Annotated in this window: 57 protein-coding genes and 2 riboswitches (2 of these 59 running past the window's edge); of the genes, 37 read left to right on the top strand and 20 right to left on the bottom strand. The window is 37.8% G+C overall.

All coding sequences use genetic code 11. The features are described from left to right. A protein-coding gene (locus tag AC1DEF_RS19415; RefSeq protein WP_080621362.1) for a cupin domain-containing protein crosses the window boundary here: on the bottom strand, window positions 1-14 show its beginning. Its footprint begins 586 nt before the window's first position; the window shows 14 of its 600 coding nt (coding positions 1-14); its start codon is at window positions 12-14; its stop codon lies beyond the left edge, outside the window. A gap of 385 nt (window positions 15-399) precedes the next feature. After that, a riboswitch (ZMP/ZTP riboswitch) is annotated at window positions 400-478 on the top strand. A 56-nt stretch (window positions 479-534) separates the two neighbouring features. On the opposite strand from AC1DEF_RS19415, the gene AC1DEF_RS19410 reads away from it, so the two are divergent. The 6 genes from AC1DEF_RS19410 (at window position 535) to AC1DEF_RS19385 (ending at window position 9,311) form a co-directional block, all read left to right on the top strand. Beyond that, on the top strand, window positions 535-2,130 hold the full coding sequence (locus AC1DEF_RS19410; protein WP_013055516.1) for an APC family permease: 1,596 nt from the start codon (window positions 535-537) through the stop codon (window positions 2,128-2,130). Window positions 2,131-2,312: 182 nt separating this feature from the next. Beyond that, window positions 2,313-3,359 carry a DUF5105 domain-containing protein gene (locus tag AC1DEF_RS19405; RefSeq protein ID WP_255255765.1) on the top strand — a complete coding sequence of 349 codons (1,047 nt, stop codon included), beginning with the start codon at window positions 2,313-2,315 and terminating at the stop codon, window positions 3,357-3,359. Window positions 3,360-3,510: 151 nt separating this feature from the next. Then, a complete protein-coding gene (locus tag AC1DEF_RS19400; RefSeq protein WP_043980336.1) occupies window positions 3,511-4,020 on the top strand; it encodes an acyl-CoA thioesterase in 510 nt (169 codons plus the stop codon). A 462-nt stretch (window positions 4,021-4,482) separates the two neighbouring features. Next, window positions 4,483-7,251 (top strand): phosphoenolpyruvate carboxylase, encoded by a 2,769-nt coding sequence (gene ppc, locus AC1DEF_RS19395; protein WP_097824272.1) that lies wholly within the window; start codon window positions 4,483-4,485, stop codon window positions 7,249-7,251. Between the two features lie 216 nt (window positions 7,252-7,467). Continuing rightward, the gene (locus AC1DEF_RS19390) at window positions 7,468-7,911 is read left to right on the top strand and encodes a hypothetical protein (protein ID WP_014461480.1); all 444 of its coding nucleotides are present in this window, start codon (window positions 7,468-7,470) and stop codon (window positions 7,909-7,911) included. 392 nt (window positions 7,912-8,303) lie between these two features. Continuing rightward, a complete protein-coding gene (locus tag AC1DEF_RS19385; protein ID WP_097824271.1) occupies window positions 8,304-9,311 on the top strand; it encodes an aromatic ring-hydroxylating dioxygenase subunit alpha in 1,008 nt (335 codons plus the stop codon). A gap of 30 nt (window positions 9,312-9,341) precedes the next feature. On the opposite strand, the gene AC1DEF_RS19380 is transcribed toward AC1DEF_RS19385, so the two are convergent. The 3 genes from AC1DEF_RS19380 to AC1DEF_RS19370 all read right to left on the bottom strand — a co-directional run bounded on the left by AC1DEF_RS19380 (window position 9,342) and on the right by AC1DEF_RS19370 (window position 12,236). Further along, a complete protein-coding gene (locus tag AC1DEF_RS19380; protein WP_097824270.1) occupies window positions 9,342-10,097 on the bottom strand; it encodes an ABC transporter permease in 756 nt (251 codons plus the stop codon). Continuing rightward, entirely contained in the window at window positions 10,094-10,831 is a 738-nt protein-coding gene (locus tag AC1DEF_RS19375; RefSeq protein ID WP_043980327.1) for an ABC transporter ATP-binding protein, read from the bottom strand. The genes AC1DEF_RS19380 and AC1DEF_RS19375 overlap by 4 nt, the downstream gene beginning before the upstream one ends. A 97-nt stretch (window positions 10,832-10,928) precedes the next feature. After that, entirely contained in the window at window positions 10,929-12,236 is a 1,308-nt protein-coding gene (locus tag AC1DEF_RS19370) for a homocysteine synthase (RefSeq protein ID WP_043980325.1), read from the bottom strand. A gap of 344 nt (window positions 12,237-12,580) precedes the next feature. On the opposite strand from AC1DEF_RS19370, the gene yknW reads away from it, so the two are divergent. Genes yknW through AC1DEF_RS19350 form a run of 4 tightly spaced genes read left to right on the top strand, consistent with a single transcriptional unit; the run spans window position 12,581 to window position 16,277 of the window. Then, on the top strand, window positions 12,581-13,267 hold the full coding sequence (gene yknW, locus AC1DEF_RS19365) for a YknW family membrane protein (RefSeq protein WP_097824269.1): 687 nt from the start codon (window positions 12,581-12,583) through the stop codon (window positions 13,265-13,267). Next, window positions 13,268-14,398 carry an efflux RND transporter periplasmic adaptor subunit gene (locus AC1DEF_RS19360; protein ID WP_097824268.1) on the top strand — a complete coding sequence of 377 codons (1,131 nt, stop codon included), beginning with the start codon at window positions 13,268-13,270 and terminating at the stop codon, window positions 14,396-14,398. Beyond that, a complete protein-coding gene (locus AC1DEF_RS19355) occupies window positions 14,395-15,084 on the top strand; it encodes an ABC transporter ATP-binding protein (RefSeq protein ID WP_097824267.1) in 690 nt (229 codons plus the stop codon). The genes AC1DEF_RS19360 and AC1DEF_RS19355 overlap by 4 nt, the downstream gene beginning before the upstream one ends. Continuing rightward, the gene (locus AC1DEF_RS19350; protein ID WP_097824266.1) at window positions 15,081-16,277 is read left to right on the top strand and encodes an ABC transporter permease; all 1,197 of its coding nucleotides are present in this window, start codon (window positions 15,081-15,083) and stop codon (window positions 16,275-16,277) included. The genes AC1DEF_RS19355 and AC1DEF_RS19350 overlap by 4 nt, the downstream gene beginning before the upstream one ends. A 69-nt stretch (window positions 16,278-16,346) precedes the next feature. Here AC1DEF_RS19350 and AC1DEF_RS19345 read toward each other — a convergent pair whose 3' ends face one another. After that, complete coding sequence (locus AC1DEF_RS19345; protein WP_097824265.1) at window positions 16,347-17,333, bottom strand: S8 family peptidase; 987 nt, start codon at window positions 17,331-17,333, stop codon at window positions 16,347-16,349. Between the two features lie 353 nt (window positions 17,334-17,686). Here AC1DEF_RS19345 and folP point away from each other — a divergent pair, with 353 nt between their 5' ends. The 3 genes from folP (at window position 17,687) to AC1DEF_RS19330 (ending at window position 20,223) form a co-directional block, all read left to right on the top strand. Continuing rightward, the gene (gene folP, locus AC1DEF_RS19340; protein WP_097824264.1) at window positions 17,687-18,535 is read left to right on the top strand and encodes a dihydropteroate synthase; all 849 of its coding nucleotides are present in this window, start codon (window positions 17,687-17,689) and stop codon (window positions 18,533-18,535) included. Window positions 18,536-18,653: 118 nt separating this feature from the next. Continuing rightward, a complete protein-coding gene (locus tag AC1DEF_RS19335; protein ID WP_097824263.1) occupies window positions 18,654-19,787 on the top strand; it encodes a zinc-dependent alcohol dehydrogenase in 1,134 nt (377 codons plus the stop codon). A gap of 241 nt (window positions 19,788-20,028) precedes the next feature. After that, window positions 20,029-20,223, top strand: coding sequence for a hypothetical protein (locus AC1DEF_RS19330; RefSeq protein WP_013055532.1), 195 nt, complete (start codon window positions 20,029-20,031; stop codon window positions 20,221-20,223). A 26-nt stretch (window positions 20,224-20,249) separates the two neighbouring features. Here AC1DEF_RS19330 and liaG read toward each other — a convergent pair whose 3' ends face one another. Beyond that, window positions 20,250-21,119, bottom strand: a complete 870-nt coding sequence (gene liaG, locus AC1DEF_RS19325; RefSeq protein ID WP_097824262.1) for a LiaG family protein — start codon at window positions 21,117-21,119, stop codon at window positions 20,250-20,252. A gap of 385 nt (window positions 21,120-21,504) precedes the next feature. Beyond that, a riboswitch (purine riboswitch) is annotated at window positions 21,505-21,606 on the top strand. 137 nt (window positions 21,607-21,743) lie between these two features. Between liaG and AC1DEF_RS19320 the strand changes: the two genes are divergently transcribed. From AC1DEF_RS19320 to bioA, 5 genes are all read left to right on the top strand, one after another. Further along, window positions 21,744-22,937 carry a NupC/NupG family nucleoside CNT transporter gene (locus tag AC1DEF_RS19320; RefSeq protein ID WP_013055534.1) on the top strand — a complete coding sequence of 398 codons (1,194 nt, stop codon included), beginning with the start codon at window positions 21,744-21,746 and terminating at the stop codon, window positions 22,935-22,937. 315 nt (window positions 22,938-23,252) lie between these two features. Further along, window positions 23,253-24,689 (top strand): amino acid permease, encoded by a 1,437-nt coding sequence (locus AC1DEF_RS19315; protein WP_074893939.1) that lies wholly within the window; start codon window positions 23,253-23,255, stop codon window positions 24,687-24,689. Window positions 24,690-24,825: 136 nt separating this feature from the next. Further along, complete coding sequence (locus tag AC1DEF_RS19310) at window positions 24,826-25,389, top strand: biotin transporter BioY (RefSeq protein WP_028407561.1); 564 nt, start codon at window positions 24,826-24,828, stop codon at window positions 25,387-25,389. 30 nt (window positions 25,390-25,419) lie between these two features. After that, window positions 25,420-26,142, top strand: coding sequence for a dethiobiotin synthase (bioD, locus tag AC1DEF_RS19305; RefSeq protein ID WP_013055537.1), 723 nt, complete (start codon window positions 25,420-25,422; stop codon window positions 26,140-26,142). After that, window positions 26,123-27,496: an adenosylmethionine--8-amino-7-oxononanoate transaminase gene (bioA, locus tag AC1DEF_RS19300; RefSeq protein WP_043980301.1), complete on the top strand. Its 1,374-nt coding sequence runs from the start codon at window positions 26,123-26,125 to the stop codon at window positions 27,494-27,496. The genes bioD and bioA overlap by 20 nt, the downstream gene beginning before the upstream one ends. A gap of 158 nt (window positions 27,497-27,654) precedes the next feature. On the opposite strand, the gene AC1DEF_RS19295 is transcribed toward bioA, so the two are convergent. Next, on the bottom strand, window positions 27,655-27,837 hold the full coding sequence (locus tag AC1DEF_RS19295) for a YolD-like family protein (RefSeq protein ID WP_013081858.1): 183 nt from the start codon (window positions 27,835-27,837) through the stop codon (window positions 27,655-27,657). Between the two features lie 375 nt (window positions 27,838-28,212). Here AC1DEF_RS19295 and AC1DEF_RS19290 point away from each other — a divergent pair, with 375 nt between their 5' ends. Both AC1DEF_RS19290 and AC1DEF_RS19285 read left to right on the top strand, forming a co-directional pair. Continuing rightward, window positions 28,213-28,878 carry a TerC family protein gene (locus tag AC1DEF_RS19290; protein WP_016763134.1) on the top strand — a complete coding sequence of 222 codons (666 nt, stop codon included), beginning with the start codon at window positions 28,213-28,215 and terminating at the stop codon, window positions 28,876-28,878. Between the two features lie 126 nt (window positions 28,879-29,004). Continuing rightward, a complete protein-coding gene (locus AC1DEF_RS19285) occupies window positions 29,005-29,142 on the top strand; it encodes a hypothetical protein (protein WP_165802478.1) in 138 nt (45 codons plus the stop codon). A 75-nt stretch (window positions 29,143-29,217) separates the two neighbouring features. Here the strand turns inward: AC1DEF_RS19285 and AC1DEF_RS19280 are convergent, their stop codons facing one another. Both AC1DEF_RS19280 and AC1DEF_RS19275 read right to left on the bottom strand, forming a co-directional pair. Then, entirely contained in the window at window positions 29,218-30,486 is a 1,269-nt protein-coding gene (locus AC1DEF_RS19280; protein ID WP_013081860.1) for a dicarboxylate/amino acid:cation symporter, read from the bottom strand. Window positions 30,487-30,632: 146 nt separating this feature from the next. Beyond that, window positions 30,633-31,691 carry a DctP family TRAP transporter solute-binding subunit gene (locus AC1DEF_RS19275; protein ID WP_043980297.1) on the bottom strand — a complete coding sequence of 353 codons (1,059 nt, stop codon included), beginning with the start codon at window positions 31,689-31,691 and terminating at the stop codon, window positions 30,633-30,635. A 108-nt stretch (window positions 31,692-31,799) separates the two neighbouring features. Here AC1DEF_RS19275 and AC1DEF_RS19270 point away from each other — a divergent pair, with 108 nt between their 5' ends. From AC1DEF_RS19270 to gdh, 4 genes are all read left to right on the top strand, one after another. After that, window positions 31,800-33,368 (top strand): ATP-binding protein, encoded by a 1,569-nt coding sequence (locus AC1DEF_RS19270; protein ID WP_097824261.1) that lies wholly within the window; start codon window positions 31,800-31,802, stop codon window positions 33,366-33,368. Window positions 33,369-33,380: 12 nt separating this feature from the next. Next, window positions 33,381-34,067: a response regulator gene (locus AC1DEF_RS19265; protein ID WP_043980293.1), complete on the top strand. Its 687-nt coding sequence runs from the start codon at window positions 33,381-33,383 to the stop codon at window positions 34,065-34,067. Between the two features lie 219 nt (window positions 34,068-34,286). Next, the gene (locus AC1DEF_RS19260; RefSeq protein WP_028407570.1) at window positions 34,287-35,147 is read left to right on the top strand and encodes a RhaT/GlcU family sugar-proton symporter; all 861 of its coding nucleotides are present in this window, start codon (window positions 34,287-34,289) and stop codon (window positions 35,145-35,147) included. Window positions 35,148-35,164: 17 nt separating this feature from the next. Continuing rightward, window positions 35,165-35,950 carry a glucose 1-dehydrogenase gene (gene gdh, locus AC1DEF_RS19255; protein ID WP_043980290.1) on the top strand — a complete coding sequence of 262 codons (786 nt, stop codon included), beginning with the start codon at window positions 35,165-35,167 and terminating at the stop codon, window positions 35,948-35,950. 32 nt (window positions 35,951-35,982) lie between these two features. Here the strand turns inward: gdh and AC1DEF_RS19250 are convergent, their stop codons facing one another. From AC1DEF_RS19250 to AC1DEF_RS19225, 6 genes are all read right to left on the bottom strand, one after another. Next, window positions 35,983-36,561 (bottom strand): ferric reductase-like transmembrane domain-containing protein, encoded by a 579-nt coding sequence (locus AC1DEF_RS19250; protein WP_097824260.1) that lies wholly within the window; start codon window positions 36,559-36,561, stop codon window positions 35,983-35,985. Next, window positions 36,536-37,459, bottom strand: coding sequence for an FAD:protein FMN transferase (locus AC1DEF_RS19245; RefSeq protein WP_097824259.1), 924 nt, complete (start codon window positions 37,457-37,459; stop codon window positions 36,536-36,538). The genes AC1DEF_RS19250 and AC1DEF_RS19245 overlap by 26 nt, the downstream gene beginning before the upstream one ends. A gap of 12 nt (window positions 37,460-37,471) precedes the next feature. Beyond that, window positions 37,472-37,939: a hypothetical protein gene (locus AC1DEF_RS19240; protein WP_318331002.1), complete on the bottom strand. Its 468-nt coding sequence runs from the start codon at window positions 37,937-37,939 to the stop codon at window positions 37,472-37,474. Window positions 37,940-38,073: 134 nt separating this feature from the next. Continuing rightward, window positions 38,074-38,544, bottom strand: coding sequence for a DUF2178 domain-containing protein (locus AC1DEF_RS19235; RefSeq protein WP_013081869.1), 471 nt, complete (start codon window positions 38,542-38,544; stop codon window positions 38,074-38,076). Continuing rightward, a complete protein-coding gene (locus AC1DEF_RS19230) occupies window positions 38,534-38,752 on the bottom strand; it encodes a helix-turn-helix transcriptional regulator (protein ID WP_013081870.1) in 219 nt (72 codons plus the stop codon). The genes AC1DEF_RS19235 and AC1DEF_RS19230 overlap by 11 nt, the downstream gene beginning before the upstream one ends. A 148-nt stretch (window positions 38,753-38,900) precedes the next feature. Beyond that, window positions 38,901-39,101 (bottom strand): YolD-like family protein, encoded by a 201-nt coding sequence (locus AC1DEF_RS19225; RefSeq protein WP_370881275.1) that lies wholly within the window; start codon window positions 39,099-39,101, stop codon window positions 38,901-38,903. A gap of 375 nt (window positions 39,102-39,476) precedes the next feature. Here AC1DEF_RS19225 and ltaS point away from each other — a divergent pair, with 375 nt between their 5' ends. Next, window positions 39,477-41,405, top strand: a complete 1,929-nt coding sequence (gene ltaS, locus AC1DEF_RS19220; protein ID WP_075421274.1) for a lipoteichoic acid synthase — start codon at window positions 39,477-39,479, stop codon at window positions 41,403-41,405. 76 nt (window positions 41,406-41,481) lie between these two features. On the opposite strand, the gene AC1DEF_RS19215 is transcribed toward ltaS, so the two are convergent. Then, on the bottom strand, window positions 41,482-41,682 hold the full coding sequence (locus AC1DEF_RS19215) for a YolD-like family protein (RefSeq protein ID WP_074893948.1): 201 nt from the start codon (window positions 41,680-41,682) through the stop codon (window positions 41,482-41,484). A gap of 229 nt (window positions 41,683-41,911) precedes the next feature. Next, entirely contained in the window at window positions 41,912-42,382 is a 471-nt protein-coding gene (locus AC1DEF_RS19210; RefSeq protein ID WP_043980274.1) for a GNAT family N-acetyltransferase, read from the bottom strand. Between the two features lie 111 nt (window positions 42,383-42,493). Between AC1DEF_RS19210 and pdxR the strand changes: the two genes are divergently transcribed. From pdxR to AC1DEF_RS19160, 10 genes are all read left to right on the top strand, one after another. Beyond that, window positions 42,494-43,891: a MocR-like pyridoxine biosynthesis transcription factor PdxR gene (gene pdxR / locus AC1DEF_RS19205; protein WP_477727528.1), complete on the top strand. Its 1,398-nt coding sequence runs from the start codon at window positions 42,494-42,496 to the stop codon at window positions 43,889-43,891. Window positions 43,892-44,025: 134 nt separating this feature from the next. Next, complete coding sequence (gene mmuM / locus AC1DEF_RS19200; protein WP_097824257.1) at window positions 44,026-44,961, top strand: homocysteine S-methyltransferase; 936 nt, start codon at window positions 44,026-44,028, stop codon at window positions 44,959-44,961. A 293-nt stretch (window positions 44,962-45,254) separates the two neighbouring features. Continuing rightward, a complete protein-coding gene (locus AC1DEF_RS19195; RefSeq protein ID WP_013081877.1) occupies window positions 45,255-45,887 on the top strand; it encodes a fumarylacetoacetate hydrolase family protein in 633 nt (210 codons plus the stop codon). A 360-nt stretch (window positions 45,888-46,247) separates the two neighbouring features. After that, entirely contained in the window at window positions 46,248-46,754 is a 507-nt protein-coding gene (locus AC1DEF_RS19190; RefSeq protein ID WP_377575264.1) for a CBO0543 family protein, read from the top strand. A 228-nt stretch (window positions 46,755-46,982) separates the two neighbouring features. Continuing rightward, window positions 46,983-47,546 carry an ImmA/IrrE family metallo-endopeptidase gene (locus AC1DEF_RS19185; protein ID WP_477727527.1) on the top strand — a complete coding sequence of 188 codons (564 nt, stop codon included), beginning with the start codon at window positions 46,983-46,985 and terminating at the stop codon, window positions 47,544-47,546. Window positions 47,547-47,874: 328 nt separating this feature from the next. Then, a complete protein-coding gene (locus tag AC1DEF_RS19180) occupies window positions 47,875-49,179 on the top strand; it encodes a CitMHS family transporter (protein ID WP_028407583.1) in 1,305 nt (434 codons plus the stop codon). 153 nt (window positions 49,180-49,332) lie between these two features. Then, window positions 49,333-50,922 carry an ATP-binding protein gene (locus tag AC1DEF_RS19175; RefSeq protein WP_097824255.1) on the top strand — a complete coding sequence of 530 codons (1,590 nt, stop codon included), beginning with the start codon at window positions 49,333-49,335 and terminating at the stop codon, window positions 50,920-50,922. 27 nt (window positions 50,923-50,949) lie between these two features. Further along, window positions 50,950-51,621: a response regulator gene (locus AC1DEF_RS19170; protein WP_013081881.1), complete on the top strand. Its 672-nt coding sequence runs from the start codon at window positions 50,950-50,952 to the stop codon at window positions 51,619-51,621. Window positions 51,622-51,645: 24 nt separating this feature from the next. Then, window positions 51,646-52,614 carry a tripartite tricarboxylate transporter substrate binding protein gene (locus tag AC1DEF_RS19165; RefSeq protein WP_097824254.1) on the top strand — a complete coding sequence of 323 codons (969 nt, stop codon included), beginning with the start codon at window positions 51,646-51,648 and terminating at the stop codon, window positions 52,612-52,614. Between the two features lie 138 nt (window positions 52,615-52,752). Next, a complete protein-coding gene (locus AC1DEF_RS19160; protein ID WP_477727526.1) occupies window positions 52,753-52,935 on the top strand; it encodes a hypothetical protein in 183 nt (60 codons plus the stop codon). A gap of 36 nt (window positions 52,936-52,971) precedes the next feature. On the opposite strand, the gene AC1DEF_RS19155 is transcribed toward AC1DEF_RS19160, so the two are convergent. Further along, on the bottom strand, window positions 52,972-53,844 hold the full coding sequence (locus tag AC1DEF_RS19155) for a LysR family transcriptional regulator (protein WP_013055563.1): 873 nt from the start codon (window positions 53,842-53,844) through the stop codon (window positions 52,972-52,974). A 140-nt stretch (window positions 53,845-53,984) separates the two neighbouring features. On the opposite strand from AC1DEF_RS19155, the gene AC1DEF_RS19150 reads away from it, so the two are divergent. Next, window positions 53,985-55,103, top strand: coding sequence for an AbrB family transcriptional regulator (locus AC1DEF_RS19150; protein ID WP_097824253.1), 1,119 nt, complete (start codon window positions 53,985-53,987; stop codon window positions 55,101-55,103). 65 nt (window positions 55,104-55,168) lie between these two features. Continuing rightward, window positions 55,169-55,942, top strand: a complete 774-nt coding sequence (locus AC1DEF_RS19145; RefSeq protein ID WP_043980252.1) for a class I SAM-dependent methyltransferase — start codon at window positions 55,169-55,171, stop codon at window positions 55,940-55,942. Window positions 55,943-55,980: 38 nt separating this feature from the next. On the opposite strand, the gene AC1DEF_RS19140 is transcribed toward AC1DEF_RS19145, so the two are convergent. Both AC1DEF_RS19140 and AC1DEF_RS19135 read right to left on the bottom strand, forming a co-directional pair. Beyond that, window positions 55,981-56,826 (bottom strand): ABC transporter permease, encoded by an 846-nt coding sequence (locus tag AC1DEF_RS19140; RefSeq protein WP_013081885.1) that lies wholly within the window; start codon window positions 56,824-56,826, stop codon window positions 55,981-55,983. Further along, window positions 56,819-57,671: the 3' portion of a quaternary amine ABC transporter ATP-binding protein gene (locus AC1DEF_RS19135; RefSeq protein WP_097824252.1), read on the bottom strand. It continues 353 nt past the right edge of the window; the window shows 853 of its 1,206 coding nt (coding positions 354-1,206); its start codon lies off the right edge, out of view — the gene reads right to left on this strand; it ends in the stop codon at window positions 56,819-56,821. Before AC1DEF_RS19135 ends, AC1DEF_RS19140 begins: the two co-directional genes overlap by 8 nt.

Here is a 57,671-nt window from a genome sequence, read left to right as displayed (position 1 = left end):
GTTGCGAAGTGCATGATATGTAGGTTTTAACGTTTTCCTAAAAGAAGTCTCCCACTTCAAGCGTAGCTAAGCGGTGGGCAGTTCACTTTAGTATCTTTTCTTCATATTGTATATAAGTAAAGGGTCTAGTGCAAGAATTCTATGGATATATAGCTGTTAATTCTTATTATGTAAATGAATATTATATATTAATATAATTTTTAGAAGGTAATCTGCTCGTGGAGTAAAAGAATCAAACAACAAGAAAAGTTAGGATTTTAGTTGTTTTTGTAATTAAAAAGAGATTTTCAGAGGGTTTATTCATAATTTTACGAATAATTTATTATCTTTATAAAAGTAATGTAAACATTTTTGTGTATTGAGTAATAGAAATGAATGTTATATACTGATAAAAAATATATTCCTATATGTGACTGGCGCAACATGGATGACCATGGGGGAGCATATAGCGTATAAGCCGCGCGCCTGGGCAAACACTTGAGAGAATTCCGCAAGTGTTTTTTTTATTTTCCTAGGGAAGAGGAGTAGATTTGGATGAGCAATATGCAAAGGAAGATGGGAACATTTGCTTTAACCATGACAGGCATAGGTTCGATTATCGGTTCAGGGTGGCTGTTTGGAGCATGGAAAGCAGCTCAAATTGCGGGACCCGCGGCTATTTTTTCATGGGTTATTGGAATGGTGGTTATTTTGACCATTGCCCTATCATATGCTGAACTGGGCGCGATGTTTCCACAAGCAGGGGGGATGGTTAAATATCCTCAGTATTCACACGGATCATTTATTGGTTTTTTGGCTGCTTGGGCTAACTGGATTTCAATCGCTTCAACGATAACAGTGGAGGCTATTGCATCTGTGCAATATATGAGTACTTGGCCGTGGAAGTGGGCTCGCTGGACTCATGAATTGGTAGACAATGGAATTTTAACGTCCAAGGGGTTGGCAGTTGCGTCTTTGTTATTATTCGTTTACTTTTTTGTGAACTATTGGACGGTAAATCTCTTTGCGAAAGCAAACTCATTTATTACGATTGTTAAATTAATTATTCCTGGTTTAACGGCAGGGGCTTTATTTTTCGCTGGTTTTCATAGTGGAAACTTTTCAAGTGAGCATGGGGTTGCCCCTTATGGGTGGGCCAGTGTTTTAACGGCAGTGGCAACATCAGGTATTGTGTTTGCATTTAATGGGTTTCAAAGTCCTGTAAATATGGCAGGAGAAGCAAAATCACCTAATAAATCGATTCCGATAGCTGTAATTGGTTCAATTTTTATTGCAGGAATTGTATACATTATATTGCAAATTGTCTTTATCGGAGCAGTAAGTCCGTCATCAATTGCTGATGGATGGAATCACTTGAATTTTAATTCTCCTTTTGCTGATTTAGCGATTGCGCTTGGAATTAACTGGCTAACAATTGTGTTATACGCAGACGCATTTGTTTCTCCTTCCGGCACAGGTGCTACATATACGGCAACTACTTCTAGAATGTTATACGGGATGCAGCAAAATGGATACTTGCCAAAGATATTTGGTACTCTTCATCCACTTTACAATGTCCCGCGCCCAGCTATGTGGCTAAATTTAGCAGCTTGCTTCTTGTTTCTCTTTTTATTTAGAGGATGGGGTGTCTTAGCAGAAGTAATCTCAGTAGCGACGCTTATCTCTTATATTATGGGTCCTGTAGCGCTTATAACATTAAGAAAAACGGCTTCACACTTTTACCGTCCATTTTATTTAAAAGGGGCATCAGTTATTGCGCCATGCGGCTTCGTTTTTGCTTCCTTGACGCTTTACTGGGCAAGATGGCCGCTTACAGGTGAAGTGATCTTTATTATGGCAATTGGCCTGCCTGTTTATTTTTATTACCAAGCGAAAAATAAATGGGTGGGCTTTAAAAAAGAATTTTTAACCGGGGCTTGGATGCTTATCTATTTAGCGTGCATGATTTTTATTTCCTACATAGGAAGCGAAAAATTCGGAGGCAAAAATATTTTGCCTTTCGGATGGGATATGCTAGTGATTGCTTGCGTATCATTAGCTTTTTATTACTGGGGAATTAAAAGCGGCAAATCTAACCGATATATGAAAGAAGCTGAACAAATCAATCAAGAAAATTTTAAATCTAAATAAAAAAACACGAGCCCGTGCTCGTGTTTTTTTATTTAGGTCAGTGGAGAATTTAGACTTAGTTTTTATCAAAATATTGTAAAAAATATAGATTTTAAGGTTTAAGTATTTATATAGGGGGAACCTTTATTTGGGATAAAGTTCTAAAAAAACAAAATAAAGGGGATTGGGAAGCTGTGAAAAAAATGAATGTTTTGGCTTTGGCTTTTGTACTTATGCTAGTATTAGCGGCTTGCAACAGTTCTAAGGAAACGGGAGGATCCACTTCGGCTAAAAATAAGGCGATTGAAGCATCCATTGACAGCGCTTCTTACATTTTAGTAGATAGTGATGAAGGAGCTACAAGTGAAGAAAAAGGGCTGTTGAAAGTTGATTTAAAAGTGAAAAATGTATCCAAAAACAGTATATCTTTATCAGATTATGACGGTGTGTATTTATACGAAGGAGATGAACAGCTGTCTCCAAAAACTGGAGTGAACAGTCGTGAGCTTGGACTAGAAAGCAGTGCATCTGACAAGATTGGCGCTGGAAAGCAAAAAAAATTAACATTTGTCTTTGAAGTCAAAAAAGATAAAAAGTACAAAATTGGGCTTCAGCCAAAATCATCTGATTATGATGAAGAAATCGACGAAGTGACATTAACACTGGATACGAAAAAATACGCCAAAAGCTATAATAAGCTGCAAGACCCAGAAAAAGCTCTGCAAGCTTACACAGAAGTCCTTTACTTAAACAAAGAAAACGTAGACTATGATAAATATGTAACAGCAGATAAAACAGCTGTCATAGAAGAACAGAAAAAAGCGTTTAATGAGGAATTAAAAGGTGCGTTTTCTAACAGTTTAACCGACAAAGCAAAAAAAGATTTTTTTAACATGTATAAAGATGTTTTAAAAGAAAAAGCAAACGTGAAAACAAATGTGATTGCGAATGCAAATAATAAAGCCGTAGTAGAAGTGGAGTACACTACTCTTGATTTATCAGACTTATATTCATACGTATCGCAGCTTAAGCGAGCATACACAGATGAAACGAAAGATTACGATACAGAACACTCTGAAGAGTTTGCGGCTTCTAAATTCAAAGATATTGTAAATGAATTAGAAACGAAAGAAGGAAGTCGTCCCCTACGAATTTTTATGGTGAAAGAAGATGAGAAATGGACTGTAAAATCAAGTGACCTATACAGTGATTCTTTAGGTAAAACGTTTGGATCAAGCTATATTCGATAGACAAAAAAGAGAAGAATTTTTCTTCTCTTTTTTGTTTTCTGTAAATAAATCAACGAGCTTTTTGTAAAGCTAAATTTATCAAAATATGCTAGTATAGGTTCATTCATTCTTTTATTCTTATTATGATAGGCATCAATGGAGGTTCTTACTAATGAAAGCAAATTATTGTAAAGATACAAAGGCAGTTCGAACGAGCCGCATTTTTCCTAATGATATTAATAATCACAATACGTTATTTGGCGGAAAGTTAATGAGTGATATTGATATGATTGCGTCCATTTCAGCTTATCGTCACAGTCGTACAGAGTGTGTGACAGCTTCAGCAGACTCTATTCATTTTCTGCACCCTATTACGCCTCAGGATTCTGTATGTTTGGAGTCATACGTATCATGGGCAGGTCGTTCATCCATGGAAGTGTTTGTGAAAGTGATTAAAGAAAATTTAAAAACCGGGGAGCGTCAAATTGCAGCTACATCATTTTTAACTTTTGTGGCAATGGATGATGATGGAAAGCCCCGCGCAGTACCGGAGCTTATTCCAGAAACAGAAGAAGAAAAATACCTGTTTCAAACGGGGGCAGATCGCGCTACCACGCGTAAACAAGTGCGTAAAAAAAGCAATGAACTAGCCTCGGTATTGGATTTAGGACAACCTTGGTAGCATAAAAGAGAGGCCGAGACAAAAGTGTTTTAGCTCAAATGAAAAACGAACCAGTGATCAACATGTTTGATTAGTGGTTCGTTTTTTTTGTTATGGTAAACGTAGGTTTCATCTGTTTCGTTCCTTCTAGCAGCTGATTGGAGGGCAAGAGGAAGACTAAGGGGGGAAAAGCGAAAGAGACGAGGAGGCTCATCGGCCACCTGCGGAAAGCAAAGTCTTGCACAGAAATCAACTGGGGTGTCACAAGCGGTTCGACTTATATATCCCATTTTTTCGTCTTTAGATTGGATTCATTTAGTTATGTCTTAACCTCTCTTTTATATTTGATGAATCTCCTCTCTTGAACGAGAGGAGGAAATAAAATTATATGAAATTTATTTTCATTCATGGTAATATGAATTTAATATAATTTTCTAAAAAGTTTAAAAAGTACAACATTTATAAAGGAAGGTGTCGTGTCTAATGGTAACAGTAGAAGCAGCAGAAAGACAAAACAGCAGCACTGCCCTGCGCCGTGATGTAAAGTTTCTCGGTCAATTGTTAGGGAAAGTTCTGGTTCACCAAGGTGGAGAGGAACTGCTCAGCAAAGTAGAAAAAATACGCGAAGTAGCAAAATCACTTAGAGAAAACAAAGATGAAGTTATCTATAAAGAAATAAAAAATGAAATCGTTACTCTTGAACAACCGATGCGCGAGCAGGTTATTCGGGCGTTTGCAGTTTATTTTCATTTAGTTAATATTGCAGAGCAAAATCATCGAATTCGTCGCAGACGCGAATATCAGCAGCAAGAAGATTCTATTATGCAGCCGGGCTCATTGGAAAGTGCCGTTGTTTCGCTTAAAAATAATGGCGTGGCGCCAGACGTAATTGCTAACTTGCTTCAAACTCTATCTCTAGAGCTCATCATCACTGCTCATCCAACAGAAGCCACTAGACGAAGTGTCCTTGATATTCATAAACGAATGGCTGAGCTTCTAAAAAACTTGGATAATCCAACGTTAACAAAACGTGAACGTACGGAAATTGAAGAAAGACTGTTTAGCGAAGTATTAATTTTATGGCAAACAAATGAACTGCGAGATCGCAAGCCGACGGTAATGGATGAAGTATCCAATGGATTATATTATTTTGATGAAACGTTATTTGAAGTGCTTCCTCAACTTCATCAGGAGTTGGAAAATTCATTGCAGGAGAATTACCCTGAAGAAAATTGGAAGGTGCCTAATATTCTTCGGTTTGGTTCATGGATTGGCGGAGACCGAGATGGAAATCCAAACGTAACTCCTAAAGTAACGTGGCAAACGCTTGTCAAACAAAGGAAGTTAGCTATTCGTAAATATAAAGAGTCGCTTACTCAATTGAGACAAAGGTTAAGTCAGTCTACAAAAAGAGTCGCAGTTTCAGATAATCTTCTTGATTCTATTAATCAAGAAATATCGCTGCTGCCTGAGAAAAAGCGATGGAGAATCAAACACGAAGTATATCGCTGCAAGCTTACGATTATGCTTCATAAATTAAATTTAGTTGGAGAATCGGAAGCAGGCTATCAAAGGTCGGAAGAACTTCTACATGATTTATTTCTAATCAAAGATAGCTTGCAAAAGCACCAGCCTCAGGATTATCAGTTAAAAAGCTTATGTAAATTAATTCGCCAAGTTGAGCTGTTTGGTTTTCATTTAGCAACGCTTGATATCCGTAATCACAGCGGGGAACATGAAGCGGCAATCAAAGAAATTTTCCATGCTGTTTCTTTAGCTGAAGATTATTCAGCGTTAACGGAAGAGAAAAAAGTTGAGCTGCTAGGTAAAGTTCTTCAAGACCCAAGACCTGTGATATCGTTTGTAGAGAATTACTCTAAAGAAACGCAGCAAGTAATTGAAGTATTTAACATGATTCATCGAGCACATAAAGAATTTGGAGAAAGATCTATTGAAGTCTACTTAATCAGTATGACCCAGTCTGCAAGTGACTTGTTAGAAGTTATGGTACTCGCCAAAGAAGCGGGTATTTACCGCCTTCATGCAGATGGCCGCATTGAAAGTAAGTTAAATATAGCTCCGCTGCTTGAAACGATTGATGATCTCACAGCGGGTCCTAAAATCATGGAACAGCTATTTCAATTAGATTTTTATCGTGAGCACTTAAGGAAACAGCAGGATTTGCAGGAAATTATGCTTGGCTACTCAGATGGAAGCAAAGATGGAGGAACGCTTACTGCTAATTGGAAGCTCTATAAAGCGCAGCAGGAAATTCACGATATGGCGAGGAAGTATCAAGTTCGTCTGAAGTTTTTCCATGGCCGAGGCGGCTCACTAGGCCGGGGAGGTGGACCGTTAAACCGAAGCATTTTATCTCAGCCTGTTGAGACGCTAGGAGACGGTGTGAAAATTACAGAGCAAGGAGAAGTTCTTTCTTCTAGATATGCTTTATATGACATTGCCTACCGAAGCCTTGAACAAGCGGTCTCAGCTCTTCTTACAGCGGCAGCAAATGTTTCTCAAGAAGCTGAACAATGTGATATTCGTACACATGAATGGGAAGAAACAATGGACGAGATTTCAACTGCTTCTTTACGTAAGTATCAAGAGCTTGTTTTCAAAGATCCAGACTTTTTAACGTATTTTAAACAAGCTACACCTCTTCCTGAGCTGGGGGCTTTAAATATTGGGTCACGTCCAATGAGTCGAAAAGGAAGTGATCGCTTTGAAGACTTGCGAGCGATTCCGTGGGTATTTGCATGGACGCAAAGCAGACAGCTGCTTCCAGCCTGGTACGCTGCAGGTACGGGCTTACAGCATTTAGTAGAGAAATCCGGAGATATACAGCTTCTTCAGCAAATGTATAAAGAATGGCCATTTTTCCGCTCGACCGTCGATAATCTGCAAATGGCCTTAACAAAAGCAGATTTAATGGCAGCAAAAGAATACACGGAAATGGTACAAGACCCGGCTATTTCAGAGCGGATTTTTACCGCTATTAAAAAAGAGTATAATCTCACAAAAGAAATGATTCTTCAAATCACAGGTCAAAAAGAATTAATGGATCATCTTCCTACGATTAAAGAATCTATTAAATTACGAAATCCGTATGTGGACCCTCTAACATTCTTACAAGTTAAGGTCATTTCCAAGCTGCGTGAAGATGAGGCTGGAACGTTAAATGAAGAACTTTTAAAAGAAGCGTTATTAACGATTAACGGCATTGCAGCAGGGTTGCGTAATACAGGCTGATGATACCAAAAGACACCTCAAGAAAATAAAAGAGGTGTCTTTTGCTTATTCTTCTCACATAAAGAACTGCCTGTCAGTTCCCTCTCTTTTAAAGAGAACTTCCGCCTGTTAAATAGGCACTGAGAAAAATCAATGATAGAATAGAAAAAAGATGGAAATATTCTACAACTGAATACGAGTGATGGGGAACTAGATTGAATATGGAGGACGAGGACAATGGTAAAAAATTCGCAAATCTTCATTGAAGCTGACTCCGAGAATTCTGTATTTATTGGACTGGAATTTTGTGAGTATACACAAAAAATGAATCCTACTTGTTTGTCCAAACAGCATATAAATGTGTTTATTCATCCGGAAGAACTCACCGTGGAATTTAAGAAAACAAAAAGTGATAGAACTATCGATGATTTTCATCTCATGCATATCGTTCCGGTTCATTGCTTTAATTATTTATTATGTTCGATTTCGCAAGGTATTGTTACAGATGTTCAGCTGAAAGCGGTTGGCCATCAAGGAGAAACGTTGTTTGAAGAAAATCTTACATTGAAGTTTCATGAAAAAGCGACGGATTATGAAGAAACCCTCTCATTTTTCAAACATTTAAATCAAGAAATACAAAAGCAGACGAAAAAATATACAGCCAGTTATATGAGCTCATAATAAAGCAAGCTGCGGTTTTTAAAACCGCAGCTTTTATTCGTTTAACCGAAAAAATTATGTTAGAGATGCTTACAAATCAAGAGATTTTTCAGTGGGAAATTGATAAAGTAAAACTAAGAGAAATCAGTGGACAGAAAAGCTTTTAGCGGCTGGCCGCTCTTTATTCAATATATAAGGGTTAGGTTTTAAGGTTAAAAAAATAGCGATGAATACGTATTGTCGTTGTAGATGAAGTGCTAAGGTCGCTCTATCTGCAATCATCTAGAATCTTCGCGCGCTTATAGTCTGTTTTACGGAACGAAAAAGCTGCGGAATTAGAAGCACTCCTTCTATTTCTGCGGTTTTTTTTATAAACAAGAAATAAATTTACTTATTGTACGGAGGCGATGCAGATGATTAAAGATTTAGTATTGGCTAAGGAATGGCTGCCTGCAGCTTATTCACATGATTTAACAGATCAGCCCTTGCAAGTAACGATTTTAGAAGAGCGAGTTGTCCTTTTTCGCACAACTAATGCTATTAAAGCATTTAAAGATTTGTGCATCCACCGCGGTGCAGCGTTATCTCTTGGAAAAGTGGTAGATGATTGCATCGTATGCCCTTATCACGGATGGAAATACGATGATGCCGGGGCTTGTGTGAAAATTCCTCAACAGCCGCCGGGAAGAGCTATTCCTTCAAAAGCAAAAGCACAGGTGTATGACTGCGTTGAAAAGTACGGGATTATATGGGTGAAGATGAACAGCGAGGCAGGTGATACTCCTTTTCCCCTGTATGATGAACATCTTAACTCCGGATTCAAAACGGTTTGCGCCAGCCCTCATACTCTACAGGCAGCAGCTCCTCGTGTCGTAGAAAACTTTCTAGATGTAAGCCATTTGGCTTTTGTTCACGAAGGAAGCCTTGGGCACTCTGACTACGCCGAAATTCCTGATTATAAGGTGCATTGGAAAGATAATCGCTACGTTTCTGATGAAATCGCTGTGTACGCAGATGCAGATGGCACGGGTAACTTTGCGACTATTTATTATACCTTTGAAATTCTTCGTCCTACCGTTGCGAGGTTGAAAAAAGTTAACTACGAAACGGGTGAAATCTTTTCAATGCTGTTTGCGGTTTTACCTGAAGAGGAAAGAAAGTCCACCGTGTTTGCGCTGGTTTCTAGAAACTATTCGTTTGATGCACCTGATCAATATTTCCGCGATTTTCAGCAGCTTATTATTGAACAAGATACCAGTATTGTGGAAAGTCAAAAACCAGAAGAGCTGCCGCTTGACTTACAAGCAGAGCTTCATTTGAATCCGGACCGACTGAGTATTGCGTATAGAAGATGGCTCGGCGATTTAGGAGTAACCTTTGGAAGTGACATAGGAGAAAGATTAAAAAAAGCTGCTCAATAAAAAAAGAAGAAAGGAGTCTCCTTTCTTTTTTTATGTATGCTCACGGATAAGCTGCTGATAGCTATTAAAAAGGGTAGGATATGTTAATTGGCTTAAAATGACGCAGGAAAGCGTAGCAGACGCTAGAATAGTAAAAACGATAAGCAGCTGGAATTTGACAGCTTGTATCGGATCTGCCCCTCCAATAATCTGGCCTGTCATCATACCCGGAAGCTGAACGAGTCCAATTGTTTTTTGACTTTCTACAGTAGGAATCATGCTAGCTTTGATTGCGGCATTTAAAATACTATGAATAGCTTGTTTAGGAGTGCCGCCAAGCGCCAGAATCAATTGAATTTCGTCTCGTCTTCTATTTACTTCAGCATCTAACCGATTTAAAAATAAATTGGCCAAAATCATCGAATTTCCAATAATCATACCGCTGACAGGAATGATATATCGTGGAGTAGCAGGGATAATATGTAGTCCGAGCATAACGCTTTGGGTCAGGATTTCTACAATAAAAAGAGTGACAAATACACGCAAAAAAGCTTTAACTCCCTGCTTTTTTTTCTTTACAACATTTTGGGAAGCGACTGTCAGCATAAGGAATAAAATGAAGATCATAAAAGCAGGGTGATTCGCGTCAAAAATAAACGATAAAACATATCCGATCACTAACAGCTGAACGGCTGCTCGAATACTGGCAATAATAATATCTTTTTCGAGTCCTATACGAAAAGATTTTGATAAAAAAAGAGCAATAAAAACAAAAACAATGGTAAAAATCAGTGAAAGTGAACTCATAGAAAGGCTCCTTCAATAAATTGTTTTGTTTCAGCTTTTACAGGAGCATGAAAAAAGGTCTCTGTCTTGGCTTTTTCTACAATCACTCCGTTCATTAAAAGCCAGACTTCCTCTCCTAAACGTTTCGCTTGATCTAAATTATGGGTAACCCAAATAATCGTTTTATTCTGCTCTTTATGTAAATGAGAAATAAGCTGTTCAATTTCATGAGCAGAAGTGGCATCCAAAGCAGAAGTGATTTCGTCTAAAAGTAAAAGGTCAGAGCCGTTCGACAGCGTGCGGGCTAATGATAACCTTTGCCTTTGACCACCGGATAAATCTCTGGCATCCTGCTCTAACAAGTCAGGGGAAAGACCCGTTAAGGCACAGAGTTCTTCAGGCATAATATCCTGCTTGCCATGCAGTTTTTGAACAAGCATCATATTATCACGCACTGTTCCATCAATAACAGGAGCTGATTGAAAAGCAATGCCCACTTTTTTTCGTAAATCAGAAATAGTCCATTTGCTAATGTCTTTTCCATATACTTCAATACTTCCTTCATCAGGTGCAGAAAGTAAATTGCACATGGAAAGAAGGGTGCTTTTTCCGGATCCTGATGGTCCTACCATCATGACGAGCGAGCCTTGCATTACTGTACCCGATATGCCTTTTAAAACACTATGTTCTTTATCCTTAAATGTTTTATGAACGTCTGTAAATGTGATAGCAGGTATTGAATTGAACGTGTTCATAGTAACTCCTTTTTCATTCGTTTTGTTTATTGTAGCATAAGGGAAAGTATAAAAAGTTATTGGATGATATAAAAAAAGCTGTGAAAAATCACAGCTTTTAAACAGTTGTATTCACTTTTTGGCTGGCTTTTAAGGCATAATCTAAATCTTCAAGAAGGTCGTCGATTGCTTCTGTTCCAACCGATAGACGAATGAGTTCTGGGGTCACACCCGAAGCTTTTTGTTCGTCTTTAGATAGCTGTTGATGAGTGGTGCTTGCCGGGTGAATAATGAGTGATTTAGAGTCGCCGATATTGGCTAAATGAGAAAATAACTGAACCGAATCAATTAACTTAGCCGCAGCGTTTTTTCCTCCCCTTACACCAAAGGTTAAAATTGCTCCTTGCCCTTTAGGCAAGTATTTTTGTGCCAAAGAATAGGAAGGGTGGGAAGGAAGCCCCGCATAATTTACCCATTCTACTAATTCATGCTGCTCTAAAAATTTCGCTACCTTTAATGCGTTTTCGCTGTGACGCTCTAATCGCAGATGGAGTGTTTCTACCCCTTGAAGGAGTAAAAAGGAATTAAAAGGTGATAAAGCAGCTCCAATATCTCGTAAAAGCTGAACGCGCGCTTTTGTAATATAAGCAGCTTCACCGGCAGCTTCTGTGTATACAAGGCCATGGTAACTTGGATCTGGAGTTGTTAAGTCTGGAAATTTCCCGCTCGCTTCCCAATCAAATTTTCCACTGTCTACGATAACACCCCCAATTGCTGTTCCATGCCCTCCAAGAAACTTAGTAGCAGAATGAACGACAATATCTGCTCCGAAATCGATGGGACGAAGAAGGTAAGGGCTTGGAACCGTATTATCAATAATAAGAGGAATTCCATGTTCATGGGCAATGTCTGCAACTGCCTCGATGTCTAGCACATTTCCCTGCGGGTTTCCAACAGATTCAGCATAAATTGCCTTTGTTTTGGAAGTGATTGCACTTCTAAAATTTTCTGGATGATCGGCGTTTACAAATTTGACGGTAATGCCCAGTTTAGGAAGCGTAGACGAAAAGAGGTTATATGTTCCTCCATATAAACTGCTTGCTGATACAATTTCATCTCCTGCGGAAGCGATATTCAAAATGGAAAAGGTAGTAGCAGACTGACCCGAAGCTACTCCTAGAGCACCTACTCCGCCTTCTAACTCAGCAATTCGCTGTTCAAAAACGTCCGTAGTAGGGTTTACAATTCGAGTGTAGATGTAGCCTTGTTCACTTAAATTAAATAAAGATGCAGCATGCTCCGTATCTTTAAACCCAAATGAGCTTGTTTGATAAATAGGTACCGCACGCGAAAAAGTAGCCGGGTCAAGCTGTTGGCCAGAATGGATGGCTTGTGTTTCAGGACGAAATGGTTTCTTAGCAGACATTGAAACTCCTCCTTAAATATAAAACTTATAAAAAACATAGGAATAATAAACTTTAATCATAATATACGAATTCTATTGAATGTTGTCAAATGATAATTTGAATATTTAGAAAATATAAATAAGATTAATGCTGTCATTCAGCATTAAGACATCTCTTTAATTTCTAAAAATACCATAAAAAATATAAAATGTAATAAAAATGTCAATTAATTTGTATAATTATGTTAGAATATTAGGTGTTTGAGAGTTTCTTAGAAAGAGCCGATTTTGCTAGAAGACTTTAAAAAATAGTAAAAGACGGGTCTTAAGAGCTAATAACGAAACAAAATAAAAGGAGTTTGATTATGAGCACAGAAGTCAATGTATCTTCGGAAGTCCAAGAGAAAGGAAAGCCTTCTATTTTTGGTTTTATTACGAGTCCGGTTGTACAGCTTGAGAAAATGAAAAGCAGCCCGGTCATCTGGGGACCTCTTTTACTTATCCTCATCTTAACAGCTGCAACAACGATTCTAGCCGTCTATACCCCTCAGGGACAAGAGGCCCTGCAACAGCAAAAAGAAGCTGGCATTGAAGTGAATTCAACATTTAGTATGATTGGTGGAGCGATTGGAGGATTGATTGCAATAGTTGCTACACTGGCATTCACGAGTTTGATTCTGTTTTTAATTGCAAAGTTAGGGACTGGAAAAACAACTTACCGCCAAATGTTTAGTTTGAATTTGTTTGTTACATTCATCACAGCAATCGGTCAGCTAATTAATACGGGAGTAGCTGCACTAGCCCATACTTCAGCTAATGTGACTTCGTTAAATGGAATGGTTGGTGCGAAAGGTGCTATGGGAGGAGTGTTTACTTCCATTGAAATCTTTTCTATCTGGGGACTTATTCTGACAGCAGTAGGACTACAAAAAGTGGCAAATGTATCAAAAGCTGTTTCTATTATTACAGTGATTATTTTATTCATCTTAGGAGCCGCTATTTCAGGAGCTGGAGGAGCTGCTTCAGAAGCTCTTAAAGGAGCAGGGTTGTAAATGAAAAAAGGAATAATTATTACAGCTGTAGCAGTTGTTATTGTTGTGGTTATTGGGATTAACGTATATCGTGCACAAAGTGTAAGTGGGAAAGCAATCAATGTTCACGTAGCAAATATAAAGGAAAAAAAGTTAAGGAATATAGTTATGGTTCCGGGTACGTTAAAGCTTGCTGATGAGCAATATGTCTATTTTGATGCTGAAAAAGGCGAGGTTGAACGATTTCACGTAACAGAAGGCTCTCGTGTACAGCAGGGAACCTCTCTTGTAACTTACGAAAGCGATACGCTTGATTTAGAGCAAGAACAAAACAAGCTAGAAAAAAAATCCAGTCAGCTGCAAATTGACTCAGTAAGCAAACAGCTTTCTAATTTAAATAAAAAACAAAAAGAATTGGAAAAAGAAATGAGTAAGCAAGAAGCGAGAGATCAAATCGATACAGAGCGTACGCAGCTCAATCTCGATTTAGAAACGGCTAAAATTGATTTAGAACGAAACAAACTAGAAGCCAAATCAATTGCTAAAAAAGAACGTAATTTAGACGTAGCGAGTGATATCAATGGGACGGTGCTAGAAGTAGATAAAGAAGCGGTTAATAACACAAGTGACGTTCAAAAACCGCTTATACATATTGGTAATACCGATGAATACTTAGCTACTGGTGTGCTGTCTGAGTACGATGCATTAAAAATTAAAACCGGTCAAGCTGTCAAAATTACATCAGATGTGCTGCCTGATAAAGAATGGGCAGGGAGCGTTAAACAAATTGACTATCTACCTCAGCAGCAGGCATCAGCAGAAGCCGGCAATGATGCAGCTAATCAATATCCAATTGAAGTAAAAGTAGATGACCAGGATATCACGATGATTAAGCCGGGATTTAAGCTGCTGCTTGAAATTGAAACAAGCAGTAAAAAGGCTTCATCTTTGCCAATAAAAGCAGTTGTAAATGAAGACGGAGAAAAATATGTATATGTGGTGAAAGATAAAAAGGCGGTTCGTAAGGAAGTAAAGATTGGAGAAACAACAAATAAATTTATTGAAATCAAAAGCGGCGTAACTTCTAAAGACAAAGTCATTACAAATCCTACAAAGAACTTAACTGACGGTGCGGAAGTGACTGTTCAATGATTGAGCTTGTGAATATTCATAAAAGTTATCATCTTGGCAAAGAGGAAGTGCCAATTTTAAAAGATATTAATTTGAAGATTTATGACGGTGAATTTGTTGCGATTATGGGACCTTCTGGCTCTGGTAAATCAACGCTAATGAACATTATCGGATGTTTAGACCGTTCGTCTTCAGGATCCTATTTATTAAATGAACAAGAAATCTCTACTTATAGTGATGAGCAGCTTGCAAAAGTAAGAAATATTCATATCGGTTTTGTTTTTCAGCAGTTTCAGCTGTTGCCGCGTTTAACAGCGGTAGAAAACGTAGAGCTTCCAATGGTATATGCCGGTGTAACGCGTAAGGAAAGACGAGCCAGAGCAGAAGCTGCACTTGAAAAAGTAGGGCTGAGTGAGCGGATGAAACATTTACCGAGCGAGCTATCAGGAGGGCAAAAGCAGCGCGTTGCTATTGCTCGTTCTATTGTTAACAATCCGACGCTTATTTTAGCAGATGAACCAACAGGAGCTCTAGATACAAAAACAAGTGCTGATATTATGGAACAATTTTCTCAGCTTAATGCAGATGGCACAACGGTTGTAGTCATTACCCATGAACCTGAAGTGGCAGAATACACATCGCGTACAGTTATCGTTCGTGACGGTAAAGTGCTAAGTCATAGCGATAAGGAGAACGATAGCGTATGAGTTTGATAGAAAATATTCGCATGGCTCTCTCGTCGGTTCTTGCTCATAAAATGCGCTCTATTTTGACGATGCTTGGTATTATCATTGGCGTAGCGGCTGTTATTATCGTTGTAGCCATTGGTCAAGGCGGAGAACAAATGATTAAGTCGGAAATAACAGGAGCAAGCAATACAGTTGATGTATACTATCAGCCTCCTGAAGACGAGATGCAAGCTGATGACCTTTCAATGACGGGTGAGCCCATCTTTACAGAGGATGATATTAAAGCTCTTTCGACTATTCCCGGAGTGAAGAATGTGGTGGCTTCTAGCTCAATGGGAATGGGGGTAAGATATAGAGACAAGGAATCTGATACGACTGTTAATGCTATTAACGAAGGATATATTGAAGTTAATCAGCTGGAAGTTTCAAAAGGAAGAATGTTAGACAGCTCTGACTTTTTATCAGGTAATCGAGTAGGTGTTATCACAAGCGATATGAAAAAAGAGCTATTTGATAAAAAAGAAGCCCTTGGACAAGTAGTATGGGTTCAAGGGCAGCCTATCAAAATTATTGGTGTAACAAAAAAGGCAACGGGCTTTTTAGCATTTGAAATACCGACCATTTATATTCCAAATAATACGTATAAATCAAGCTTCGGTAAGCTCGATTACACCAACCTTAGTGTTCAAGCGACAAGCTCTGATCAACTAAAAAAAGTAGGCAATGACGCAACGGATTTGTTAAATAATTTGCATGATGCGGAAGATGCTTACCAAGTGCAGAACTTAGAAGAAATAGCAGATAGCATTGGAAATGTAACGCGAATTATGACAACGATTATTGGATCGATTGCGGGCATTTCTCTTCTTGTTGGCGGGATTGGCGTTATGAACATTATGCTGGTTTCGGTAACGGAACGTACAAGAGAAATTGGTATTCGTAAAGCGTTGGGAGCATCTAAAAGACAAATTCTAACTCAGTTTTTGATTGAGTCCATTACCCTCACGTTAATTGGTGGTTTGCTTGGAATTGGTCTCGGCGCGGGTGGGGCAGCTCTTGTTTCGTTATTTGCTGGCTGGCCGTCATTAATTTCGTGGCAAGTAGTACTTGGAGGAGTGTTGTTCTCCATGACGATTGGCATTGTATTCGGCATGCTTCCTGCAAACAAAGCGGCGAAGCTAGATCCAATCGAAGCATTAAGATATGAATAAAGACATGCGTTCGCATGTCTTTATTTTAATTTAACGAGAACCAAGAAGATTTCTCGTTTTTCTTATTTATTACTTACTAGGGTTGATACGGGCTACGTTAATAATATCATGTATTTTCTCTACCAAATCGAGCATGAGAAATCCGTTTCCTTCAGAGCTTTTTCGATATCCAAGAGGAAGGGTTCTTCTTACAAGTTGAGCATAGATTTCGGCTTCGATTAAAGAACGGCCAAATTCCTTCTCACATAAGTTAATTAATAGAGCTAAAGCTCCTGCCACGTGGGGAGTCGCCATTGAAGTTCCTGAAAGAGTCGCGTACTTATTTTCCAAGTAAGTAGAGATAATGTTAACTCCCGGTGCGACTAGGTCCACTTCTTCATTTGCATTAGTAAAAGGGGCAAGATTTAAGCTGTTGTCCACTGCTCCTACTTGAATGACTTCGTTGTAACTTCCTGGATATGAATATTCAAAGGTTTCTTCGCGGTCGTCACCTTCATTTCCAGCCGCAACAACAACAGAAACATCTTTATTCACAGCATTTTGAACAGCTTCGTGCAGTTCTGGAACGTCTTGTGGTCCCCCGAGTGACATGGAAATAACTCGTGCTCGCTCATTGTTAGGACCGCGCCATTCGACGGCGTAGTTAATAGCGTCAATGATCCATTCGTAATTTCCCGATCCTTCACCGGTAAGTACTTTTAAGCTTAGAATTTTTGCTTTGGGTGCCACTCCTACTACCCCTTCATTATTGAGCGCGGCAGCAATGGTACCAGACACGTGAGTGCCGTGCCCATTATTATCTTCAAATACAGAAGAATCTCCGTCATAATCCGAAGTGAAGTTTCTTCCTCCGATAATACAATCTTTTAAGTCAGGATGATTTGTGTCAACACCAGTGTCGATAACTGCAATTACAATGCCTTCTCCTTGATTGCTTTGTTCCCAAATAGCAGGCGCTTGAATTAAGCTTACTCCTTTAGGCGTTTCGTTTGTTGAGTCGATAATCGACTCAATTGTATAAGGAATTAATTTGACTTGTAACGGTTGTTGAGTCATAGTCATCCTCCTTAAAATGAATTCCATAAAAATGGAAGTTACTTAATTATAAATTCCCAACTATTGCTATAAATTAAACACTTTTCATGCGAATCCTTTCTTTTTGAATAAAAAGACTCACAAAAGATGTGAGAAGAGGAAAAAAGACCCTGAAGACAAGCACGATAGAGATTTTTAATGTTATCTGTGTATTCACTTTTAATGTTTATCTCACACTATAGAAGAAAGAAACTCCAAGAAAAATCACATAGGACTGGTAACTTTTGATATAATTACGAACGGTATGACATTCTCAAAATACATGATATTTATAAATATATATCAATTTGCAAATTACGAAGGGGCTGAGGATAGTGTCAACTTTAACGTCTCAATCGGTTATCAAATGCGGAAAGTATGAACTGAATTATGCGGACCGTACGCTTATTATGGGAATTTTAAACGTAAACCCGGATTCATTTTCAGATGGCGGAAAATACTACGATGTAGATAAAGCGGTTGCTCATGCTGAGGAAATGGTGAAGCAAGGAGCAGACATCATTGATATCGGAGGAGAATCAACTCGTCCTGGTTATACAAGAATTAGCGATGAAGAAGAGATTAAACGGATTGTGCCCGTTATTTCTGAAGTGGCTAAGCGCGTAGAGGTGCCGATTTCTGTAGATACATACAAGTCGGAAGTGGCCAAGCATGCGCTAGAAGCAGGAGCACATATTATTAACGATATATGGGGCGCAAAGGCTGATCCCAAAATGGCTCAAGTTGCAGCTGACTATAATGTTCCTATTATTTTAATGCATAATCGCCATGAGCCCAATTATACAAATCTGATTACAGATATGATAAGTGATTTAGAAGAAAGCATATCAATTGCAAAAGCTGCAGGAGTTCGAGATGATCAAATTATTTTAGATCCAGGCGTTGGTTTTGGAAAAACGGCTGCGCATAATGTAGAAGTGATTCAGCATCTAGATCATTTGACAAAGATGGGCTATCCTGTGCTGCTTGCTACTTCTCGTAAAGGATTTATTGGACAAATAGTCGATGCTCCTCCTACGGAAAGAATGGAAGGAACTGCAGCTACTGTATATGCAGGGATTGCACAAGGCGTTCAAATGGTTCGAGTTCATGACGTATTAGAAATCAAGCGCTTTGTAAAGATGGCAGATGTATTGGTAGGAAAACATATATTTCAGTTTTAATAATCATTTAAGCAGACGCGTAAGTGCTGCTTTTTTATTTTCCTTGATTTCCCCGGATAGAATACATGCCTTTAGATAAATTTAAGTAATATAAAGGTTATAAAAAGGGAGGGTGAAAATGAGAGCGGTAACGTATCAAGGGCCTAATCAGGTAAAAGTAGCAGAAGTAGAAGATGCGAAGTTAGAGAAGAAAGATGACATTGTCATTAAAATAACGTCAACGGCTATTTGTGGTTCTGATCTGCATTTATATCAAGGAAGCATGCCATTGCCTCACGGTTATATTATTGGTCATGAACCAATGGGGATTGTGGAAGAAGTAGGACCGGATGTTACAAAAGTAAAAAAAGGAGATCGAGTTATTATTCCTTTTAACGTAGCGTGCGGACAGTGTGCGTACTGTAAGGATGATTTAACGAGCCAATGTGATAATTCTAATCCACATTACGATTCTGGCGGCTATTTCGGTTATACCGAAAAGTTTGGAAATCATCCAGGAGGTCAAGCTGAATATTTAAAAGTGCCGTTTGGAAATTTTACACCATTTGTCATTCCGGAATCGTGCGAATTAGAAGATGAATCGCTTCTTTTTTTATCAGATGTGCTTCCAACTGCTTATTGGAGTGTAGAGCATGCGGATGTTAAAAAAGGGGATACCGTTATCGTACTCGGCTGCGGGCCAGTGGGATTAATGGCTCAAAAGTTTGCTTGGATGAAAGGTGCCAAACGGGTTATTGCAATAGATCATGTTCCATACCGAATGCAGCATGCAAAGAAAATGAATGCCGTAGAAACCTTTGATTTTACAGAATACCCAGATATGGGGGAGCACTTAAAAGAAATCACAAAAGGCGGAGCAGATGTGGTGATTGACTGTGTAGGTATGGATGGCAAAAAGTCGCCTCTTGAATATATTGAACAAAAATTAAAACTTCAAGGTGGAACGCTCGGACCTATTCAAATTGCGACAAAAGCCGTTCGTAAATGTGGAACCGTCCAAATCACCGGGGTATACGGAAGCAACTATAACAGTTTTCCGTTAGGAGCTTTTTTTGCTCGAAATGTAACTCTCAAAATGGGGCAAGCTCCTGTCATTCCCGTTATGCCGAAATTATATGATCAAATTGTACAAGGAGAATTCGATCCAAAAGAAATTATTACTCATAAAGTCGCTTTAGCAGACGCAGCTGATGCCTACAAAATCTTTAATGATCATCAAGATAACTGCATTAAAGTCATTTTAAAACCTTAAAAGACCATCTCTATTAGGTGAAGATTCCTGAGCAGTGAAGCTCGGGAATTTTTTATGTATTTAAAGTGGCGGAGGAAAATAATGCACGATTGGATGGTTGATTTTACATAATTTAGCTTTATGATAGAAAGAGAAGATATAACGCTTTCATATTCTTATTAAATCGTGCTGCTTAAAATGAAATAAATAACATCTTGGTATTCAGTCTTATTCAATCACCGAAATATGGAGGAGAGAATGAATGAAACTAGCATTGCTTCTTGTCATTATTATCGGCGTTGCTGCCCTTGCAGGTACGATCAGTGCTGCAAAGAAAGTAGATGAAGATTACGGAAAATCTAAAAAGAAAAGTATAGTGAATTTATCTATTATTTACGGAGTCGTATTCATAGGATCAATCGTAGGAGTAGCGTGGTATATTGCAGTGAGACCATAAATAAAACGAACACTTCCGTGTTCGTTTTATTTTGATTTTAACGTTAATTCTCCGCTTGAAACAGCTGCATCAATAGGATATTTTCCATTTCCATGCTTTCCTTTTAATACATCTTCTGTTACGGTTGCATTGCTTAACTTAAAGTCATTGTTTATATCACCGCTGCTTACTTTTCCATTCACTTTAAAACCAGCGCTTTTCGGAAGAACCAGCACGGCATCTCCAGATCCTACATCTACAGAAACGGCCTCTTCTAGTTTTTTAAAATCCATATAGAGATCACCAGATCCAATGCGCGCCTGAAGTTTTCCTTTATAGTTTGTTCCTTTAATTTCCCCAGAGCCTACAGCAAATTTAGCCGTTTGGCTTTCAACATTACTCAGCTGTAAATCTCCAGAATTGACATCCGTACGAAGAGAGGTGCTCCTCAAGTTTGAAATACTTGCATTTCCAGAACCTACTTTAATCGAAACATCTTTCAGCTGAAGTGCTTGCTCAGGCTGTGCAGCAACTTGAAGGTCCCCAGAACCTACCGTAAGCGCAAGGTTGTGGTGATAATCTCTAGGAATGTAGATTGTCACTTTTGTATTTGAAAAAATAGAAAGCCATTGAAAAGGACTTTTTTGATAAGTGACGACTAGGGTGTCTCCATTTTGCTTTACATCTACTTTTCCTTTACCTTCTACTTTTGTTTTAATATCTTGACGATCTTGCGGCACGACAGTTGTACTAATGCTTGGAGAGTCAATTTGAATATGCTGAATATCACTTGATAACGCCGCTTCAGACTTGGACGTCTTGAATGAACTTAACGACCAAGAAGAAGGTGCAAATGCAGTAGAAAAGAGGACTGCCGTACCACCTATTACTAAAATAAAAGCCAATATTTTTTTCACGTTATAACCCGCTTTCTACCTAAATTAAATTTGTTTTCTTCTACCATAAAGTGTAAATTGAAAAGCGGTTAATTTCAACGAACAGCAGGATTATTTTTTTCTACGTCTCAAGTCGTAAAAATGAAATATTTTTGAGGAATTAAATGAAAAGCGAAGTAGATATTTAAACATACTCATCAAAGAATCAATTTCTTTGTTTCAAAAATAGGAAAATAATTGAGTTAAAAGAACGGTTAAATTCACTTTTTTTGTGTAATTTTCTGATGAGTAGTTCAAAAGGAGTGATAAATAAATAGAATTTTCATACCAATTTTATTATTCCGAAAAACTTTTAAAGTGTTGATTATTAAAAAAATAAAGGGTAGAATTTGTTCATATCAATTGAATACAGCTAAGATTACGATCTTGTATATTATCAGTAATATGGTCTGATAGTCTCTACCTAGTAACCGTAAAAAACTAGACTACAAGAAAGTTTGGATATAAGCAGCAAAAAGAAGGGCGTATTCTCATGAGTACAGTCTTCTTTCAAAGCTCTTACTTTTCATACTTTCTGTTATTGTCAGAATTTATGAAAAGTAAGAGCTTTTTTGTTTTTCAAATACACACCTGGGAGTGGCTTGCATGTACTTTTTATTAAATTTATTAGGCGTTTTTGTCGTAATGGGTGTCGTCTTTTTATGTTCTCCTAAAAAGAAAGAGATAAAGTGGCGTCCAATTGCTTCACTGCTAGTCGTTGAAGTCCTCATTACTTGGTTTATGTTAGGAACTTCAATTGGAACATGGATTATTAATAAGATTGCTTCGTTCTTTACTTGGCTAATTTCCTGTGCTAACGATGGAATTGCTTTTGCGTTCCCATCCGTAATGGGAAATGAAACGGTTGACTTTTTCTTCAGTGCATTACTGCCTATCATCTTTGTCGTGACATTTTTTGATATTTTATCTTACTTTGGTATTTTAACGTGGATTATTGATAAAGTAGGCTGGGTCATTTCGAAAGTTTCTCGTTTGCCTAAATTAGAAAGCTTTTTCGCTATTCAAATGATGTTTTTAGGAAATACGGAAGCATTAGCGGTTATTCGTAATCAGCTTTCTGTGTTAAAAGACAACCGTTTGCTTACGTTTGGAATTATGAGTATGAGCAGTATTAGCGGATCTATTATCGGTGCTTATTTAACGATGGTTCCCGCTACGTACGTGTTTACAGCAATTCCACTGAACTGTTTAAACGCGCTTATTTTAGTGAGCTTATTGAATCCAGTTCATGTTACAAAAGAAGAAGATATGATTTACGTACCGCCAAAGTCGGAGAAAAAAGACTTTTTCTCTACCATTTCAAACAGTATGTTAGTCGGAATGAACATGGTTATTGTTATTTTAGCGATGGTTATTGGATATGTAGCTCTTACATCTGCGCTTAACGGTATTTTAGGCGTTATCGTAGACGGCTTGACTGTACAAAAGATTTTCTCTTATATCTTTAGTCCATTCGCATTTTTACTAGGGCTAACGGGACATGATGCAATGTACGTAGCTCAGCTGATGGGTATCAAGCTAGCAACAAATGAATTCGTGGCAATGATGGATTTGAAGAAAAATCTAGATACACTTCCACCGCATACGATTGCAGTTGCTACAACATTCTTAACATCTTTTGCTAACTTCAGTACGGTGGGTATGATTTATGGGACGTATAATTCTACGTTATCAGAAGGTAAATCGACGATTATTGGAAAAAACGTATGGAAACTGCTTGTGAGCGGTATCGCTGTTTCGTTATTAAGTGCTATGATTGTTGGATTGTTTGTTTGGTAAAAAGTTAAAAAAGCTGTGCTTTCGTCTTAGAAAGCACAGCTTTTTTCTTGTTGCATCACCTATTCATTTGCAGAAAAATGGTTATGAATATCCACAGTAAAAGAAAATCACACTATTCAAGAAAAATTCATTTTACTTTTGCAGAAAAACATTTTAAATCTAGTGAGCATTATGTTAAGATTACAAAAGGCTGTTTCATTTAAATTGAGAACACCGCATAAATATGTAAGTAAATATGCATAGAAAACAAAGGTTTATTAATTTTTTTCTAGGTAATATCTCGTAATAAATAGGTTGAAAGGAAATGTCGTTAATATGATAGAAGGACAACAGCAAACAAATGAATTAAAAAAGACGATGAAAAGCAGACATTTGTTTATGATTTCGCTCGGCGGGGTTATCGGTACAGGTTTCTTTTTAGGAACAGGATACACGATTAGCCAAGCAGGAGCGATTGGAGCTATCCTTTCGTTTATCGTAGGTGGCTTCATTATGTACTTAACAATGCTTTGCTTAGGGGAACTTGCAGTAGCAATGCCAGTTTCCGGTTCGTTTCAGACATATACAACAAAATTTATTGGCCCTGGTGTTGGTTTCGCTTTTGGATGGTTATATTGGTTGGGCTGGGCTGTAACGGTTGCATTAGAATTTTTGTCAGCAGGTCAGCTTATGCAAAGATGGTTTCCTGATTCTCCTGTATGGATCTGGTGTGCTATATTTGCCCTTTTATTATTCTCATTAAATGCACTGTCAGCTAAAGCGTTTGGTGAAGCGGAGTTTTGGTTTGCCAGCATTAAAGTGTTAGCTATTATTTTATTTATCGTGCTTGGTGGAGCTGCTATGTTTGGTTTTCTTCCATTAAGTAATGGAGACAGCGCACCGCTTTTCTCTAATTATACAGCTCACGGTGTGTTTCCTCACGGAATTAGTGCCGTGTTGATTACCATGATTACAGTTAACTTTTCATTCCAAGGCACGGAGCTTATTGGTGTAGCGGCTGGGGAAAGTGAAAACCCAGACAAGACTGTACCAAGAGCAATTAAACAAACGGTATGGAGAACGCTTGTATTTTTTGTACTAGCTGTAGCTGTCTTAGCGGGTATGATTCCGCTTGAAAAAGCAGGTGTAGTTGAGAGTCCATTTGTTGTTGTATTTGACCAAATTGGTATTCCATATGCAGCAGATATTATGAACTTTGTTATCCTAACGGCACTGTTATCTGTAGCTAACTCAGGTCTTTATGCAGCAACGCGTATGCTGTATTCATTGTCAAAAGATAACATGGCAAGTTCAGCTTTCATGAAAGTAAATAAACGCGGTGTGCCGATGAATGCCCTGCTTTTAACATTAGGCATTGCGCTTTTATCTTTACTTTCAGGATTCTTTGCTCAAGAAACAGTATTTGTATGGCTCATTTCTGCAGCGGGTTTAGGTGCACAAATTGGCTGGATTACCATTGCTGCATCACTGCTTGCATTTAGAAAAAGATATATAAATCAAGGAGGGCAAATCGAGGATTTAAAATTTAAAGTCCCTCTTTACCCATTATTACCTTTAATCGCATTAGTATTAAATACAATCGTATTGGGAAGCATGGCATTTGATGCAGAACAGCGAATGGCACTGTATGTCGGTATTCCACTAGCGCTGCTGTTTTATGCTTATTATCACGCACGTGTAAAAAAGAAAGTTGATTTATCTATCAGCCGTCAAGAAGTGCAGCTTAAAGACGACAAAAAAGTAATTTTATAAAAATCAAAAGACGCAAAAGCCCAGGTTTTTGCGTCTTTTTTTATTGTTTATTTGTAAACTTAAAATAAAATTAAGTTGACAAATAAAAAGAAATTATTGCAAACTTAAAGCAACGACAAGAGAAAGGAGGGTGAATATGAAACCGAAAACAATGGCGTATGTTTCCTTATTTGCAGCTTTAACGGCGATTGGTGCATTTATAAAAATTCCTATTCCCTACATACCGTTTACTCTTCAAATTGTTCCTGTTTATTTAGCCGGTGCGCTGTTAGGTCCGCGTTTAGGTTTGTATAGTCAGCTATGCTACATAGGTATTGGGTTAATCGGTGTTCCGGTTTTTGCAGAAGGAGGAGGTTTAGGGTATATCTTCAAACCAACGTTTGGCTATTTAATTGGCTATGCTATGGGTGCATTTATGAACGGCTACCTTATTCAAAAATATGACTTAAAGAAACCTTTTTCTATTTTTTTAGCTAATTTATCTACGTTAGCTATTGTGTACGCAGTCGGCTGCTTCTGGCTTTACGGAGCAATGAAATGGATAATTGAAAAGCCTCTTTCACTGAGTGATACACTTCTTTTTGGAGCTGTTTTGCCAATGCCTGGAGATCTTTTGTTATGTATTTTATGTTCAGTGCTGATTCACCGAATGCAGCCTCAATTTAGTCGTTTGTCATCAAAGCGGGTCAAAGCGGGGTAACTAAGACATAGAAAAAAAGGAGAGAAAAAAATGGGCAAAGCGTATTTTATTACGGGAACTGGAACAGATATTGGAAAAACCCTGGTTACAAGTATTTTGTATAAAGTACTTGGTCGTCTAGGAATAAAAACGACAATTTGCAAACCATTTCAAACCGGCTACCAAGACGAAATTGGAGGTTATCCGGATATTCACTGGTTTGAAACAAGGCTCGGAGTAGCAGATACGGGTATTTATCAGTTAAAGCCGGAGACGTCTCCTCATTTGGCTATTGCACTGAGCAACAAGCAAGTAGAGCCTTCAATCGTCTTAAAACGCATTAATGAATTAAAAAAGAAATTTGATGTAGTGCTCGTGGAAGGAGCAGGAGGCCTTGCCGTACCTTTAATTGAGGAGGAAACAACGTTCTATATGACAAAAGATTTGATCATAGATGCACAAATGCCGGTTATTGCTGTTGGAACAACGGGATTAGGAGCTATTCACGATGCGCTTTCTACCTTTTCATATGCAAGTGAGCATCACCTTAAAATCAACGGACTCATTTTTAATCGTTTTAATCACAGCAGTATCATTCATAACGATAATGTTCGAACGATTGAAAAGCTGCTTCAAATATCATCTTTAATGACCGTTCCAGTATTCACACATATCGATGAAGAGTTAGATGCATATATTGAGAAAATGATGAGGCAAAAAAGTGTTATTCAACATATTCAGGAGGTGTTTGACTGTGCCGTATCAAAAAGCTGAGCTGGAGAAATGGGATAAAGAATATGTATGGCATCCGTTTACGCAAATGAAAGCTTACCGTCAATCAAATCCTCTTATTATTGAAAGAGGAGAAGGAAGCTATTTATATGATGTAGAGGGAAACAAATATTTAGACGGATACGCTTCTCTATGGGTGAACGTGCATGGACATAATGATCCGGAATTAAATACAGCTTTACATATACAAGTGGAAAAATTAGCGCATTCTACGCTGCTTGGATCCGCAAACGTTCCATCTATTTTGTTAGCCAAAAAGTTAGCGGAAATTACTCCTGGCAGCTTATCGAAAGTCTTCTACTCTGATACAGGCTCCGCCGCTGTCGAAATTGCGTTGAAAATTGCCTATCAATATTGGCAAAATCTCGACTCTGTAAAGTACAAAAACAAAAGTAAATTTATCTCATTGAATGAGGCATATCACGGAGATACAATTGGGGCAGTCAGTGTGGGAGGCATGGATTTATTTCATCGCATCTTTAAGCCTTTGCTGTTTGAACGAATTCCCACACCTTCTCCTTATACTTACCGTATGGAAGGATTTGAAACGGAAGAGCAAGCTTCAGCTTACTGTATTCACCAGCTAGAGAAGCTCTTGCAGAACAAAGGGGAAGAAGTAGCTGGGTTGATTATTGAACCGCTTGTGCAAGGAGCAGCGGGTATTATTACACATCCTCCCGGTTTTTTAAAACAAGTAGAGCTGCTGTGCAAAGCGTACGGGGTATTGCTGATTTGTGACGAAGTAGCAGTTGGATTTGGACGAACAGGAACGCTGTTTGCATGTGAACAAGAAGATGTTGTACCGGATATTATGTGTGTAGGAAAAGGGATAACAGGAGGGTATATGCCGCTTGCGGCTACGTTAACAAGCGAAAAGATATTTAATGCTTTTTTAGCTCATCCAGATGAAAATAAAACCTTCTTTCATGGACATACGTATACGGGAAATCAATTAGCCTGTACAGTAGCGCTTAGAAATATTGAACTGATAGAAGAAAGAGAATTAATCCGTAGTGTAAAAGAAAAGGAAAAAGTTTTTAAACGTTATCTATTAAAGCTTTATGAGCTGCCTAACGTGGGAGACATTAGACAAAGAGGATTAATGGCAGGAATCGAAGTTGTGAAAGACCGCCAAACAAAGTCTATTTTTGAAGATAAAAAAGTGATGGGAGACATCATTTTAGCGGCTCGCCAAAAAGGTTTAATTATTAGAGAGCTAGGTCCTGTGATTACGATGATGCCTATTCTTTCAATGACAAACGAAGAATTAAAAACAATGGTTGAAATTGTATATGAATCAATTAAAGAAGTAATTGCACGTCATACAGTGAGTTAAATAAAAAGATGATAGGACAAAAGTATTTTATGTTAAAAAAAGATCCGAACGATAAAGCGTTCGGATCTTTTTATGGTTATGGTAACGTGAATGTACTCTATTTAGCTGCTTCTAGCGGTTGATTGGTGTAGTTATCTCTCAATCTCTTCTTTTTTTTATCAATAAATATTTTTAATACTTGATAGGCGAAGTGATCGTACATGCTGATTTTCATCTTTTAATAGAAGAGTTTGTTCGAGTAAGTTTAAGTTTTGAATATAACCTTTTACTGTTTGAACAAAACCGTTGTTTTGATAGTTAATAGTTAATAATTTATTTGTTTTTAGCGCTTTTAAAATCATACCTATTTTCTCCTTTCTTATATCGTAGCTGACGAAAAACTACAAAATAACGAAGAAGCATTGGAGGCTTGTATTATTTATAAAGTCACTCTATTTTTTATAAATGCTCTCCTGCTATTAATAGTAGAGAGTGATGGTGAAAAATAGATGAAAGATAAAGGATAAGGTTTGATTTATTGTAATGAACTGACTTTTCCTTTACAAATACCTATTTCAAATTTCTTTTTAGTGATAAAATACTGTTAGTGAAATAACTACTTCTCTCCATTAAAGGGTAAGAACGGGTTATGTTGATAGAGTTTTAGTTCTCTATTTCTAGTAATGAAATAAGAGATAGAGAAATAGGCTAATAAAAATCAATCAAGGAGTTTTTTTATGGATCAGAGTTTTATTTTAAATCTTTTAGAAATTTTACTGATTAACATTGTACTGAGTGGCGATAACGCAGTCGTGATTGCTTTAGCTTGTCGGAATCTTCCGGACGAGCATCGAAACAAAGCGGTTGTTTTCGGTACATTAGGAGCGGTTGTACTACGTGTAGGGCTAACATTTGTCGCTGTATATTTATTAACAATTCCATTTTTAAATTTCATCGGAGGCCTGCTTCTTCTATGGATTGCTATTAGTCTTTTAAAAGGTGAAGATGATGGAGATATTAAAGCGAATTCAACTCTAGCAGGTGCTATTAAAACAATTATTATAGCGGATCTTGTTATGAGTTTAGATAACGTAGTAGCGGTTGCGGGTGCGGCTAACGGCAATATTCTACTCATTATCCTTGGTCTTGTTATCAGCATTCCGTTAATCATTTGGGGAAGTCAGCTTTTAATGAAAATTATGGAAAAATTCCCGATTATCATCATTGCCGGAGCAGCGCTTCTTGGCTATACTGCTGGTGAAATGATCTTTAAAGACAAAGCGGTGGGACACGTATTAGAAGGGTTGAATCCGCATTTGCATACGATTATTCCTATTTTGTTAGCTATTTTAGTTGTGGTTGTTGGGAAACTTAGCGGACGTTCTAAAAAAGAAACGCATTAATCCTAAAAAAAGTTTGGGACAAAAGTATTTAAGATGAAGTGAAAAACGAACCACTAATCAATTTTGATTAGTGGTTCGTTTTTTTGTGGTGAACGTAGGCTTCATTTGTTTAGATCCTTCTAGCAGTTGATTGGAGGACAAGGCGAAGACTCCTGCGGGAAAAGCGGAACAGATGAGACCCCACAGGAGCGTACGCGACGAGGAGGCTCATCGGCCGCCCGCGGAAAGCGAAGTCTTGTACGGAAATCAACTGCGGTGTCATAAGCGGTTCAGCTCATGTATCCCATTTATTCGTCTTTAGATTGGATTCATTTCGCTATGTCTCAACTTCTTTTTTTATTACTTAGCTAATGGAGGTGCGGAATTAACATCTTGTACTGTTTCTACAGGAGGATGAAATTCATTTTCCATTTTCGATACAACTACAGTTGCTACACCATTTCCAATTAAGTTTGTAATGGCACGAGCTTCCGACATAAAGCGGTCTACCCCAATTAACAGCGCGATTCCTTCAACTGGAATCATCGGAAATGCAGCAAGCGTAGCTGCTAGTGTAATAAATCCAGAGCCAGTAACTCCGGCAGCTCCTTTAGACGTTAGCATTAAAATACCAAGTAGCGTAATCTCTTGCATTAACGACAGATCGACTCCATACGCTTGAGCGATAAAGATAGCAGCCATGGATAAGTAGATTGCTGTTCCATCTAGGTTAAATGAGTAACCAGTTGGAATGACAAGTCCTACTACAGATTTTGAACATCCGTACTTCTCCATTTTGTCCATCATTTTTGGCAGTGCAGATTCCGAAGAAGACGTACCTAATACAAGTAGAATTTCTTCTTTAATAAAAGCAATGAATTTAAAAATATTAAATCCATAAATCTTAGCAATGGTTCCAAGTACAAATACAATAAATAAGAACATAGTAATGTAAACAGATCCCATTAAGAAACCGAGTTTTTGAAGAGAGCCTATTCCAAAGTTACCGATCGTATAAGCCATCGCTCCAAACGCCGCAATAGGTGAAAGTTTCATAATCATATTAACAATGCCAAAGAAAATATCTGTACAGCGTTCAAAGAATGTAATGACAGGAGCCGCTTTTTCGCCGAGTGTAGCTGTAGCCATTCCAAATAGTACGGCAAAGAATAAGATTGGCAATAATTCACCATTTGCCATTGCGCCAAATACGCTGTCTGGAATAATTCCCATGATAAACTCCATAAAGCCATGCTCCGCTTCAGCTGCTTGCTGCGTATATTGAGTAACATCAGCTCCGCTTGCGCCATTGATATTAAAGCCAGCCCCAGGTTTGATAAAGTTTACAACGATAATTCCAATTGCTAAGGCAAAAGTAGTGACAATCTCAAAGTATAAAAGAGCTTTACCTCCAATTCGTCCCACTTTCTTTAAATCTCCCATGCTTCCGATACCGATGACCACTGTTAAGAAAATAATTGGGGCAATTACCATCTTAATTAATTTAATGAAGATATCAGCCAATACTTTTAATTTGGCTCCAAATTCAGGAAACATGAAGCCAATTGCAATACCGAGAAGGATACCGATAACAACTTGAACAGTTAGATTTTTAAAACTTAATTTCATACGTAATGCTCCTTTCGAGAATGTTTTTTGTTAACGCTTACATTATTCTTATCCTTATATTAACTGATAATTTTAACTATTTATATTTCTGGTGATAATGTTCTTTTTGGTCATTTTGGTCAAAAAAAGTGATGAACATATAGTCATCACTTTTTGCTTTCGATATTTTTTATTTGTTGAATGATATCAAGCGTTTGTTTTGTTGCATTGTTTTCAAACGATTGATAAAGAGAGCTAAACTGTTTTTTCCATTCGGATTTTTGTAAATCATTTAAGTAATAAACGCGCATGCCAGACTTATTTTTTATTTGCTGCAGCTGTTCATCGTTCATCATTTTTGATTGAGTCCAAATCCAGTTAGTTGTTTCTACCATTGCATCACTTAATAGTTGTTTTACATCTTCAGGGAGGCTGTCCCAATACTTTTCATCCATTAAAACAGCGTAGCCCAAGTATCCATGGTTGCTGATGGTCATATATTTTTGCAGCTCGTACAAACGTTTTGAATAAATATTAGAAATGGTATTTTCCTGTCCATCAAATTCCTGTCGTTCAAGGGATTGATATACTTTATTAAACGAGACAGCCTGAGGCTTGGCGCCAAGAAGTTCGAATTGTTTTTTGATTACTTCACTTGGCATAATGCGAAACGTTTGACCTTGAAAATCTGCTGGATGGAGCAAAGGTTTCGTATTGCTAGTCATTTGTTTAAAGCCGTTGCTCCATAAAGCAAGCCCTTTAATGTTTTTCTCTTGCAGCGTACTCAACAAATCCTGTCCGATTTTACCGGTAAACACTTGTTTTGCTTCGCTGTAATCATCGAAAATGAAGGGAAGATCAAAAAGCTGCCACGTAGGGGAGAGGTCGCTTAGCTTTGAAATGGAAGGTGCAATCATTTGTACATCATTTCGGCGAAGGGCGGCAAGTTCTTCGTCGTCTGAATACAATACGCCGTTTGAATATACTTCAATTTTAACTTTACCATCCGATTTTTGATTAACGATTTCAGCAAATTTTTGAGCGGCTAAGCCTTTTGGAGTATTTTCAGCTACCACGTGGCTAAAATTAATCACAATTTGCTTATTTAATCCTTTTTGCTCATCGTCATGATACACATTATCCTGATTTATAACCGTATACTGCAAAAAAACATAGATCATCAAGAAAACGCTAACAATGATACTTGCCCCTATAAACATCTTCAAAATGTCCAACCCCGCGATTCAATAATTTTTCTCTACAAATATTCTAACACGCAATTTCTCAACGTGGTAAAATTAAAATAAACTTCAATCAGCAGTAGGTGTTCCGCTATGATGCGCTTATCGATGCAAACGAAAATGACGGGGTTAATCTTTTTTATCGTGGCCTTTTCGTTGTTTTTAGCAAGTATCGTGGTGATTAATAATTTTGTACAGTCAAAAGAAAATGATTTAGAGCAGAGGGCTTTAATCACTTCGAGAACAGTTGCTGAAATGCCTGAAATTCGAGAAAAAATTGAAAAAGATAGTAAGAACATTAATCAAATTGTAGAGCCGATTCGCATTATTCACGGTGCTTATTATGTAGTGGTTATGAATATGAATCATGAACGTTTGTCTCACCCTTTGCAAAGCATGATTGGAGAAATCTCTAAAGGAGATGATGAGGGACAGGCGTTTGCAGAACATACCTATACCGATAAAGCAAAAGGAGAAGGCGGAATGGTCATTCGCTCTTTTGTGCCCGTTGTAAACGATCAGCATGAACAAGTAGGAGTGGTTGTCTCAGGCTATCTTCTTCCGAAATTTACAGAGGTCATTTTAAGTTTAAAAAAAGAAATCTTTCTTATCTCAGGTCTTGCTCTTTTTTTTGGAGGATGGGGAGCGTGGGCGCTTGCATCTCGTATCAAAAAAGAGATGTTTGAGCTTGAACCTCATGAAATTGCTCGTTTGTTCGTAGAACGAACGGAGACCTTTAATGCCATGCATGAAGGAGTCATTGCCATTGATAAAGAGGAGAACATCACTATTTTTAATCATAAAGCGAAAATTATGATGGAGGTACCCGATGAAGTAATTGGAAAAAAGATCTATGATGTGATTCCAGATACAAGGCTTCCAGAAATTCTGCAGCTTAATCAGCCTGTTTATAATCGAGAGCTTCAAGTTCGAAATTTGAATATTTTAAGCAATCGTGTGCCGATTAAAGTTAATAATCACACAGTCGGTGCGGTCGCTATTTTTCAAGACAGAACGGAAGTTAAAAAATTAGCTGAAGAGTTAACAGGAGTTAAATCATTTGTAAGCGCTCTTAGAGTTCAAAACCATGAATACATGAATAAACTTCATACGATTGCAGGGCTTATCCAACTTGGAAATAAAGACAAGGCTCTTCAGTATGTTTTTCAAGTGTCTGAACAGCAAGAAGAGCTCACCCAATTTCTTCATAAGCATATTAAAGATGAAAGTATATCGGGATTGCTGTTGAGCAAAGTCAGCCGTGCCAAAGAACTTGGAATTGAGTTAGCTATCGATCGCCACAGCGAGCTTCACTCATTTCCTCCTTACTTAGATCATCATGATTTTGTGATTATTATTGGTAACTTAATTGAGAACGCTTTTGATTCGTATCAACATATGGAGCGTCGTGAACGGAAGATCTATATAAGTATGGAACAAAATGACGGCATTCTTTCTATATTAGTTGAAGATAACGGGTGTGGTATGAATGAGGATCAAGTAGCGAGAATCTTTGATGAAGGTTTTTCAACCAAAGCAAAGGAAAATAGAGGAATTGGCTTGCATTTAGTAAAACAAATTGTTGAAAAAGGAAACGGTCAGATCGAAGTAGAGTCAGAATTAGATGTTGGAACGACTTTTATCATTACATTCTTTTTATAGGGGGAGTGGGAAATGAATAAAAAAGAATGGACCGTGCTTCTCATAGAAGACGATCCTATGGTACAAGAAGTGAACCGCCAATTTATTGAACAAGTTGAAGGGTTCATCGTCATCGCTGCAGCTTCGAATGGTTTAGAGGGGGTACAGCTCATTAAAAAACATCAGCCTGATTTAACGATTATTGATATGTATATGCCTAGTCAAGATGGCTTAACTACCTTACAGCAAATTCGAGCAAATGGCTATAAAACAGACGTGATAGCAGTTACGGCTGCAAGTGATATTGAAACCGTACGCAAAGTTCTTCAATATGGCGCTGTGGATTATATTATGAAACCGTTCAAGTTTGAACGAATGAAGCAAGCACTTGAGCAGTATCGTTCGTTTCAAGTTAAAATAAGTCAAAAAGAACATATTACTCAGTCTGAATTAGATTCTATGCTGTTTCAGCAATTCGAAGAAAAAGCCGATTTGCTTCCAAAAGGGCTAAATGCGGTTACGCTAAGGAGGATACAACAATATCTTTCCGAACAAAATCATCCAATTTCTGCTGAAGAAGTAGCGGACGGTGTAGGAATTGCGCGTGTTACAGCAAGAAGGTATTTAGAGTTTTTAGAACAGGAAAACGAGCTGAAATTATCAGTTGAATACGGCAGAGTGGGGAGACCTATTAATCGCTATATGTTAAAAATAAATTAAATGATACAGAACAGCTTTTATTTGGAAAAGCTGTTTTTTTGCGTTAGAAAGTATATCTTTTTCTCTCCTAGAACAAATTAAGGTATACAGTTTTCGCTATCCAAAGAATATTTCGTGCGGTCATTAATTCATAAAATGTCCCTGAAAAAGGATTAATGGCGGAAAAATTGGGGAATATGCACTTTGACATTTAATTTTAGCACAGGAAGGTTTTGAAACATGGACATATTTTTAGCTGTCTTACCAGCCATATTTTGGGGAAGTATTGTGCTTTTCAATGTGAAACTAGGCGGAGGACCTTATAGTCAAACGCTTGGAACCACATTGGGAGCTTTGATTTTCTCCATCGGTATTTATATTTTTGTACACCCTACGCTTACACCTTTAATCTTTGGGGTTGGAGTTGTATCGGGGCTATTTTGGGCAGTTGGACAAAGTAATCAGCTGAAAAGTATTGATTTAATTGGAGTTTCTAAAACGATGCCTATTTCAACTGGGCTTCAGTTAGTTTCCACTTCATTATTTGGAGTAATTGTGTTTCACGAGTGGTCTACAAAAACTTCAATCATTCTTGGTGTGCTAGCTCTTATCTTTATTATTGTAGGGATTGTTTTAGCATCACTTCAAAGCAAAGAAGAGAAAGAGGCTGAAGAAGGAAAAGGAAACTTCAAAAAAGGAATTGTTATTTTATTAATTTCAACCGTTGGTTATTTAGTTTATGTTGTAGTAGCCCGTCTATTTAATGTAGACGGATGGTCGGCTTTATTACCTCAAGCGATTGGTATGGTTATTGGAGGAGTATTGCTGACGTTTAAGCATAAGCCATTTAATAAATATGCAATTCGCAACATTATCCCAGGTCTTATTTGGGCCGCTGGTAATATGTTTTTATTCATCTCACAACCTAAAGTAGGCGTAGCGACAAGCTTTTCGCTTTCCCAAATGGGAATCGTCATTTCAACATTAGGCGGGATCATTATTTTAGGTGAGAAGAAAACGAAGCGTCAGCTAGTTGGGATTATTATTGGAATTATACTGATCATCATAGCAGGAGTCATGTTAGGACTCGCCAAAAGCTAACTAGGAGGGTATTAACAATGTATAAAGATTTAGAAGGAAAAGTAGTTGTCATAACAGGTTCATCTACCGGTTTGGGAAAATCAATGGCGATTCGTTTTGCGACAGAAAAAGCCAAGGTAGTTGTGAATTATCGTTCGAAAGAAGAAGAAGCTAACAGCGTTTTAGAAGAAATTAAAAAAGTTGGCGGAGAGGCAATTGCCGTTAAAGGTGACGTAACAGTTGAGTCTGACGTGATCAATTTAGTTCAATCTGCTATTAAAGAATTTGGAAAGTTAGACGTTATGATTAATAACGCAGGAATGGAAAATCCGGTTTCATCTCATGAAATGTCTTTAAGCGATTGGAATAAAGTCATTGATACGAACTTAACGGGAGCATTTTTAGGCAGCCGTGAAGCGATTAAATATTTTGTGGAAAATGATATTAAGGGAACAGTTATTAACATGTCGAGTGTTCACGAGAAAATTCCTTGGCCATTATTTGTTCATTACGCAGCAAGTAAAGGCGGAATGAAGCTTATGACCGAAACACTTGCATTAGAATACGCTCCAAAAGGTATTCGTGTAAATAACATTGGACCGGGAGCGATTAATACACCGATTAACGCTGAGAAATTCGCTGATCCTGAGCAGCGTGCAGATGTAGAAAGCATGATTCCAATGGGATACATTGGAGAGCCGGAAGAAATTGCAGCGGTTGCTGCATGGCTAGCTTCTTCAGAGGCAAGTTATGTAACAGGGATTACACTCTTTGCTGACGGTGGTATGACACAGTACCCATCATTCCAAGCAGGACGCGGATAAGAAAAAACGCACTCTATGATAGAGTGCGTTTTTTAGTTTTCCTGAGCTTTTTTTTGGTTCTTAGTAGCTGACTGGTGTTGAAGTCGTAAAAAAAGCAAAATCAAAACGATGCAGCCAGTGATGCTGTACATCCCAAGAATAAGCGGTTGCTGTGTATCTGTTCCAGAAGTAATGCCGTGATACAGTGCGAGCAAATAGCCTGGAAAAGCAAGAAAATGAATGGCTTTCCATGTTTTTCTCCCCAGCTGTTTTATAAAATCGGATGTGATAATCAGTACGAATAAAATGTAGAGTGAAATAGTACCAAGACCTGTGCTAATTGGTTTGTAATCGGAAGTGAACGGAATTAAAATGTCAGAAAGTGAAAAATGAATCGATTGATCAAATGATAAAACAAGTCCGTGAATCATGCCAAATAATAATCCGAACCACCCTGATGATTGATGAACCAGCAAAAGCTGTTTTTTTCGTTTTGGTTTAAAAAATGAAAAGCTGTGAGAAATGCCAGCGGCAACCGATACAAACATGAGCAAATAAGAAGTTAAGCCGGCTGCCCGAATGGTATTCCAAACGGGAAAGTGGGCACTAAATTGCGCGAGGAGAGTAGCCATAATGGTATACCTGACCTTTCACATTTTTTTCGATTAACACTTCGCCTTCTTTTGTAACCGCAATTACCTCTAAAGAAGGGTGATGCATTTTAGCTAATCTTAATCCAGCGTCCCATCCGAGAATAAGCATGCATTTTGCATAGACTTCAGAAACGGTCAAGTCTTCTGAAACAACCGTTACTTGCAGAAGCTCTGATGAACTAGGCTTGCTGATTCTGCCATCAATAATATGATGGTGAGTGTGTCCGTTTACTTTCCACAATCGCTTGCCCACACTGCTTGTGGCAATGCCGCTGTTGCTCTTTACTTTAATACTCATGAGATTTTTTGATAAATCAAATGGATGAGAGAGCGCAATAGACCGGTGCTTGCTAGCAGGCCCCCACGTTACAATATCACCGCCTCCATCGATTGCACCAAGTGAAGTTCCTTTTTTCTTTAATTGATTCGCCATTTGCTGAATGCTCCAACCTTTTGCGATTCCGCCTAAATCCAGACCGACATTAGAAGCAAGCTGAATACTTCTCATTCCTTTGTGAATCATAATAGGGTTAACAGCATCAAAAGCTGCTACTTCTTGAGGAAGCTGATTGTTAGGCAGTTGTTCAAAGCTTTGGTCATATCCTAGAGTTTGAATAGAGTGATACAGAAATGGGTTGAAAATCCCGTTTGTCTCATTGTGATAGTAAGAGGCTGTTTTTACAGCTTCATACAACATTTTTGACGGTAAAAATAATCTTCCGTTCAGCGAATTAAGCTGTGAAAGCTCGCTTGTTGGAAGAAAGCGGCTTAGGGTTTCTTCTACAAGATAACACCAGCTCTCCACTTTTTGGCTGACAAGTGTTTCAAGCTCATATACATTAAATTCGGTATTCATTGCTTTAAATGAGTAGCTCATTATATCACATCCTTAAGAAGGTCTTGATTGCATAGAAGAATCATCGTTATTGCCCCAATTATCCTGACTATTTCCGGCATCATCATTAGACCACTGATCTTGCTGGCTACTTGAATCATCGTCTGACCACTGATCACTTTGCTCACTAGAACTGTCATTTGACCATTGATCTTGCCCGTTAGTTCCATTGTTCGTATTGGAACCAGATCCTGAATCTGGAAATATCTCCGTCTCATCTTCCGTTTGAGTTTGAGATGAATTATCGGCTGATGCATCGTTATTTAGTGCTGGAGCTGTTGAATTTGTTTGATCATATTTTTGAGAAAGTCCTATAAAAGTGGTAAATGCAGCAACGCTCGATAAACCAACCATCCATTTTGTCCATTTATTAGCTGCCATTGATATGCTCCTTTTATCTTTCATATTTTGCAACTGAACACTGAAGAAAAACTGCAGTGGAAGGTAACATACATCGTTCAATTGTTATAGTTCAATATAGACAGAAAAAATGAAAAAATAGTGAAATAGATGTAGGTCGGATTATTTTTGTGGGGGAATTCAGTGAATTATTAGATTAAAAAAGGGTTGTTCTTTTTAGAACAACCCTTTTTTAATCACCGATAAATCTTACTAATTGATACGTAATAAACCGTTAACTGTACAAGAGAAAGAAGCAAAAGAACGGCAATGGGATAGAAGCTAAAAGAATTAGGTAACAGCGGATAAAAAGCTATTAATATAGCACCTATAGGAATAGAAAATAGGAGGAAAACAAAGGCTTTTTTGCAAGCTTCTGCTGTTATCATCTTTTCACGTTCATCTTCTTCTGCAAATTCAAAAGGAAATAATAAAGGCGAAACGTTCTTCGTCTTTTTACGCGCGCGGTAGTAAAAAAATGAGACAATTAAAAGAACAATTAAAGAAGCAAAAGAGCCTATAGACATAGTAATTTCCCACGGAGGCTCAGGGTCGGTCATAACTTCACTAAATTGAATATTTAGGCTTAAAAAATCATATAAAAACCAACCTACGCACAACAGGGACACTACATTCAACAAATAAGATTTAATAACATTACTCAACATTTTTCTCCTCCTTTTGAAGTGTAAAAACATCTTCCATTTTTAATTGAAAGACATCACAAATTGTTAAACCAAGTAGTAGGGAAGGAACGTAATTTCCCTTTTCAATAGCTGCAATGGTTTGGCGAGTGGCTCCAACTTTTTCAGCTAAATCTCCTTGCGTATATCCATGTTTAGCTCTAAGCTCTTTTACGTGATTAATAAGAGTCAATATGATCACCCGCTGTCTTTTTAATGAATTTGTTAAGTTTATTTAACATTATGTAAAGTTAATTTAACACCAATTGTATAATTTTTCAATAGTTTATGGATAAAAAATACAAAAAAGATCCTAGAAGAATTCTTCAGGATCTTTTTTGTTAATAAATTTCTTTAATGCCAGACAAACGAATGGAAAAAATGTTTTGTTTTTCATCTCGTAGGGAGAGGGTTTGGTCGGTTAGGTTTAAATTTTGGATTTTTCCTTTGAAGGTTTGAAGCAGGCCATTTTCGTAATAATTCACGGTTACATGTTTGTTTTTCTTTAACGCTTTTAAAATCATTAATTCATCTCCTTTCATGTGTGCATCTGTTATGAAAAGAAAGCTGTGGCTTAAGCATAAGAATGTGGAGAATGCTCAAGGCAGAATTATTATTATACAGCAAGATGAGAATAGTTTGTATATAAATTGTGAAAAAATGCACAAGTTTGCAGTACGGGTGTTGCAACAGAGTACAGTATATGAGGGAAGAAGGGGTTTTATGATAAAAAAGGTGATTTTAGTTTATTTATTTGTGGGTATTAGGTAAACTAGTAGATGAATTTAAAGAATCTATCTATGGTTGTGAAGGCTAGGATTTCATTTAATTTTCATTTTCTATGAGTATAATGATAAAGGTTTTCTATATGTTCTTTGTGAATCTACTCATAAACTAATCGAGAAAGGAAAATCAAAATGAAGCGAATCGTTTCTAAGCCGCTGCACTATTTCATATTAGCCGCTGTTTTAATGTGGATAAAGTCGTACGTGGCTTATAAAACTGAATTTAACTTAGGCGTAAGCGGCGTAATGCAGCAAATGCTGCTGTTCATAAACCCTGTGAGTTCAGTGCTGATTTTTTTAGGAATCGGCTTATTTTTTAAAGGAAAGAAAGCAGGAGCTTGGATCCTTGCAGGCAGTTTCATTATGACGCTGCTGTTATACAGCAACGTTCTCTATTATCGTTTTTTTAACGATTTTGTAACGCTTCCTACACTGTTGCAAACAAGTAATGCAGGAAGTATGGGCGGAAGCATTATGGATTTATTAAAAGCACATGATGTTTTTTATTTTGTTGATTTTATTATTTATTTTTTCTTCTTTTTTAGTAAAAAAATTGACTGGCATAATGAAAAAGTATCGGTTAAGAATGCTGTAACCATTCTTTCTTTAGGATTTATGGTTTTTTCTGTAAATTTAACATTAGCAGAAATTGATCGCCCACAGCTTCTATCTCGAACTTTTGACCGCAATTATCTAGTGAAGTATTTAGGCGCCTATAATTATACGATGTATGACGGTGTTCAGACTGCTCAAAACTCTAAACAGCGAGCTTTTGCAAGCAGCAATGATTTAACAAACGTCGTTAATTTTAAAAACAGTCATTATGCGGAGCCTAATTCCGTTTATTTTGGAAAAGCTAAAGGGAAAAATATTATTAAAATTCATTTGGAATCATTTCAGTCTTTTTTAATTGATTACAAATTAAATGGCCAGGAAGTGACACCTTTCTTAAATTCGTTGGCCCATGGAAATGACTTTACGTATTTTGATAACTTCTTTCATCAAACGGGACAAGGAAAAACATCAGATGCTGAGCTGATGATGGACAACTCTCTATACGGCCTTCCTCAAGGTTCTGCCTTTGTACTGAAAGGAAGCAATACGTATCAGGCAGCACCAGCTATTTTGGATCAAAAAGCTGGCTATACGAGCGCTGTGCTGCACGGAGACTATAAGACGTTTTGGAACCGTAACGAAATTTACAAGCAGTTCGGTGTGGATAAGTTCTTTGATGCAAGTTATTACAATATGACGGGTGAAAATAAAATTAATTATGGTTTAAAAGACAAACCGTTCTTTAAAGAATCTGTTCCAATGCTGCAGTCTTTACCGCAGCCGTTCTATGCGCATTTAATTACGTTAACAAATCACTTTCCATTTTTACTTGGAAACAATGAGGCAAGCATACAGCCGGCTAACACGGGCGATGCAACAGTTGACCGTTATTTCCAAACGGCTCGTTATTTAGACGAATCATTGCAATCTTTCTTCCAAGAACTGAAAGCTTCTGGGCTTTATGATAATTCTGTGATTATGATTTATGGAGATCACTACGGTATTTCTGAAAATCATAATGCGGCAATGGAAAAAGTAATGGGAAAAGAAATTACCCCTTATGAAAATGCTCAGCTGCAGCGTGTACCTCTATTCATTCACGTTCCTGGAGTGAAAGGCGGAGTTAATCATACGTACGGTGGAGAAATTGACGTTGTGCCAACTCTTCTTCATTTAGTAGGGATTGACAGCAAAGAGTTTATCCAATTTGGCACAGATTTATTTTCTAAGGATCATGATGATGTAGTGGCATTCCGCAATGGCAACTACGTATCTCCTAAATATACATTAGTGGATGGAACGTATTATGATTCTAAGACGGGCCAAGCCCTTAAAGAAAATAATCAAATGAAAGCTTATAAACAGAAGGTAGCAAAAGAACTGGAGTTATCTGATCAAGTGCTTTATGGAGACTTGCTTCGTTTCCACAAGCTGAAGGATTTTCAAACAGTCGACCCTTCAAAATATATGTACGGGAAAGAAGAAACAGAAACATCAGCTAAATAAAGCTAAAATCAAAAGAACATGATGACTTCTGCAAAGCAGAATGAACATCATGTTCTTTTTTACTGTAAACTATTCATCAATAAATTTCTTTAATTCCCGATAAGCGAATAGAGAAAGTATTTTGCTGTTCATCTTTTAATGAAAGCGTTTGGTCCGTTAAATCTAGGCGCTGTACTTTTCCTTTAAACGTTTGAAGCAAACCGTTTTTATAATAGTTAATTGTAACGGCCCCGTTTTTTCTTAATGCTTTTAAAATCATCTTCAAAACTCCTTCCATATTTAAAATGTTTATGATTAACGAGCTGTAACATTCATTTTCATTTGCATATTTTTATTATACACAAAAATAGAAAGCGTTTTCACTTAAAGTTTGAACACTTTGTGAAAACTTTAACAGAGAATGTGACAAATACATACAGAAACTAATTTATTTGTCGTATTCATCATAAAACACATTTATGAAAGGAGTGTTAAGAACGTGTTAAAACTTTATGGATGGAAGAATATTATAAAATATCGTTTGAAATGTCGTAGTGAATCCATTCATCGTTTGTTACATTTCCGCCCATTTTTCTGTAAAGCATTTGGGCTCTTGTGTTATCATAAGCCGTTTCCCAAGACATAGTTGCATACTGATGTTCTTTTGTATACTGGTGACTAGTCGAAAATAACTTTTCTCCAATTTTTTGTCCTCTTGCTTTTTCAGTAACGTACAAGTCATTTAAAATCGCTACAGGCTTTACACGCGTGGTGCTAAATGTAAAATAAAGCGTCGAAAAACCTACTGCTTCGTCATTTTGAGTCGCGATAAACTGAACGCCAGCATCCGGATGCTGAAATAAGTGATTAATTAAATTTCTCAGCTGCTTTTTGGTAGGCTGAGGGCGCTTGTAAAAATCAACAATGTATTCGTTCATTAATGAAATAAGTGCTTCCATGTCAGCGGCATTAGCTTGACGAATTGTAATAGTAGTCATTAAATCTTCTCCTTTTTAATCAGATGATCTACACTTATAGTAAAAGAAATGTATCCCCTCTAAAAGAGCCAGATTTGAAAAATAAAATAGGGACAGATGAAAGGAGCTAGCGTGAAGTTCACACCTTTATTAAACCGCAAAGATGATATGCCTTTGTATCACCAGCTATATGAATATATAAAAAAAGAAATTGTATCCAGCAGGGTAGAAGTGAATGACAAACTGCCTTCTATCCGGTCTTTTGCTGATTACTTAAACGTAAGTCGAAATACTGTAGATATGGCCTATCAGCAGCTTTTAGCTGAAGGGTATGTAGAAAGCAGGCCCAAAAGTGGACTGTACGTAACGAATACACAGTTTGATTTACTGCAAACAGATAGAAAGCCGACTGTATTTTTACATCCTCACTCAGAAACAAAGTCGTGTACCTATGATTTTCGGTATGGAAAAGTTGATAACCGTTTGTTTCCCTTGGATGAGTGGAAAAAACGATACAATGAAAGTCTTCAAGCTTATAGAGAATCTCTGTTTACTTACCAAGAAAGTCAAGGAGAAGAATCACTGCGAGAAGAAATTGCGACGTACCTTTATCAATCAAGAGGAGTGGTTTGTTCAAAACATCAAATTATTATTGGAGCAGGTACGCAGCAATCACTCAGTTTACTAGCGCAGATGCTAAAACCAAGCATCTGGGACATTGCCTTTGAAAACCCTTGTTATGACGGGGCTAGCTTTGTATTTAAGCAGCATGGATTTTCCTTAAAACCCGTGTCGCTTAATAACAAAGGGATAAACATCCAAGAGCTTTATGATAGCCTAGCACGAGCTGTTTATGTCACACCATCTCATCAGTTTCCATACGGAATGATCATGCCTGTTTCAAGAAGAATAGAGCTTCTTAAATGGGTGAATGATCGCAACGGATTTATTATTGAAGATGATTATGACGGAGAATTTCGTTATAAAGGCTCTCCCATCCCTTCATTGCAAAGCTTAGACACTGAGGGGCGCGTCATTTATACAGGTACATTTTCAAAATCTTTTATGCCTTCTTTAAGAATCAGCTACCTTGTATTACCTGAAGTTCTTCTAAAGGAATATCATGAACGCTTCTCTTTATACGAGCAAGCTGTTCCAACTCTCCATCAGCGGACGCTCGGGCTGATGATGAAAAATGGAGAGTGGAGTAAGCATTTAAGAAGAGTAAGAACTGCTTATCAACTGAAACACAGTACTCTTTTAGCAGCTTTACAGAAGGAGTTTAACAAAAACATCACGTTGTCAGGAGAATCTGCAGGTTTGCATATACTTATACGCGTGCACAACGATATGAACGAACAGCAATTAATTAACGCAGCTCGAAAGCAAGATGTCTCTGTCTACGGTACCTCTCGTTATTTGCTTACGGAAGTACCTAAACAAAAGCCTCATGTTTTGTTAGGCTTCGGAAGTTTGGGGAGAGAAGAAATAGAAGAAGGAATAAAACGATTAAAAAAAGCTTGGTTATAAATCCATGCTCGTTTTTTCGGTTTCTTGACAAAAGTTGCCTAGTCCTTTAGACTTTTTTGCATATATTTTAAATTATCTGAAAGGAGGATAGGGTAATCGAAGCTAACTGCTAGTGGACAACCCTAGATTAAACAATGAATCCTATCCAACAAATTTTACATACATTTCCTGTGATTGTACTAGATGGTGCAATGGCAACTGAACTGGAGAGATATGGCTGTGATCTAAACGACAGCTTATGGTCTGCTAAAGTGCTGATGGAGCAGCCAGAATTGATTAAGAGAGTGCATCAAGATTACTTTTCAGCAGGAGCTGACTGTGCGATTACAGCAAGTTATCAAAGCACATTTGAAGGTTTTTCTAAACGTGGTTTGAGTGAAGCAGAGGCTCGCGAGTTAATTCAAGCATCTGTAAAAATTGCGGCTGAAGCAAGAGATGAATTTTGGCAGCAAGAAGAGAATCGTCTTAATCGCCCAAAACCAATTGTCGCCGCTTCGGTAGGGCCTTACGGAGCATTTTTAGCAAACGGATCGGAATATACTGGACAGTATGACGTAACAGAAGAAGAGTTAATGGAATTTCATCGTCCTCGTATGAAAGCATTAATTGAAGCAGGAGCAGACGTATTAGCTTGTGAAACTATTCCTAATGTAATGGAAGCAAGAGCCATTGCGAGGCTGCTAGAAGAGTTTGAAGGAGCGTACGCATGGATTACGTTCAGCGCAAAAGATGACCTGCACATTAGCAGCGGAACATTAATCTCGGAGTGTGCACGCTATCTGGATTCCTATGAGCAAGTAGCGGCTCTTGGAGTTAACTGTACGCCGCCTCAATATATTTCTTCACTTATTAAAGAAATTAAATCTCAAACGGATAAGCCAGTCATTGTGTATCCAAATTCAGGGGAGCATTATGATGCTGAATCTAAAACATGGAACGGGATATCTGCAGGCGAAACGTATGGCTGCAGCGCTCACAGCTGGTATGAAGCAGGTGCTCAGTTAATCGGAGGGTGCTGTCGTACAACTCCAGATGATATCAAAGGCATTACAAAATGGGCTAGAAAATAACGGATTAAAAGAAAGAGAATGTGAGAAAAGTTGTTTCGCTAACGTTAAACACGAACGATCTATCAAAAATAGATCGTTCGTGTTTTTTATGGTCATGGTGAACGTAGGTTTCGTGTGGGCAGGTCCTTCTAGCTGTTACACGGAAATCAACAAAGGTGTCATAAGCAGTTCAGCTCATTTATCCCCATTTTCTGTCTTTAGATTAGATTCATTTTATTATGTCCCAATCTTTTTTTCTTGTAAAATAAAAGAATACAAGTTGAAAAATCTTTATTTGAACGAAAGAAGGGATGATGAAAGTGAAAGATATTAAAAATATTTATTGTGTAGGGCGGAACTACGCACTGCATGCAAAAGAATTACATAATGATATTCCAACATCACCTTTTTTATTTTCCAAACCTACTCACGCTCTCGTTGAAGCAGCTGGACAATCAATCACTCTTCCTAGCGACCAAGGAGAGGTGCACTTTGAAACTGAACTGATTCTTCATATTGGACAATCTTACAAAGAGGGCATAACAGTAGATGAACTTGTTGACGAGATGACGATTGGATTAGACTTGACCCTTCGAGACGTGCAGAGCGAATTAAAACAAAAAAAGCACCCTTGGCTGCTTGCAAAAGGGTTCAAACGTTCAGCGGTCGTGGGAAACTTTATTCCATTTGAAGGAGTAGAAGCATCTAAGAAGAAAGACTTTTCGTTAGTGAAAAACAATGAACGCGTGCAGCTGGGGAATATTAAAGATTTGATTTTTGACTTACAAACGATTATTGATTTTACTGGAAAACATTTTGGTCTTGATAAAGGAGATCTTATTTTTACAGGGACACCTGAGGGAGTAGGTCCGCTTACTCATCATGATGAGCTTTCACTTAAATGGGGACAGCAAGAGCTTGGTTCTTGCATCATTTCCTTTCGTTAACAAAAAGAAGCTGAAACAAAAGTAGTTTAGTTGAAGGAAGATCCGAACGATGAATTGAGATTCTTGATAGAGAATCCAACTCGTTCGGATCTTTTATTGTGATGGTGAACGTAGATTGTATATATTTGCTTCTAGCTGTTGATTAGAGGGTAAGGCGAAGACTCCGGGAGGAAAGTGGAGTGGCTGAGACCCCGCAGAAGGGTAAGTGAAGTTTTGCACGAAAATCAACAGCGGTGTACCACGCAGTCCAAATCATTTATCCTATTTGTTCGTATTTAGTTTGGCTTGCTTTCGTTATGCCTCAATCTCTTTTTCTGCGAAGTCTTAATTTTTTAGCCTTCAGAATGAATTTAATATCCAATGGGAAAGCTGTTTCTATCTCCTATAGAAAACGAGGTCCTCAGCATGGTGCTCTTAATCCTTACAACGGTGATTTCTATTTTGAGTGTACTAGTTATGCCAAAACGTATCAGCTGGATAGAAATGTACACAACTTCTTTGTTTGTTATGTTTTTAGGATCGGTAGCAGATATATATCTTGATGTTAAATATGATCTTTATGGATTCTTCACAAAAGGAGTAGATTTTGAATATCTTTTAATTTTTATTTTTGTTTATCCTGCAACGAATAGTGTGTTTTTAAATTTTTATCCACAGAGCAAGAGTTTGGCTAAAAAAGCTTTATATATTACAGTGTGGGTAATTCTTACAACCCTGTTTGAATACATTTCTGCCCAAACAGAAGTGTTTTATTATAACGAATGGAAGACGCTATACTCGTTTTTTTGCTATCCTTTTCTTTATATAGCAATGGTTTTAAATTTAAAAATGATACGGAGGCTTCAGATTATCGATAAACAAAAATAGAAATAAAAAAAAGTAATGATAAATCATAAAAAAATGATATTTTATTAATGGCTACATATGTAATATAGTAAAAATAGAAAATAAACGAAGCAGCATATAAGCAGGGTTAAAAAACATCAAAACGGGAATCTTGACATTAACTTCATGTTTTTAACCATGTATTGTGAATGAATATACTTATTGCTAAATAATATGTTGTAGAAGGAATTTAGCAAAGGAGGCAAGAAGATGTTTAAGCGTAGTGAAAAAATCCAAATTCATGGCGTAACGTTTCATGGAGTCATGAGTGCGAAGCAAAAAGCCGCCCTGCAGGAAATTGCTAATGTAACAGACGAAAAAGACTGGGATGGGCTAAAAGGTGTGTATTGCTTAGGCAGTGTAAAAGTGCAAGGGAAAGATGTGCTAGGCGTGTACTATGGCCAATTTAATGATAACCTTCCAAAAGATAAGCGCAAACTTCAGTTTGAAATTGACTATATTAAATATACAGTAACGGAATGTCCTATTGTCTTTATCGATACAACAAAAAATAAAAAGCCTCATCAATTTGCTTTTATCATTCTGCATGAATTAGGCCATCATGTGGATCGTATGACAAATGGAATGCTTTTAAAAGAAGGAAATAGAACGCAAGAAATGTTTGCTAATACGTATGCTTTAGAGAAATATTCAAAAATAGAAAAGTTCCAAACAAAGAAGTTGAAAAACATTCCATTTTTAGAGGAGTCTCTTACTCAATGGAATAAAACTCCTCATTCTGGAGCTTATTCTCTTAGAGTTCAAATTGAATAATTCACGAGAATAGTTCCTCTCTCTCCGTTTTTTATTTTCCTATCTTTTTTCCTCTTCCTTTCTTTTATTCTTCCAATGAACAAAAAGGATTTAATTACCCATAAAGTTTTAAAAGTTTTTATAGTACGAATTATTTACACTATACCCTCCTGTAAATTATGATTATTTTAAGAAAAAACAGAAAATTTTAAAGTTTTAAGGTACAACTTAATAGTGAACAAGCGATGTTGTAATCGTATAGACGAACTGGCATACATATGCGAGTCATACATACAAACGAATCGCTTCCACTGTTATGAAAGCGGATTCAAAAATAGGAGGGGTAATAATGTTAGCTATTCTTGGGTTTTTGATGGTTTGTACATTTATGTTTCTAATTATGACAAAACGATTAACGCCGCTTATTGCTTTAATGGTTATTCCAGTATTGTTTGCAATCATAGGGGGATTCACAAGTGATATTGGAGAAATGGCTTTAAATGGTGTAAAAGAATTAGCACCTACAGGCGTTATGTTAATGTTTGCTATTTTATATTTTGGGATTATGATTGATGCTGGTTTGTTTGATCCAGTTGTAGGAAGAATTTTAAAAATCGTAAAAGGTGATCCACTAAAAATCACAATTGGTACAGCTATTTTAGTTCTTATTATCTCATTAGACGGAGACGGAACAACAACATATATGATTACGCTCTCAGCGATGCTTCCGCTTTATAAAAAGCTAAACATGAAGCCTATGATTTTAGCCTGTATCGCTATTATGGGTAGTGGAGTTATGAACTTAACGCCTTGGGGCGGACCTACTGCTCGTGTGATGAGCGCATTGAAGTTAGATGCTTCACAGGTGTTCACACCACTGATTCCAGCCATGATTGGTGGAGCTGTTTGGTTATTATTTACGGCTTACTATTTCGGGAAAAAAGAGCGCCAGCGCTTAGGTGTTATTGATATTCAAGACGTTACAAATGCTCAAGTAGCTTTTGCAGAAGCAGCCGCTGCTGAAGGAATCGAGTACAAGCGTCCGAAGCTTTTATGGGTAAACTTTGCTTTAACAGCTCTCTTATTAGTAGGACTTATCACAGCAGTTATGCCGCTTCAAATTCTGTTTATGATTGGATTTGCAATCGCTATCATGATTAACTATCCAAATTTAGAAGTTCAAAAAGAGCGTATCACAGCACATGCCGGTAATGTACTTGCTGTTGTATCTCTTGTATTCGCAGCAGGCGTATTTACAGGCATTTTATCAGGTACAAAAATGGTAGATGCAATGGGTAATAGTTTAGTAGGATTAATTCCAGATGCGTTAGGGCCTTACATGTCTGTGATTACAGCCATCACAAGTATGCCATTTACGTTCTTTATGTCAAATGATGCTTACTACTATGGAATTTTACCAATTATTGCTCAAGCAGCTTCAGCATACGGCATTGATGCTGCAGAAATTGGCCGTGCTTCATTGATTGGTCAACCTGTTCACTTACTAAGTCCTTTAGTAGCTTCTACGTATCTATTGGTCGGTATGGCAAAAGTCGAGCTTGGTGAATTCCAGCGCTTTACTTTAAAGTGGACGATTGGAACAGCGATGGTGATGCTTTTAGTAGCTATTATTACAGGAGTTATTACGCTGTAAAGATTATGAACCTAAAAACTTATCAATTCCGCTTTTGGGATTGATAAGTTTTTTTGTCTAAAAAGCTTTTGGAATAAGGAGCGGATATACAAAAAATTTTGATAAAATAAAAGAGGAATAGAACTATAAGGTAAAGGCTAAAGGTGCGATGAAATGAAAAAATGGTTTCAAGTATCGCTGCAAACAAAAATCGTAGGTTTATCCGCAGCATTAATCATAACTGTTATTGTTCTTTTAGCGAGTATTTTCTCTTACATGCAGTTTGTAGAATCTAAGAGGCAAGCCGAGCAGCTGGCTCTTCAAGCAGCCAAATCAATATCATTTATGCCGGAAGTCAAAGCTGCTTTTCAAAAAAAACAGCCGAGTCGCTACATTCAGCCGCTTGCCGAGCAAGTGAGGGAACAAATCGGAGCAGCAAGTATTGTAGTTCAAAACCGTGAGCAAATCATCTATTCTCATGCTAATCAAAAATGGATAGGAAAGAAAGACAAAGAGACGGTTAACGATAGAGCACTATTATTCGGCGGATATTATACGCTTGACGGAGAGGGAACCACAGGTCCTGCAATTATGGGGAAAGCGCCTATTGTCATCAGTCACGGAAAGTATACGGAGGTCGTGGGAGTAGTGACGGTTGAGTTTTTAAAGTCTCATGTTCATGCTCAGCTCATTACGCGCATTCAGCAAATTATCCTATTTTCACTAGCTGTTTTATTGCTTGGTATGATCGGGGGTATTTTTTTAGCTAAAAGTATTAAAAAAGATACTCTCGGTCTTGAGCCCCATGAAATCGCTTCTTTATACCGTGAACGAAATGCGATTTTACTTTCGATAAAAGAAGGAATTATTGCTATTGATCATCAAGGCTTTATTACGATGATGAATACATCAGCTAAAAATATGCTAGGACTGCAGACGGAATATTTACATCATCATATCATTGAAGTGTTTCCTTATACGAATATGATTGAAGTGCTAGATACGGGAATAGCCCGAAGCGACCAAGAGATTTTTCTGAATGAAAAAACGTTTATCTTAAACTTAACACCTATTATTGAACATCAGCGAATTGTAGGAGTGGTCGCTAGTTTTCGTGATAAGACAGAATTAAAAAGCTTAATCAATACGATTTCAGAAGTACGAAAGTATTCAGAGGATTTACGAGCTCAAACGCATGAGTTTACGAATAAGCTGTATGTTTTGTCGGGTTTGCTGCAGTTAGGGCAGTACAAAGATGCATTTGAGTTTATTCAAAAAGAATCAGCCGTACACCAAACACAAAACCGTATTCTATTTGATCAGATACTAGATTCTAAAGTCCAAGCAATATTGCTTGGGAAGATTGGAAAAGCATCTGAAAAGAAAATTCACTTTTCGGTTGATTCGGAGAGTACACTCGATACGCTCCCAGAACATATTGAAATTTCTCATCTCATTATCATTATTGGGAATTTAATTGATAATGCATTTGAAGCGGTGAGTCAGCAGTCTGAAAAAGAAGTGTCGTTTTTTATTACCGATATTGGTCATGATTTAATTATTGAAGTGATGGATAACGGACCTGGTATATCAGAAGAAGTACTAAATCAAATTTTCACAAAAGGTTTTTCAACCAAAGGTACAGACAGAGGATACGGACTGGCAAATATAAAGAAAATGGTAGATGAGCTTGGAGGATCTATTGAAGTGTATAATCAGCCAAAAGGAGGAGCCATTTTTTCAGTTTACCTTCCAAAAAACTGAATCATGAGAAGTAAGGGGAGAGTTGAAATGTTAAGAGTCGCAATTGCAGAAGACGATTTTCGAATTGCTCAAGTTCAAGAGCGATTTTTATTAGAAGTAGATGGTGTGGAAGTTGTAGGTAAAGCGTTGAATGCAAAAGAGACGCTTGAAATGCTAAAGGAGAAGAAAGTTGATTTACTTCTTTTAGACATCTATATGCCAGATGAAATGGGAACAGATTTACTGCCAAAAATCAGAGCGCAGTTTCCACACGTTGACGTTATCGTGGTAACGGCTGCTACCGAAAAAAACATTGTAGAAATCTGTTTGAGAAACGGGGTCGTTAATTATTTGATTAAGCCGGTTATGATGGAATCCTTCATTAATGCTATTAAACAGTATCAAGAGAAAAAGGAACTGTTTAGTACGCATGAAGAAGTTGATCAATCATTTATTGATGCGTACTTTGGACATGTCAGAACAAAGCCAAAAGCGGATAAATCTCTTCCTTCAGGTATTGATGGTATCACATTACAAAAGTCAAAAGATATTTTAAAAAGCATCAAAGGAATTACGATCGAAGAGATGGGGCAACACATGGGAGTATCTAGAACGACAGCTAGACGATATTTAGAGTATCTAGTATCAACTGGTGAATGTCACGTTGAATATGATTATGGGATTATTGGACGGCCGGAGCGCAAGTACTATTTAGCGTAGCATTAGCCTTGAAGGATGGTATATATGATCAAAAAGCTCATGATAGTGTTTATAAGTGTATTGCTTGTTAGCTGTTCTTCTCCCTCTAAAAAAGACCGTATTGATATGGGGGAAATTGAAATTGTGGCAGCCGGTGCAAAAGGCGGAGGAGCAGATGCAACAGTAAGAGCCATTCAACAAGTGCTAACGGAAAAGAAGATTGTGAAGGTACCCGTTTCTGTTAGTAATAAAATAGGTGGGCAAGGTGAAGAAGGATGGAAATATATTAAACAGAGAAAAGAAGGGAATATTGTTTCCGGAAATTCCAGCTTACTGATTACAAATAATTTGCTAGGGCAAAGTCAATTAACCTATAAAGACTTTACTCCGCTCGCTATTTTAACATCTGAATGGGAGGTCATCGTAGTCCCGGCTAACTCTCCTATATATAATTTAAAACAGCTCATACGCACGTTAAATCAAAGTGAATCCAGCGTGAAAGTGGGAATATCACCTCGCTTAGGAAACGACGATCATTTATCGTTCATGCAGCTAAATAAAAAAGCAGGCGTAGACTCTTCCAAGCTTGAGTTCTTCGTTTACAACAGCAGTCATAAAGTGATCGATGCGCTCGTTCATCATCAGCTAGATGTAGCACCTATGTCATTATCAGAAGTAAAAAAGCAGTATGAACAAGGGCAGGTAAGAATACTCGCCGTTTCTTCTCCCAGCAGGCTAGAAGAGTTAAAAGAGATCCCAACGTGGAAAGAAGCGGGAATTGACGTAACATTTAGCCATTGGAGAGGTCTAATGGGCCCGCCTAATATGACCAAAGAGCAGGTAGCATATTGGAATAAGACAGTGTATGAAATGGTTCATACAAAAGAATGGGAACAGCTGCTTAAAGATAACGATTTAACCTCTTTTTATAAAAATAGCAGCGGTGCTAAAGTCTTTCTTGAACAGCAAAGCAAGCTGTATTCTGACTTAATGGGCGGAACAAATGATGAATAAATACAATAGAAAGAGGTTGGGATAAAAGGATTTTAGACGGAGTGAAAAACGAACCATTGATCAAGGTTTTTGATTCGTGGTTCATTTTTTTGTTTTGGTGAGCATAGTTTCATCTGTTTTGTTCCTTCTAGCAGTTGATTGGAGGGCAAGACGAAGACTCCTGCTGGAGAAGCGGAGCGGAACAGAACAGATGAGACCCCACAGGAGAGTAAGCGACGAGGAGGCTCACACCGGCCGCCCGCGGAAAGAGAAGTCTTGCACGGAAATCAACTGCAGGGTCAAAAGCAGTTCAGCTCATACATCCCATTTGTTCGTCTTTAGATTGAATTCATTTCGGTATGTCTCAACCTCTTTCTATCAGTGTACATCTTTTAAATCCAAGTTTTGAATGAACTCAATAAAAGCTTTTACGATGTTAATCTTTAATGAATCCTCATGATAAAACATCCATGTACTGCGCGTTAAAGGCTGCTGGTCTTTTGTTTTTAACGTGTATCTGTAAATCTCTGCTGCGTCATCAAGCAGCATACTCGGCAAAATCGCATAACCGAGTCCATTTACAACCATCTTTTTGCATGTTTCTGCTTTATCCACTTCAATACTGACAAGGGGAGGCTGAGAGTAATTTTCAGCCCACCAGTTATCAACAGATGTTTTTAAAAAACGATCTTGGTGATAATCAATTCGAGGTATATTGGGAAGGTTGTTTATATCAACAGGCTGTGCAGACGCAATGCAAATCGTTTCTTTAAAAAGCAGCTCTTTCTGATCCTGCCAGTTATAATCACCTTTTACAAACGCAATATGAACATCGTGCTTATAAAGTAAGTGGGCCATGTCACTGCTCCATCCGGTAGTGACTTTGAATTCAACGTCAGGAAATCGCTCTTTAAATAGCCGTAATAGTCCAGGGAGCTTGTAGTCAGTGAAAAAGTTAGACACTCCTAGACGTAAAGTACCGGTTAATTGATCATCCATGTTTAACACATTTTCTTTTATTTTTTGAAGCGTGAGCAGCATTTCTTCTGCGCACTTCACTAAATATTCCCCCTGTGGTGTAAATTGAACGCCGCGGCGTCCTCTGTTCACAATCTGAACATGAAATTCCTTCTCCATCTGCTGCAGTCTATGCGTAAGCGCAGGCTGAGAGATAAACAGTTCCTTGGCTGCTTTTGTAATGTTTTTTTCTCGATACAACACTTGTAGAATAAGCCAATCTCGATCGTCCATACTATCCCTCCAGGAATAAAAAAAATGAATGGTTTATAATAAAATTTCGATATTTTAATTATCTCTAAAATTATACTATAGTTAAGAAGAGGAATGTTCGGTGTAAGAAAGAAAAGCCTTGTAGAAGGAAGGAAGTAGATATGAACGCAAGAATTATTTTTTTACAATCTATATTTTTTATTTTATTAACAAGCATAGGAGGATTTCTTTTATCGTTAACAGGTTTATCCATTGGCTGGATGCTTGGGACCCTCATTTTAGCTGCTATTCTAGCTTTCCGAAAGCCGCGTTTTTTATCTCAAACAAGCAAAAAAGGTATTCCAAAATATTGGCTGTACGCAGGACAGTGTATTTTAGGGATTGAATTAGGTCAGAAGATTAACTTGTCTGTATTAACTACGTTTCAATCTCACTGGTCCACCATTACGATCATGCTTTTGCTGTCCGTTGTTTTTTCTCTTTTATCCGGTTATTTGCTATGGAAGTTCAGTTCCACAGACTTATTAACAAGCTTTTTCGGCACGACTCCTGGAGGAATGAGCGCAATGCCAGGCATGGCTGAAGAGGTAGGGGCCAATACGGCAATTGTAAGCATTATTCAAACGATGCGCGTGTTTTTAGTTGTGCTTGCTGTTCCTTTATTTGTGGTCTATTGGGGAAGTAATACAGGTCGGCATGCAGTGGCAGCTACTCCAAGTATTTTTGGGTGGGAATCACTGCTATGGACAGGCGTTTTAATCGTTACAGCAGTAGTAGGCTATTATATAGGAAAAAAACTAAAATTTCCTGCTCCTTGGTTAGTAGGGGGAATGCTTACTGTTGCGATTGTTCAAACAGCTGCTTCATCGTACGTGGGATATAATCTTCAAGCATACTGGCCTCATTCTGTTATGATTTTATCGCAAATTTTTATCGCGTCAAGCATTGGTTCTCGCTTTCATAAAGAAATGTTTATTGGCGTGAGAAAAATTATAGTTGTTGCGCTTATTAATACAATCGGTTTGATCGCTGCTATGTTTGTTTGTGCACTAGCAGTCTCCAAAATAACTGGAATCGGGCTTATTACGTCTATTTTAGCGTTTGCTCCTGGAGGCATTGCAGAAATGGCAACAACATCAATTGTACTGCAAGGCGATTCGACGTTGGTAGTAGCGGTCCAAGTGCTTCGAATTTTAACCATTTGGCTGCTTCTTCCTCCGCTGTTTCGCATGTTTCATCAATGGGGAGAAAGAAAAAGAATACATTCACACGTTTCATAATAAATATGTGAATGCACTAGGCAAAGTAATAGAGAGTTTTAATGAGAAAAATGGGGGGAGAATAGATGAGTAATAAAGAAATGGTGGTCAGTCAGTTCGGGGGGAATGCTGGAAAGTACGTCAAAAGTAAAGGGCATGCGAAAGGCAAAGATTTAGCTATTTTAGCGGAAATTGCTGAAGAAAATAGAGGAGGAAAGCTGCTTGATGTAGCAACAGGAGGAGGACACGTGGCAAATAAGCTAGCACCTGTTTTTCAAGAAGTAACGGCTTTTGACTTAACTCCTCAAATGCTGCAAAGTGCTGAAGGCTTCATTAAAGAAAATGGTTATGAAAATGTATCGTTTGTTCAAGGAGATGCTGAAGATATGCCATTTCAAGATGACGAGTTTGATACGGTAACGTGCAGAATTGCACCGCACCATTTTCCTAATATTAAACAGTTCATCAAAGAGGTGTACCGAGTGTTAAAGCCAGGCGGACAGTTCTTGCTCATTGATAATGTAGCACCGGAAGTGAATGCTTATGACGAGTTTTATAATCGAGTTGAAAAGACAAGAGATCCAAGCCATTATCGTGCCTATAAAAAAACAGAGTGGCTTTCTATGCTTGAAATGCAAGGATTCCGTACAGAAGTGCTGACAACTTTTCCAAAGCGCTTTTTATTTGATGACTGGTGCGGGATGATGAATGTTTCGGAAGAGACAAAGCGTGAGCTTACTCAATATATGCTGAATATACCAAGCGGATTTAAGCAATTTTTCGACATCAAAACAAATCAACAAAGAATTGAATCGTTTCAAGGAGAAGCAATCTTTGTAGCGTGTTACAAAAATAAATAAAAAGAGGCCAACTCATCGGAGTTGGCTTCTTTTTTTACTTATGCTCGTTGGTTTGAACGATTTCCAAAATATTGCGTAATACGATCTAAAATAATCGCTAAAATAACGATTGAAATTCCAGCTTCAAAGCCCGTGCCGACTTCAAGTCGAGAAACTGCACGATATACTTCCGCACCAAGTCCCGGAGCACCTACAAGAGAGGCAATAACAACCATTGAAAGAGATAGCATGATGCTTTGGTTAATTCCGGCCATGATTGTTTTTGTGGCTAATGGAAGCTGTACTTTAAATAATTTTTGTTTTGTTGTTGAACCGTAGGCATTTGCTGCTTCTACTAGGTCAGCGGGTACTTCGCGAATACCTAGGTTCGTTAAACGAATCGTCGGAGGCATTGCAAAGATAACAGATGAGATAACACCTGGTACCACACCGATTCCAAAAAAGAAAAGTGCTGGAATCAAATAAACAAATGCGGGCATTGTTTGCATAAAGTCTAAGATTGGCGTAATAATTCGAGCCGTCTTTTCGCTTTGAGATGCCCAAATGCCAAGCGGAATTCCTACTATAATCGAAATCAGTACGCTTGTTAAAACGAGAGCTAGTGTGTCCATGGTTTCTTGCCAGTAGCCAAGATTAAGAATAAATAACAGGCCAATCATCGATAAAATAGTAAATGACCATTTTTTACTTGAAAACCAAGCAATGATTCCGACAATTAAGATTAAAATTAATGCGGGTGGAAAGGTTAGCACTAGTACAATAAAACTTACAATACCATCGACAATCGCTGAAATAACATCAAAAAACCCTTTGATATTATCATTTAAAAACGTGACAAAATGGTCAATCCAATTGCCAACGGGAATTTTAGGAATACTATTCATTTACGTTCACCTCATTACTATCAGTACCGGCGAGTGCTTCAATCACTCGTTCTTTTTTAATGATGCCGCGCAGACGATGGTTTTCATCTACAACCGGTAGTGGAAAGCGGCTGATAACCATTTTGTCGTACAGGTTTTCTAGTAGCGTATCTGTTGTAACAGTTGGAATATCCGTATCTAATACGTCTGCTGTCAGTTTATTTTGTTTAATGGCACGGCTAATATCATCTGCAGTTACAACTCCTAAAAGAGTTTTTTTCTTGTCTACGACGTAGATGCTTGAATAACCAGCTTCTTGCATAATTTTAAGAGCCACGCGCGGACCTCGGTCTACGGTAATAGATTCGGCACGGTTCATCACGCTTTCAGCTGTGTATACTTTAGCTACATTAACGTCTTCCACAAAGCGCTCAACATAATCATTGGCAGGGTTTGTCATAATTTCTTCAGGTGTTCCTACCTGAACAACACTGCCGTCTTTCATTAAAACGATGCGATCTCCGATTCGAAGAGCTTCATCAAGATCATGGGTAATAAAAATGATTGTACGTTCCATTTTTTCTTGAAGCTCCAGTAAGAAATCTTGCATGTCTTTACGAATAAGCGGATCTAGTGCACTGAATGCTTCATCCATTAATAAAATATCAGGGTCATTGGCAAGTGCTCGGGCCAGTCCGACACGCTGCTGCATACCGCCGCTCAGTTCACCAGGGTATTGATTTTCGTACCCTTTCAAACCTACTAATTCAAGCGCTTCTTTTGCTTTCTTTTCACGTTCGGCTTTTGGTGTACCTTGAACTTCTAGTCCGTATTCTGTGTTATCAAGAACCGTACGGTGAGGGAAT

The sequence above is a fragment of the Priestia sp. 10L35 genome (assembly GCF_056395685.1).
Note: the sequence above shows the minus strand (reverse complement) of the source record. Positions and strands in the feature narration are given on the sequence as shown.

Excerpts from the sequence above, each read along its gene's own strand:
- AC1DEF_RS19410 (WP_013055516.1), top strand. The coding sequence starts at position 535 with ATGAGCAATATGCAAAGGAAGATGGGAACATTTGCTTTAACCATGACA.
- AC1DEF_RS19405 (WP_255255765.1), top strand. The coding sequence starts at position 2,313 with ATGAATGTTTTGGCTTTGGCTTTTGTACTTATGCTAGTATTAGCGGCT.
- AC1DEF_RS19400 (WP_043980336.1), top strand. The coding sequence starts at position 3,511 with ATGAAAGCAAATTATTGTAAAGATACAAAGGCAGTTCGAACGAGCCGC.
- ppc (WP_097824272.1), top strand. The coding sequence starts at position 4,483 with ATGGTAACAGTAGAAGCAGCAGAAAGACAAAACAGCAGCACTGCCCTG.
- AC1DEF_RS19390 (WP_014461480.1), top strand. The coding sequence starts at position 7,468 with ATGGTAAAAAATTCGCAAATCTTCATTGAAGCTGACTCCGAGAATTCT.
- AC1DEF_RS19385 (WP_097824271.1), top strand. The coding sequence starts at position 8,304 with ATGATTAAAGATTTAGTATTGGCTAAGGAATGGCTGCCTGCAGCTTAT.
- AC1DEF_RS19380 (WP_097824270.1), bottom strand. The coding sequence starts at position 10,097 with ATGAGTTCACTTTCACTGATTTTTACCATTGTTTTTGTTTTTATTGCT.
- AC1DEF_RS19375 (WP_043980327.1), bottom strand. The coding sequence starts at position 10,831 with ATGAACACGTTCAATTCAATACCTGCTATCACATTTACAGACGTTCAT.
- AC1DEF_RS19370 (WP_043980325.1), bottom strand. The coding sequence starts at position 12,236 with ATGTCTGCTAAGAAACCATTTCGTCCTGAAACACAAGCCATCCATTCT.
- yknW (WP_097824269.1), top strand. The coding sequence starts at position 12,581 with ATGAGCACAGAAGTCAATGTATCTTCGGAAGTCCAAGAGAAAGGAAAG.
- AC1DEF_RS19360 (WP_097824268.1), top strand. The coding sequence starts at position 13,268 with ATGAAAAAAGGAATAATTATTACAGCTGTAGCAGTTGTTATTGTTGTG.
- AC1DEF_RS19355 (WP_097824267.1), top strand. The coding sequence starts at position 14,395 with ATGATTGAGCTTGTGAATATTCATAAAAGTTATCATCTTGGCAAAGAG.
- AC1DEF_RS19350 (WP_097824266.1), top strand. The coding sequence starts at position 15,081 with ATGAGTTTGATAGAAAATATTCGCATGGCTCTCTCGTCGGTTCTTGCT.
- AC1DEF_RS19345 (WP_097824265.1), bottom strand. The coding sequence starts at position 17,333 with ATGACTCAACAACCGTTACAAGTCAAATTAATTCCTTATACAATTGAG.
- AC1DEF_RS19335 (WP_097824263.1), top strand. The coding sequence starts at position 18,654 with ATGAGAGCGGTAACGTATCAAGGGCCTAATCAGGTAAAAGTAGCAGAA.
- AC1DEF_RS19330 (WP_013055532.1), top strand. The coding sequence starts at position 20,029 with ATGAAACTAGCATTGCTTCTTGTCATTATTATCGGCGTTGCTGCCCTT.
- AC1DEF_RS19320 (WP_013055534.1), top strand. The coding sequence starts at position 21,744 with ATGTACTTTTTATTAAATTTATTAGGCGTTTTTGTCGTAATGGGTGTC.
- AC1DEF_RS19315 (WP_074893939.1), top strand. The coding sequence starts at position 23,253 with ATGATAGAAGGACAACAGCAAACAAATGAATTAAAAAAGACGATGAAA.
- AC1DEF_RS19310 (WP_028407561.1), top strand. The coding sequence starts at position 24,826 with ATGAAACCGAAAACAATGGCGTATGTTTCCTTATTTGCAGCTTTAACG.
- bioD (WP_013055537.1), top strand. The coding sequence starts at position 25,420 with ATGGGCAAAGCGTATTTTATTACGGGAACTGGAACAGATATTGGAAAA.
- AC1DEF_RS19295 (WP_013081858.1), bottom strand. The coding sequence starts at position 27,837 with ATGATTTTAAAAGCGCTAAAAACAAATAAATTATTAACTATTAACTAT.
- AC1DEF_RS19290 (WP_016763134.1), top strand. The coding sequence starts at position 28,213 with ATGGATCAGAGTTTTATTTTAAATCTTTTAGAAATTTTACTGATTAAC.
- AC1DEF_RS19280 (WP_013081860.1), bottom strand. The coding sequence starts at position 30,486 with ATGAAATTAAGTTTTAAAAATCTAACTGTTCAAGTTGTTATCGGTATC.
- AC1DEF_RS19270 (WP_097824261.1), top strand. The coding sequence starts at position 31,800 with ATGATGCGCTTATCGATGCAAACGAAAATGACGGGGTTAATCTTTTTT.
- AC1DEF_RS19265 (WP_043980293.1), top strand. The coding sequence starts at position 33,381 with ATGAATAAAAAAGAATGGACCGTGCTTCTCATAGAAGACGATCCTATG.
- AC1DEF_RS19260 (WP_028407570.1), top strand. The coding sequence starts at position 34,287 with ATGGACATATTTTTAGCTGTCTTACCAGCCATATTTTGGGGAAGTATT.
- gdh (WP_043980290.1), top strand. The coding sequence starts at position 35,165 with ATGTATAAAGATTTAGAAGGAAAAGTAGTTGTCATAACAGGTTCATCT.
- AC1DEF_RS19250 (WP_097824260.1), bottom strand. The coding sequence starts at position 36,561 with ATGGCTACTCTCCTCGCGCAATTTAGTGCCCACTTTCCCGTTTGGAAT.
- AC1DEF_RS19245 (WP_097824259.1), bottom strand. The coding sequence starts at position 37,459 with ATGAGCTACTCATTTAAAGCAATGAATACCGAATTTAATGTATATGAG.
- AC1DEF_RS19235 (WP_013081869.1), bottom strand. The coding sequence starts at position 38,544 with ATGTTGAGTAATGTTATTAAATCTTATTTGTTGAATGTAGTGTCCCTG.
- AC1DEF_RS19225 (WP_370881275.1), bottom strand. The coding sequence starts at position 39,101 with ATGAAAGGAGATGAATTAATGATTTTAAAAGCGTTAAAGAAAAACAAA.
- ltaS (WP_075421274.1), top strand. The coding sequence starts at position 39,477 with ATGAAGCGAATCGTTTCTAAGCCGCTGCACTATTTCATATTAGCCGCT.
- AC1DEF_RS19215 (WP_074893948.1), bottom strand. The coding sequence starts at position 41,682 with ATGGAAGGAGTTTTGAAGATGATTTTAAAAGCATTAAGAAAAAACGGG.
- AC1DEF_RS19210 (WP_043980274.1), bottom strand. The coding sequence starts at position 42,382 with ATGACTACTATTACAATTCGTCAAGCTAATGCCGCTGACATGGAAGCA.
- mmuM (WP_097824257.1), top strand. The coding sequence starts at position 44,026 with ATGAATCCTATCCAACAAATTTTACATACATTTCCTGTGATTGTACTA.
- AC1DEF_RS19195 (WP_013081877.1), top strand. The coding sequence starts at position 45,255 with ATGAAAGTGAAAGATATTAAAAATATTTATTGTGTAGGGCGGAACTAC.
- AC1DEF_RS19190 (WP_377575264.1), top strand. The coding sequence starts at position 46,248 with ATGGGAAAGCTGTTTCTATCTCCTATAGAAAACGAGGTCCTCAGCATG.
- AC1DEF_RS19185 (WP_477727527.1), top strand. The coding sequence starts at position 46,983 with ATGTTTAAGCGTAGTGAAAAAATCCAAATTCATGGCGTAACGTTTCAT.
- AC1DEF_RS19180 (WP_028407583.1), top strand. The coding sequence starts at position 47,875 with ATGTTAGCTATTCTTGGGTTTTTGATGGTTTGTACATTTATGTTTCTA.
- AC1DEF_RS19175 (WP_097824255.1), top strand. The coding sequence starts at position 49,333 with ATGAAAAAATGGTTTCAAGTATCGCTGCAAACAAAAATCGTAGGTTTA.
- AC1DEF_RS19170 (WP_013081881.1), top strand. The coding sequence starts at position 50,950 with ATGTTAAGAGTCGCAATTGCAGAAGACGATTTTCGAATTGCTCAAGTT.
- AC1DEF_RS19165 (WP_097824254.1), top strand. The coding sequence starts at position 51,646 with ATGATCAAAAAGCTCATGATAGTGTTTATAAGTGTATTGCTTGTTAGC.
- AC1DEF_RS19155 (WP_013055563.1), bottom strand. The coding sequence starts at position 53,844 with ATGGACGATCGAGATTGGCTTATTCTACAAGTGTTGTATCGAGAAAAA.
- AC1DEF_RS19150 (WP_097824253.1), top strand. The coding sequence starts at position 53,985 with ATGAACGCAAGAATTATTTTTTTACAATCTATATTTTTTATTTTATTA.
- AC1DEF_RS19145 (WP_043980252.1), top strand. The coding sequence starts at position 55,169 with ATGAGTAATAAAGAAATGGTGGTCAGTCAGTTCGGGGGGAATGCTGGA.
- AC1DEF_RS19140 (WP_013081885.1), bottom strand. The coding sequence starts at position 56,826 with ATGAATAGTATTCCTAAAATTCCCGTTGGCAATTGGATTGACCATTTT.